58 protein-coding genes and 1 tRNA gene are annotated in these 56,153 nt (G+C 64.6%); 13 read left to right on the top strand and 46 right to left on the bottom strand.

Features of this window, described 5'->3' with window-relative positions; all coding sequences use genetic code 11:
- On the top strand, positions 1–234 hold a 234-nt coding region (locus G568_RS17885; protein ID WP_037373410.1), incomplete at its 5' end, for an ATP-binding protein.
- A gap of 158 nt (positions 235–392) precedes the next feature.
- Positions 393–782 carry a hypothetical protein gene (locus G568_RS0100010; RefSeq protein ID WP_026756106.1) on the top strand — a complete coding sequence of 130 codons (390 nt, stop codon included), beginning with the start codon at positions 393–395 and terminating at the stop codon, positions 780–782.
- A gap of 163 nt (positions 783–945) precedes the next feature.
- Here G568_RS0100010 and G568_RS0100015 read toward each other — a convergent pair whose 3' ends face one another.
- From G568_RS0100015 to G568_RS0100160, 30 genes are all read right to left on the bottom strand, one after another.
- Positions 946–2,613: a ribonuclease J gene (locus G568_RS0100015; RefSeq protein ID WP_026756107.1), complete on the bottom strand. Its 1,668-nt coding sequence runs from the start codon at positions 2,611–2,613 to the stop codon at positions 946–948.
- Positions 2,610–3,389: a type III pantothenate kinase gene (locus tag G568_RS0100020; RefSeq protein WP_026756108.1), complete on the bottom strand. Its 780-nt coding sequence runs from the start codon at positions 3,387–3,389 to the stop codon at positions 2,610–2,612. The genes G568_RS0100015 and G568_RS0100020 overlap by 4 nt, the downstream gene beginning before the upstream one ends.
- A 22-nt stretch (positions 3,390–3,411) precedes the next feature.
- Positions 3,412–4,161 carry a biotin--[acetyl-CoA-carboxylase] ligase gene (locus tag G568_RS0100025; protein ID WP_026756109.1) on the bottom strand — a complete coding sequence of 250 codons (750 nt, stop codon included), beginning with the start codon at positions 4,159–4,161 and terminating at the stop codon, positions 3,412–3,414.
- A gap of 108 nt (positions 4,162–4,269) precedes the next feature.
- Positions 4,270–5,709: an NADH-quinone oxidoreductase subunit NuoN gene (gene nuoN, locus G568_RS0100030; RefSeq protein WP_026756110.1), complete on the bottom strand. Its 1,440-nt coding sequence runs from the start codon at positions 5,707–5,709 to the stop codon at positions 4,270–4,272.
- Between the two features lie 17 nt (positions 5,710–5,726).
- Positions 5,727–7,274: an NADH-quinone oxidoreductase subunit M gene (locus G568_RS0100035; RefSeq protein WP_026756111.1), complete on the bottom strand. Its 1,548-nt coding sequence runs from the start codon at positions 7,272–7,274 to the stop codon at positions 5,727–5,729.
- Positions 7,274–9,397 carry an NADH-quinone oxidoreductase subunit L gene (gene nuoL / locus G568_RS0100040; RefSeq protein ID WP_026756112.1) on the bottom strand — a complete coding sequence of 708 codons (2,124 nt, stop codon included), beginning with the start codon at positions 9,395–9,397 and terminating at the stop codon, positions 7,274–7,276. Before nuoL ends, G568_RS0100035 begins: the two co-directional genes overlap by 1 nt.
- 4 nt (positions 9,398–9,401) lie before the next feature.
- Positions 9,402–9,707 (bottom strand): NADH-quinone oxidoreductase subunit NuoK, encoded by a 306-nt coding sequence (nuoK, locus tag G568_RS0100045; RefSeq protein WP_026756113.1) that lies wholly within the window; start codon positions 9,705–9,707, stop codon positions 9,402–9,404.
- Between the two features lie 97 nt (positions 9,708–9,804).
- Entirely contained in the window at positions 9,805–10,413 is a 609-nt protein-coding gene (locus G568_RS0100050; RefSeq protein ID WP_026756114.1) for an NADH-quinone oxidoreductase subunit J, read from the bottom strand.
- Positions 10,410–10,817, bottom strand: coding sequence for a carboxymuconolactone decarboxylase family protein (locus G568_RS0100055; RefSeq protein WP_026756115.1), 408 nt, complete (start codon positions 10,815–10,817; stop codon positions 10,410–10,412). Before G568_RS0100055 ends, G568_RS0100050 begins: the two co-directional genes overlap by 4 nt.
- Complete coding sequence (gene nuoI, locus G568_RS0100060; protein ID WP_026756116.1) at positions 10,814–11,305, bottom strand: NADH-quinone oxidoreductase subunit NuoI; 492 nt, start codon at positions 11,303–11,305, stop codon at positions 10,814–10,816. The genes G568_RS0100055 and nuoI overlap by 4 nt, the downstream gene beginning before the upstream one ends.
- Entirely contained in the window at positions 11,302–11,472 is a 171-nt protein-coding gene (locus tag G568_RS20140) for a hypothetical protein (protein WP_157084196.1), read from the bottom strand. Before G568_RS20140 ends, nuoI begins: the two co-directional genes overlap by 4 nt.
- A 3-nt stretch (positions 11,473–11,475) precedes the next feature.
- Entirely contained in the window at positions 11,476–12,513 is a 1,038-nt protein-coding gene (gene nuoH, locus G568_RS0100070; RefSeq protein WP_026756117.1) for an NADH-quinone oxidoreductase subunit NuoH, read from the bottom strand.
- Positions 12,514–12,520: 7 nt separating this feature from the next.
- Positions 12,521–12,919, bottom strand: coding sequence for a hypothetical protein (locus tag G568_RS0100075; protein ID WP_026756118.1), 399 nt, complete (start codon positions 12,917–12,919; stop codon positions 12,521–12,523).
- Positions 12,919–14,940 carry an NADH-quinone oxidoreductase subunit NuoG gene (nuoG, locus tag G568_RS0100080; RefSeq protein ID WP_026756119.1) on the bottom strand — a complete coding sequence of 674 codons (2,022 nt, stop codon included), beginning with the start codon at positions 14,938–14,940 and terminating at the stop codon, positions 12,919–12,921. The genes G568_RS0100075 and nuoG overlap by 1 nt, the downstream gene beginning before the upstream one ends.
- Before the next feature lie 6 nt (positions 14,941–14,946).
- Positions 14,947–15,402 carry a DUF5333 domain-containing protein gene (locus tag G568_RS0100085; protein ID WP_245582847.1) on the bottom strand — a complete coding sequence of 152 codons (456 nt, stop codon included), beginning with the start codon at positions 15,400–15,402 and terminating at the stop codon, positions 14,947–14,949.
- A complete protein-coding gene (locus G568_RS0100090; protein WP_026756121.1) occupies positions 15,399–15,767 on the bottom strand; it encodes a hypothetical protein in 369 nt (122 codons plus the stop codon). Before G568_RS0100090 ends, G568_RS0100085 begins: the two co-directional genes overlap by 4 nt.
- A complete protein-coding gene (nuoF, locus tag G568_RS0100095) occupies positions 15,768–17,063 on the bottom strand; it encodes an NADH-quinone oxidoreductase subunit NuoF (protein WP_026756122.1) in 1,296 nt (431 codons plus the stop codon).
- A 4-nt stretch (positions 17,064–17,067) separates the two neighbouring features.
- Positions 17,068–17,304 (bottom strand): DUF5337 domain-containing protein, encoded by a 237-nt coding sequence (locus G568_RS0100100; RefSeq protein WP_026756123.1) that lies wholly within the window; start codon positions 17,302–17,304, stop codon positions 17,068–17,070.
- A gap of 51 nt (positions 17,305–17,355) precedes the next feature.
- Positions 17,356–18,387 (bottom strand): NADH-quinone oxidoreductase subunit NuoE, encoded by a 1,032-nt coding sequence (nuoE, locus tag G568_RS17890; RefSeq protein WP_051202545.1) that lies wholly within the window; start codon positions 18,385–18,387, stop codon positions 17,356–17,358.
- A 105-nt stretch (positions 18,388–18,492) separates the two neighbouring features.
- Complete coding sequence (locus G568_RS0100110; RefSeq protein WP_026756124.1) at positions 18,493–19,707, bottom strand: NADH-quinone oxidoreductase subunit D; 1,215 nt, start codon at positions 19,705–19,707, stop codon at positions 18,493–18,495.
- Positions 19,707–19,925 (bottom strand): hypothetical protein, encoded by a 219-nt coding sequence (locus G568_RS0100115; RefSeq protein WP_245582848.1) that lies wholly within the window; start codon positions 19,923–19,925, stop codon positions 19,707–19,709. Before G568_RS0100115 ends, G568_RS0100110 begins: the two co-directional genes overlap by 1 nt.
- The gene (locus G568_RS0100120; RefSeq protein ID WP_026756126.1) at positions 19,922–20,530 is read right to left on the bottom strand and encodes an NADH-quinone oxidoreductase subunit C; all 609 of its coding nucleotides are present in this window, start codon (positions 20,528–20,530) and stop codon (positions 19,922–19,924) included. Before G568_RS0100120 ends, G568_RS0100115 begins: the two co-directional genes overlap by 4 nt.
- A gap of 38 nt (positions 20,531–20,568) precedes the next feature.
- On the bottom strand, positions 20,569–21,111 hold the full coding sequence (locus G568_RS0100125; RefSeq protein WP_037373417.1) for a NuoB/complex I 20 kDa subunit family protein: 543 nt from the start codon (positions 21,109–21,111) through the stop codon (positions 20,569–20,571).
- Positions 21,108–21,473: an NADH-quinone oxidoreductase subunit A gene (locus G568_RS0100130; protein WP_026756128.1), complete on the bottom strand. Its 366-nt coding sequence runs from the start codon at positions 21,471–21,473 to the stop codon at positions 21,108–21,110. Before G568_RS0100130 ends, G568_RS0100125 begins: the two co-directional genes overlap by 4 nt.
- Before the next feature lie 249 nt (positions 21,474–21,722).
- Positions 21,723–22,514 (bottom strand): crotonase/enoyl-CoA hydratase family protein, encoded by a 792-nt coding sequence (locus G568_RS0100135; RefSeq protein WP_026756129.1) that lies wholly within the window; start codon positions 22,512–22,514, stop codon positions 21,723–21,725.
- A gap of 51 nt (positions 22,515–22,565) precedes the next feature.
- Positions 22,566–23,432 (bottom strand): hydroxymethylglutaryl-CoA lyase, encoded by an 867-nt coding sequence (locus tag G568_RS0100140; protein ID WP_026756130.1) that lies wholly within the window; start codon positions 23,430–23,432, stop codon positions 22,566–22,568.
- On the bottom strand, positions 23,425–24,102 hold the full coding sequence (locus G568_RS0100145; RefSeq protein WP_026756131.1) for a glutathione S-transferase family protein: 678 nt from the start codon (positions 24,100–24,102) through the stop codon (positions 23,425–23,427). Before G568_RS0100145 ends, G568_RS0100140 begins: the two co-directional genes overlap by 8 nt.
- Before the next feature lie 46 nt (positions 24,103–24,148).
- Positions 24,149–26,104, bottom strand: a complete 1,956-nt coding sequence (locus tag G568_RS0100150; protein ID WP_026756132.1) for an acetyl-CoA carboxylase biotin carboxylase subunit — start codon at positions 26,102–26,104, stop codon at positions 24,149–24,151.
- Positions 26,105–26,237: 133 nt separating this feature from the next.
- On the bottom strand, positions 26,238–27,842 hold the full coding sequence (locus tag G568_RS0100155) for a carboxyl transferase domain-containing protein (RefSeq protein WP_026756133.1): 1,605 nt from the start codon (positions 27,840–27,842) through the stop codon (positions 26,238–26,240).
- Positions 27,839–29,404, bottom strand: coding sequence for an AMP-binding protein (locus G568_RS0100160; RefSeq protein WP_051202547.1), 1,566 nt, complete (start codon positions 29,402–29,404; stop codon positions 27,839–27,841). The genes G568_RS0100155 and G568_RS0100160 overlap by 4 nt, the downstream gene beginning before the upstream one ends.
- A gap of 128 nt (positions 29,405–29,532) precedes the next feature.
- Here G568_RS0100160 and G568_RS0100165 point away from each other — a divergent pair, with 128 nt between their 5' ends.
- A complete protein-coding gene (locus G568_RS0100165; protein WP_026756135.1) occupies positions 29,533–30,135 on the top strand; it encodes an OmpW/AlkL family protein in 603 nt (200 codons plus the stop codon).
- A 63-nt stretch (positions 30,136–30,198) separates the two neighbouring features.
- Here G568_RS0100165 and G568_RS0100170 read toward each other — a convergent pair whose 3' ends face one another.
- Positions 30,199–31,362 (bottom strand): acyl-CoA dehydrogenase family protein, encoded by a 1,164-nt coding sequence (locus tag G568_RS0100170; RefSeq protein WP_026756136.1) that lies wholly within the window; start codon positions 31,360–31,362, stop codon positions 30,199–30,201.
- A gap of 544 nt (positions 31,363–31,906) precedes the next feature.
- On the opposite strand from G568_RS0100170, the gene G568_RS20145 reads away from it, so the two are divergent.
- On the top strand, positions 31,907–32,065 hold the full coding sequence (locus tag G568_RS20145; protein ID WP_157084200.1) for a hypothetical protein: 159 nt from the start codon (positions 31,907–31,909) through the stop codon (positions 32,063–32,065).
- A gap of 43 nt (positions 32,066–32,108) precedes the next feature.
- Here G568_RS20145 and G568_RS17895 read toward each other — a convergent pair whose 3' ends face one another.
- From G568_RS17895 to rlmB, 5 genes are all read right to left on the bottom strand, one after another.
- Complete coding sequence (locus tag G568_RS17895; protein ID WP_026756137.1) at positions 32,109–32,327, bottom strand: hypothetical protein; 219 nt, start codon at positions 32,325–32,327, stop codon at positions 32,109–32,111.
- A complete protein-coding gene (locus tag G568_RS0100185; protein ID WP_026756138.1) occupies positions 32,324–33,520 on the bottom strand; it encodes a DegT/DnrJ/EryC1/StrS family aminotransferase in 1,197 nt (398 codons plus the stop codon). The genes G568_RS17895 and G568_RS0100185 overlap by 4 nt, the downstream gene beginning before the upstream one ends.
- Positions 33,521–33,608: 88 nt before the next feature.
- The gene (locus tag G568_RS0100190) at positions 33,609–34,274 is read right to left on the bottom strand and encodes an HAD-IA family hydrolase (protein ID WP_026756139.1); all 666 of its coding nucleotides are present in this window, start codon (positions 34,272–34,274) and stop codon (positions 33,609–33,611) included.
- A 13-nt stretch (positions 34,275–34,287) separates the two neighbouring features.
- A complete protein-coding gene (locus tag G568_RS0100195) occupies positions 34,288–34,761 on the bottom strand; it encodes a CoA-binding protein (RefSeq protein ID WP_026756140.1) in 474 nt (157 codons plus the stop codon).
- 244 nt (positions 34,762–35,005) lie between these two features.
- Positions 35,006–35,788 (bottom strand): 23S rRNA (guanosine(2251)-2'-O)-methyltransferase RlmB, encoded by a 783-nt coding sequence (gene rlmB / locus G568_RS0100205; protein WP_026756141.1) that lies wholly within the window; start codon positions 35,786–35,788, stop codon positions 35,006–35,008.
- 132 nt (positions 35,789–35,920) lie between these two features.
- Here rlmB and G568_RS20150 point away from each other — a divergent pair.
- Positions 35,921–36,004, top strand: a tRNA-Tyr gene (locus G568_RS20150).
- A 310-nt stretch (positions 36,005–36,314) separates the two neighbouring features.
- On the opposite strand, the gene G568_RS0100210 is transcribed toward G568_RS20150, so the two are convergent.
- A complete protein-coding gene (locus G568_RS0100210; protein WP_051202548.1) occupies positions 36,315–36,890 on the bottom strand; it encodes an outer membrane protein in 576 nt (191 codons plus the stop codon).
- Between the two features lie 290 nt (positions 36,891–37,180).
- Here G568_RS0100210 and G568_RS19575 point away from each other — a divergent pair, with 290 nt between their 5' ends.
- The 6 genes from G568_RS19575 (at position 37,181) to G568_RS0100240 (ending at position 45,242) form a co-directional block, all read left to right on the top strand.
- A complete protein-coding gene (locus tag G568_RS19575; RefSeq protein ID WP_169576925.1) occupies positions 37,181–38,512 on the top strand; it encodes a vWA domain-containing protein in 1,332 nt (443 codons plus the stop codon).
- Positions 38,509–40,563, top strand: a complete 2,055-nt coding sequence (locus tag G568_RS0100220; protein ID WP_026756143.1) for a WG repeat-containing protein — start codon at positions 38,509–38,511, stop codon at positions 40,561–40,563. The genes G568_RS19575 and G568_RS0100220 overlap by 4 nt, the downstream gene beginning before the upstream one ends.
- Complete coding sequence (locus tag G568_RS0100225) at positions 40,560–41,192, top strand: hypothetical protein (RefSeq protein WP_026756144.1); 633 nt, start codon at positions 40,560–40,562, stop codon at positions 41,190–41,192. The genes G568_RS0100220 and G568_RS0100225 overlap by 4 nt, the downstream gene beginning before the upstream one ends.
- A 26-nt stretch (positions 41,193–41,218) precedes the next feature.
- A complete protein-coding gene (locus G568_RS0100230) occupies positions 41,219–41,908 on the top strand; it encodes a hypothetical protein (protein ID WP_026756145.1) in 690 nt (229 codons plus the stop codon).
- Entirely contained in the window at positions 41,905–44,757 is a 2,853-nt protein-coding gene (locus G568_RS0100235) for an Ig-like domain-containing domain (protein WP_026756146.1), read from the top strand. Before G568_RS0100230 ends, G568_RS0100235 begins: the two co-directional genes overlap by 4 nt.
- Positions 44,758–44,861: 104 nt before the next feature.
- Positions 44,862–45,242 (top strand): hypothetical protein, encoded by a 381-nt coding sequence (locus G568_RS0100240; protein WP_026756147.1) that lies wholly within the window; start codon positions 44,862–44,864, stop codon positions 45,240–45,242.
- A 22-nt stretch (positions 45,243–45,264) separates the two neighbouring features.
- Here the strand turns inward: G568_RS0100240 and G568_RS0100245 are convergent, their stop codons facing one another.
- Positions 45,265–46,671: an FAD-binding oxidoreductase gene (locus tag G568_RS0100245; protein WP_051202552.1), complete on the bottom strand. Its 1,407-nt coding sequence runs from the start codon at positions 46,669–46,671 to the stop codon at positions 45,265–45,267.
- A 10-nt stretch (positions 46,672–46,681) separates the two neighbouring features.
- Positions 46,682–47,590 carry a GNAT family N-acetyltransferase gene (locus G568_RS19580; RefSeq protein ID WP_026756149.1) on the bottom strand — a complete coding sequence of 303 codons (909 nt, stop codon included), beginning with the start codon at positions 47,588–47,590 and terminating at the stop codon, positions 46,682–46,684.
- Positions 47,591–47,689: 99 nt separating this feature from the next.
- Here G568_RS19580 and G568_RS0100255 point away from each other — a divergent pair, with 99 nt between their 5' ends.
- Entirely contained in the window at positions 47,690–48,742 is a 1,053-nt protein-coding gene (locus G568_RS0100255; protein ID WP_026756150.1) for a GlxA family transcriptional regulator, read from the top strand.
- A gap of 9 nt (positions 48,743–48,751) precedes the next feature.
- Here G568_RS0100255 and G568_RS0100260 read toward each other — a convergent pair whose 3' ends face one another.
- Complete coding sequence (locus G568_RS0100260; protein ID WP_026756151.1) at positions 48,752–49,213, bottom strand: hypothetical protein; 462 nt, start codon at positions 49,211–49,213, stop codon at positions 48,752–48,754.
- Between the two features lie 101 nt (positions 49,214–49,314).
- On the opposite strand from G568_RS0100260, the gene G568_RS0100265 reads away from it, so the two are divergent.
- A complete protein-coding gene (locus tag G568_RS0100265) occupies positions 49,315–50,319 on the top strand; it encodes a hypothetical protein (RefSeq protein ID WP_026756152.1) in 1,005 nt (334 codons plus the stop codon).
- Positions 50,320–50,456: 137 nt separating this feature from the next.
- Here G568_RS0100265 and mltG read toward each other — a convergent pair whose 3' ends face one another.
- The 6 genes from mltG to fabD form a co-directional block, all read right to left on the bottom strand.
- Positions 50,457–51,614 (bottom strand): endolytic transglycosylase MltG, encoded by a 1,158-nt coding sequence (gene mltG, locus G568_RS0100270; protein WP_026756153.1) that lies wholly within the window; start codon positions 51,612–51,614, stop codon positions 50,457–50,459.
- Entirely contained in the window at positions 51,614–52,873 is a 1,260-nt protein-coding gene (fabF, locus tag G568_RS0100275) for a beta-ketoacyl-ACP synthase II (protein ID WP_026756154.1), read from the bottom strand. Before fabF ends, mltG begins: the two co-directional genes overlap by 1 nt.
- A gap of 113 nt (positions 52,874–52,986) precedes the next feature.
- Complete coding sequence (locus G568_RS0100280; RefSeq protein WP_026756155.1) at positions 52,987–53,730, bottom strand: 1-(5-phosphoribosyl)-5-[(5-phosphoribosylamino)methylideneamino] imidazole-4-carboxamide isomerase; 744 nt, start codon at positions 53,728–53,730, stop codon at positions 52,987–52,989.
- Between the two features lie 194 nt (positions 53,731–53,924).
- Positions 53,925–54,158 (bottom strand): acyl carrier protein, encoded by a 234-nt coding sequence (locus tag G568_RS0100285; protein WP_026756156.1) that lies wholly within the window; start codon positions 54,156–54,158, stop codon positions 53,925–53,927.
- A 234-nt stretch (positions 54,159–54,392) separates the two neighbouring features.
- Entirely contained in the window at positions 54,393–55,130 is a 738-nt protein-coding gene (gene fabG / locus G568_RS0100290; protein ID WP_026756157.1) for a 3-oxoacyl-[acyl-carrier-protein] reductase, read from the bottom strand.
- Between the two features lie 21 nt (positions 55,131–55,151).
- Positions 55,152–56,096 carry an ACP S-malonyltransferase gene (gene fabD, locus G568_RS0100295; RefSeq protein ID WP_026756158.1) on the bottom strand — a complete coding sequence of 315 codons (945 nt, stop codon included), beginning with the start codon at positions 56,094–56,096 and terminating at the stop codon, positions 55,152–55,154.
- Positions 56,097–56,153: the final 57 nt, after the last annotated feature.

The following is a 56,153-nucleotide window of genomic DNA, read 5'->3' on the forward strand; positions in this document are numbered from 1 at the left end:
TTCCATCTCCTCAGCAAGCTCTACGAGCGAACCAGTGTCATCATCACCACCAATCTGAGCTTCAGCGAATGGGCCACGGTCTTCGGCGATGCCAAGATGACCACCGCCCTGCTCGATCGTCTCACCCATCGCTGCCATATCCTGGAGACGGGCAATGACAGCTATCGGTTCAAAGCCAGCTCTGAGATCGCGAAAAAGAAACGAAAGGAGACAACCGCATTGACGCCATCATGACGCGCAGAACATAATAACTGGGTGGGTCAAATCTCGGTGACAATGCCGGGTCAGGTCTCAGTGACAATCAACACACATTATGCTATCAAAGGAGCGGCACCAAACCGCGACAGGTCCACAGGTGGTACACCCATATTGGGAGACAACAGGTGGCAAGAATGCCTGATTTCTTTGAAAATGGTGATGACAAGAGGCCAGCTACAAATGAGAAAATTAGCGAGCTGATCCACGCTGTGGAGGAACTCAACAATGGTCTGGTTCCGACTGGGTGGGATGGCATTGATTACACTAGAGATGATGCCGAGCAGTTGGTTCGAAATGCTAAGATTGATGAGCTAATTGCTGAACTTCAGTCGATCACGGACGGTCTGGCTATCGAGATACAATCCAATACTGAAACCCAAAGCTCTGGTATCGAGATAGGAAACGCAATCACTGCGTGGCTAAACGAGATTAACACTAGGGTAATAGGCATAGGATTCGGTCTCATGCTTCTGACTCTTTCCGCAAACATCTTGCTCGGCTTTATCCTTTGGCGATCGTGGTAAAGCGCGGCCAAGCCACCCCCCGCACAACAAAAGGCCCCCGGTCATCACCGGGGGCCTTGTCATTTCTCCTGATGATCGGCCCACTACGCCCCCAACGTCCGGCCATACAAACCCGACCCGATACGCAATTGACTCACTAAAACAACGCCTTACCGTTACCGCATCACTGCAGCCGGCTGATCACCACGGTCACCTCGGGCTTTTTGCCGATCTCGTTCTGGGCGCTGTTGCGCACGATCCGCCGTAGCCCCTCCTCCAGCTTGTCATCATCGGCCAGCGTCCGGCCATCCGCGCGGCCAAGGAACTGCTGCAGGTCCTCCTCCAGGACATCGACCAGCGGCGCGTTCGAGCTTCCGGTTTCCGCCAGGCCGCGCAGCTCGCACCACGGCTCGCCCAGCGGCTCGCCTTCCTCATCGATGATCAGCGTCACCAGAACATGACCATTGAGGGCCATCCGGATGCGATCGCGCACGATCCCGTCCATGGCCCCGTATTGCACGCTTCCATCCAGATAGGTGCGGCCCGTATCGACATACCCGGCCACCTTGGGCGCGTTGCCGCTCAGGTCCACCATCATGCCGTTGACCGCCACGATGGATTGCAGGCCCTTGCCCTCGGCCACCTTGGAATGCTCGCGAAGGTGGCGATGCTCGCCATGCATCGGGATGATGATCTGCGGCTGGATCAGGTCGTGCACCTGCTCCAGGTCCGGGCGGTTCGCGTGGCCCGAGACATGGTAGTGCCCCATTGAATCATCCACCACATCAACACCCTTTTCGCTGAACTGGTTAACGATACGGATCACGCCCCGCTCATTGCCCGGGATCGTCTTGGACGAGAACAGGAAGGTATCGCCCTCCTTCAAGGTGATCCCCTGGTACTTGCCGGCGGCCAGCTGCGCACTGGCCGCGCGCCGCTCCCCCTGGCTGCCGGTCACGATCAGCATCAGGCTCTCGCGGGGCACATCCTTGGCCTCTTCGGGGCTGATGACGGCGGGAAAGCTCTTCAAAACGCCGGTCTCGATCGCGGCCTCGATCATCCGCCGCATCGCCCGCCCCATCAGGCAGATCGAGCGCCCGGCCCGCTCCGCCGCCTCGGCCAGCGTCTTGACCCGCGCCACGTTGCTGGCGAAGGTCGTCGCCACCACCATGCCGGGGCGCGACGCGATCAGCTCTTCAATCGGCTCCGCCACGCTGCTTTCCGAGCGTCCCTCGTGCAGGTTGAAAACGTTGGTTGAATCGCACACCAGCGCCTTCACCCCCACGGCGCCGATCTCGGCGTAGAGGTCCGGATCGAACGCCTCGCCCACGCTGGGGTTGTCGTCTAGCTTGAAATCGCCGCTGTGCACGACGCGCCCGCCGGGCGTGTCGATCACCAGGGCCGAGCTTTCGGGGATCGAATGCGAGATCGGCAAGAACCCCACGCTGAACGGCCCCACCGTGGTCGTTTCCGGCCACGGCGACACGGTTTTCACCGCCTTCTCGGAATAGCCGAACTCGGCCATCTTGCGCCGCGCAATGTTGCTGGTGAACGCGCGCGCATATATCGGCGCGCCCAGGCGATCATACAGATGCCCCACCGCGCCGACGTGGTCCTCGTGCGCGTGGGTGATGAAGATGGCCTCGAGCCGGTCGCGCCGCTCCTCCAGCCACGCGATATCGGGCAGGATCAGGTCCACCCCCGGCGTGGTATCCATATCCGGAAACGTCACGCCCAGATCAACCAGGATCAGGCGTTCCTGATCCTCGGGGCCGTATCCGTAAACGTAGGCGTTCATGCCAACCTCCCCCGCGCCTCCGAGGGGAAGATAGATCAGTCTTTCGCTGCTCATATGTTGTCTTGGTCCTTGTTGTATTGATGAATGACCGTCAGGCCATGAATTGTCAGATGTTCGTCAAAATGGTCGAACAGGGTATCGCCCTGCCCAAAAAGAGGGGCCAGTCCGCCCGTCGACACGATGGTCATCGGCCGGTCGTATTCCGCGCGGATCTGCTCGCAAATCCCGCGCACCAGGCCCACATAGCCCCAAAACACGCCGGATTGCATACAGGCGACCGTGTTGGTACCGATCACCTTTTGCGGCTTGGTCACGTCCACATGCGGCAGCGCGGCAGCCATCTCGTGCAGCGCCTGAAGGCTCAGGTTGACCCCCGGCGCGATCGCCCCGCCAACATAGGCGCCGTCATGGGCAACCACGTCGAACGTCGTGGCGGTGCCGAAATCCACGACGATCAGGTCGCCGCCGTAGCGGTCATATGCCCCCGCCGCATTGACCAGCCTGTCGGGCCCGACCGTCGTGCCCTCGTCCACGCGCGGGTAAACGGGCAGCAGGCATTCGGGCTTGCCTACCACCAACGGGCGGCAGTTGAAATAGCGATCGGCCAGAACGCGCAGATTGAACACCACGCGCGGCACGGTCGAGCTGATGATCACCGCGTTGATATCCAGCGGAATGCGATGATGGTTCAGCAGGGTGCTGATCCAGACATAGTACTGATCCGCCGTACGCTGATGCTCGGTCGAGGTGCGCAGGATACAGCGAAACCGTTCGCCATCCCAGATCGAAAAAACCGTGTTGGTGTTGCCGCAGTCAATCGCCAGAAGCATAGTGCGCTCCTTTCAGCCACATTCAGAAAAACACATCCGCCGCCGCGATCACTTTGCGACCTTCGGCTGTAGATAGGACAAGTTGGCCGCTCGCGTCCACCGTCTCGAATACGCCGGTGATTTCCTCGCCGGGGAGCCGCGCCGTGATCACCTCGCCCAGGCGCGCAGCCCGCTCCAGCCAGGCCTGCCGCAACGGGGCGAATCCGAATTGCCGCAGCCGCGTCTCGTGGTCCGCGTAGGCCCCGGCCAACAGCGTCAGAAATTCCTCGGGCGGCACATGCGCGCCCGCTTCCTGCGCAAGGGCGACCGGCCGCAAGGCCCCGGCCTCCACCGCGTCCTCAGGCGGCGCCTCCGCAAGGTTGACGCCGATCCCTATAGCCAGCGCAGGCGCCGCTCCCTGCCGCGATATCGACTCCAGCAATATGCCAGCCACCTTGCCACCATTCAGCAACACGTCGTTCGGCCATTTTACCGCGAACGGGTCAATCCGCCCGGTTGCCGCGACGAACGCATCGAACAGCGCGAGCGATGCCACGAAAGACCGCAACGCCGCCAACACCCCCGGTGTCACATCCGGCAACACCAGCGTGGCCGCGAAATTGCCCTTGGGATGGGACCAGGTCCGCCCCCGGCGGCCGCGTGCGGCGCTTTGATGATGGGCAAAGATCCAGGTCGGCGCGGCCACCTCGCCAACGCGGCGCACCGCTTCGTCCAGCGTGCTATCGACCTCGGCCAGAATGATCCGATCATATCCCGGGGGCCACTCTGTCACGCGGGCCGCCTCTTCATCTTGCCAAAAATACTCCCGCCGGAGGCCCGGACTATGCGGCGCACGCTCCGCCTGGGCGCGCGCGCTGCATCCCGGCCTCTCCTGTGCGGATCAGTTGACAAGCGTCGCAGCCGCGGCCGCCGCCGCGCCTTCGATACCGAAGAGATTCACGACCCCGATGACCATGGCCGCGGCCGACGCCGCAAGGAACCCCCACAGAACCGGCGATTGCCCGGTTTCCAGCGCCTCGCCCTCTTCGCCGAAATACATGTAGTAGACGATCCGCAGATAATAAAACGCGCCGATCACCGAGGCGACGACACCGGCCACCGCCAACCAGGCCAAACCGGCCTCGTAAGCCGCGCGCAGCACGTAGAACTTGCCGAAGAACCCCACCAGCGGCGGCACGCCCGCGAGGCTGAACATCAGGATCAGCATTGCCAGTGCCCGGCCCGGCTCTTGTTTGGCATACATGTTCAGGCTTGCGATATCCGTCACCGGCTGGCCGTCGCGCTCCATAGACATGATGAACGCGAAGGTGCCCACGTTCATTGTCACGTAGATCGCCATGTAGATCAACATCGCCTGCACGCCGAACACGGTCCCGGCCGCAAGCCCCATCAGGGCATAGCCCATATGTGCGATCGACGAATACGCCATCAGCCGCTTGATGTTGGTCTGTCCGATGGCGGCAAACGCGCCCAGGAACATCGACAATACCGACAGCACCGCGATCACCTGGCCCCAGTCGCCGCTGACGCCGCCGAAGGCATCATGCAGAACCCGCGCCAACAGCGCCATCGCGGCCACCTTTGGCGCGGTCGCAAAGAACGCTGTGATCGGGGTCGGCGCGCCCTCGTAGACATCGGGTGTCCACATGTGAAACGGCACCGCCGACACCTTGAACGCCAACCCGGAAATCACGAATACCAGCCCGAACAGCAGACCGATCGCGGTGTGTCCCTCGCCAGCGGCCACGATGATGCCTTCAAAGCCCGTGGTCCCGGCAAAGCCGTAGACCAGCGACGCACCATAGAGCAGCAACCCCGAGCTAAGCGCCCCCAGCACGAAGTATTTCAGGCCCGCCTCGGTCGATTTCACGCTATCACGGCGCAGCGCCGCAACCACGTAAAGCGCCAGCGATTGCAGCTCCAGCCCCATGTAAAGCGCGATCAGATCGCCCGCGCTGACCATCATCATCATGCCGGCCACGCTGAGCGCGACAAGGATCGGATACTCAAAGCGTAGCAAGTCGCGCCGGGCCATGTAGTCGCGGCTCATCACCAGAACAGCGGCGGCCGACAACAGGATCGCAACCTTCGCGAACCGGGCAAAGCCGTCGTCGTGGAACATCCCATGGAACGCGATGTTGGTGCCTTCGCCGGTCAACCCGATCCATGCCGCCAGCACCACCAAGAGCGCCGCCGTCAGCCATGTCAACGCCCTGGCCAGGGCATCCTTGCCCGTATAGGCCGCAACCAGCAGGGCCACCATCGCATAGACCGACAGCACCGCTTCGGGCAGGATAATGTTCAGATCAGCCTGGATCATCGCTCAGGGCTCCCAGTTCAATGCGACGCGGCCACTTGCGTCGCCGGCTCAACGCCGGCGGCAAGCGCCGTATCATGGTTTTGGATCAGCGCCTCAACAGAGGGGCCGATGATATCGAGGGCCAGCGTCGGATAAACGCCCAGCAACAGGGTCATCGCCACCAGCGGCGCGAAAATGGCCTTCTCGCGGCGAGTCATATCGGTGATGGCGCGCAGCGATTCCTTGATCAGATCGCCCATCACAACCCGGCGATACAGCCACAGCGCATACGCCGCCGACAGGATCACGCCACTGGCGGCCACCGCAGCCACCCATGTATTGGCCTGGAATATGCCGATCAGGGTCAGGAACTCACCGACAAAGCCACTGGTGCCCGGCAGGCCGACATTGGCCATCGTGAAGAACATGAAGATCAGCGCATAAGCCGGCATCCGGTTGACCAGCCCGCCATAGGCGTCGATCTCGCGCGTGTGCATCCGGTCATATATCACGCCCACACACAGGAACAACGCCCCCGAGATGAAGCCGTGGCTGAGCATCTGGAAGATGGCGCCATCGACGCCCTGCTGGTTGGCCGCGAAAATGCCCATCGTGACATAGCCCATATGCGCGACCGAGCTGTAGGCGATCAGCTTTTTCATGTCCGCCTGCGCCAGCGCCACCAGCGATGTGTAGACGATCGCGATCGCCGACAGCCACAGCACCAGGGGCGTCAGAACGTCGGCCCCGATCGGGAACATCGGCAGGCTGAACCGCAAGAAGCCGTAGCCACCCATCTTCAACAGGATCGCCGCCAGCACGACAGACCCCGCCGTCGGCGCCTGAACGTGCGCATCGGGCAGCCAGGTATGCACCGGCCACATCGGCATCTTGACGGCGAAACTGGCAAAGAAGGCCAGGAACATCAGCGTCTGCATGCCGCCCACGATCTGGATCCCCAGGATCGAGAACGTGCCCGCGTCGAACTGATGCGTCAGCAGCGTCGGGATATCCGTGGTGCCCGCATCGGTGAACATCGCCACCATCGCAACCAGCATCAGCACCGAACCAAGGAAAGTGTAGAGGAAAAACTTGAAGCTGGCATAGATGCGGTCCTTGCCACCCCAGATCCCGATGATCAGGAACATCGGGATCAGGCCGCCCTCGAAGAACAGGTAGAACAGCACCAGGTCAAGCGCCATGAACACGCCCAGCATCAGCGTTTCCAACAGCAGGAAGGCGATCATGTATTCCTTGACGCGGGTCGTCACGTTCCACGACGCGGCGATGGTCAGCGGCATCATGAACGTCGTCAGCAGCACGAACAGAACGCTAATCCCGTCCACGCCCATCTTGTAGTTCAGGCCAAGAAGCCACTCGCGCTCTTCGACATACTGAAAGCCGGTGTTGCTTGGGTCGAACTCTGCCAGGATGAACAGCGATACCAGGAACGTGACGCTTGTCGCGATCAGGGCCAGCCACTTGGCGTTGCGCTGTGCGGCCTCGTCCTCGCCGCGCAGGAACAGCAGCAAGATGACCGCCGCCAACGCCGGAGTGAAGGTAACGATGGAAAGAAGATTATCCATTATTCCGCCCCTCCGATGAGCGTCATCCAGGTAACCAGAACCACGATGCCGATCACCATGGCAAAGGCGTAGGTAAAGATGTATCCCGATTGCGCCCGGCCCGCGAGGCGCGTCACGAAGGGCACGATCCCCATCGCCACGCCGTTAAGCGCGCCGTCGATCACGCCGCCATCGCCGCGGCGCCACAGGAACCGGCCGATGGCCTTGGCGGGCCGCACGAAAATCACGTCATACAACTCGTCGAAATACCACTTGTTGAGCAGAAACAGGTACAGCGGCCGCTGATTTTCCGCCAGCTTGCGCGGCAGTGCCGGGTTCACGATGTAGAACCAGTACGCCACCAGAAGACCGCCCAGCATCGCGATGAACGGGCTGACCTTCACCCATGCGGGCGAATGGTGGGCATCGTCCATGACATGATTGTCGGGGCCCATGTAGATCGCGCCCTGCGGGGCCATCGCGGGCGCCGCATCGGCGGCGTGGCCGTCTCCACCTGCCGCGGCGGCCTCATCGCCGTGGCCTGCGTCTTCCGCCGTGGCCGCTTCTTCGCCATGCTCTGCGCCTTCCCCGGCGGCGGCGGCGGCGTGCTGCTCGGGGATGCCGAAGAACCGGTTCACCTGCGCATGATCCCCGAAAAAGCTGCCATACCAGACCATCCCGGAAAACACCGCGCCGAGCGCCAGAACACCAAGCGGCACCAGCATCACCATCGGGCTTTCGTGGGCGTGCTCGTGCGTGTGCTTGTCGCCGCGCGGCTTGCCCCAGAAGGTCATGAACATCAACCGCCAGCTATAGAAGCTGGTGAAGGCCGCCGCGATGACCAGCATCCAGAACGCGTACCCGCCCTGCGTGCCAGCCCAAGCGCTTTCGATGATCGCGTCCTTGCTCAGGAACCCGGCAAACCCGATCGTGGTCAACGGAATGCCCACCCCGGTGATCGCCAACGTGCCGATCAGCATCGCCCAGAACGTCTTGGGCATCTTGTGACGCAATCCGCCGTAGTTGCGCATGTCCTGCTCGTGGTGCATCCCGTGGATGACGGACCCGGCGCCGAGAAACAGCATCGCCTTGAAAAACGCGTGGGTCAGCAGGTGGAACATCGCCACCGAATAGACCCCCACGCCGGCCGCCACGAACATATAGCCAAGCTGGCTACAGGTCGAATAGGCGATCACGCGCTTGATGTCGTTTTGCACCAACCCCACGGTGGCCGCGAAAAACGCGGTCGTCGCGCCGATGAACACCACAACGTTCATCGCGTCGGGTGCATATTCCATCAGCGGCGACATGCGACACACCAGAAACACACCCGCCGTCACCATGGTTGCCGCGTGGATCAGCGCCGAAACCGGCGTCGGGCCCTCCATCGCGTCGGGCAACCACGTGTGCAGGAACAACTGCGCCGATTTGCCCATGGCCCCCACGAACAGCAGGAAGGCAATCAGGTTCGCCGCGTTCCAGTCCGCCCAAAGGAACGAAAGCTGTGTCGTTGCCAGCTCCGGCGCCGCCGCGAATACGTCATCGAACCGGATCGAGTCGGTCAGGAAGAACAGCGCCAGGATCCCAAGCGCAAAGCCGAAATCGCCCACGCGGTTGACGACGAACGCCTTGATCGCGGCCGCGTTGGCGGACGGCTTGCGATAGTAGAACCCGATCAGCAGGTAAGACGCCAGACCAACGCCTTCCCAGCCAAAGAACATCTGCACCAGGTTGTCGGAGGTCACCAGCATCAGCATCGCGAAGGTGAAGAACGACAGGTAGGCGAAGAACCTTGGCCTGTAGCTTTCGCGTTCGCTGAAGTTCTCGTCATGCGCCATGTAGCCCATGGAATAGAGGTGCACCAGCGCCGACACCGTGGTCACGACGATCAACATGATCGCCGTCAGCCGGTCCAACCGGATCGCCCAATCGGCGCTGAGTGTGCCGCTTTCGATAAAACGCAGGATCGAAATGTGCTGCGTCACGCTGGCATCCAGCCCCAGGAACACGATCCACGAAAGCAGCATCGACAGGAACAGCAGCCCCGTGGTCAGCCACTGCGCGCCCTTGTCGCCGATGATCCGCCAACCGAACCCCGCGATGATGGCACCCACCAATGGCGCAAAAAGGATGATGCTTGTCATGGTGTCAGCCTTTCATCACGTTGACGTCTTCCACGGCGATGGTGCCGCGGTTACGGAAGAAACAGACCAGAATGGCAAGCCCGATCGCCGCCTCGGCCGCGGCGACCGTCAAAACGAACAGCGCGAATATCTGCCCGACCAGGTCCCCCAGGAAGCTAGAGAAGGCCACGAGGTTGATATTCACCGCCAGCAGCATCAGCTCGATCGACATGAGCAGGATGATGATGTTCTTGCGATTGAGGAAAAGCCCGAAGATCCCGATCACGAACAGGGCCGCGGCCACCGTCAGGTAATGTTCAAGTCCAATCATTCTCGTCCCTCCGGGCCATGCCCGTTCGTCTTTTCATTTCACCGCCCCGGGTCTGTTCCGGGGTCGTTTGTCTTTCTGCCCAAGCGCGGCCAGGCGGCTACAGCCCCTGCCCCGGCTTGACGTCCTTCAACTCCATCGCCTTGGCCGGATCGCGGTACATCTGCGCCAGGATGTCCTGCCGCTTGATGTCCTGGCGGTGCCGCAGCGTCAGAACGATCGCCCCGATCATCGCCACCAGCAAGATCAGACCCGCCAACTGGAACAACAGGAAATAGCGATCGTAAAGCAACAGGCCCAAGGCGGCCGTGTTGGTGGTTTCGTCGGGGATCACCGCCGCGCGCGCCGCCTCGGCGCCATCGGCGGCCTGCCACACGCCGAACGCGATGCCGAACTGCATCAGCAACACCAGCCCGATCAACAGCGCCAGCGGCATGTACCGGGCCATTTCGGCCTTCAGCTCGGCAAAATCCACGTCCAGCATCATCACCACGAACAGGAACAGAACCGCCACCGCGCCGACATAGACGATGATCAACAGCATCGCCACGAACTCGGCCCCAAGCAAAACGAACAGGCCTGCGGAGCTGATGAAGGCCAGGATGAGCCACAGAACCGAATGCACCGGGTTGCGGCTGATCACGGTGAACAGGCCCCCCGCAAGAACGCAGATCGCGAACAGGTAGAATGCCAGTGCTGCAATGGTCATGTCTCGTCGTCCTCTTGTTCATCCATGACCGCGCGGGCCAACTCCATCGCGCGGGTCATGGCGGGAATACCGGCAAACATCGACATCTGCGCGATGGTTTCGGCAATCTCGTCGCGGGTCGCCCCCGCCTCCAGCAAATGGCGCACCGTCATGCGCACCTGCGTATCGCTCTGCGCGCCCTGCATGGTCAACCCCGCCAGCGTCAAAAGCAGCCGGGTTTTCGCATCCAGCCCCTCGCTGCTGATCCCCTTGCCAAAGCTCATTTCCATGAACTCCTTGGGCATGGTCGGCCACATCGTCTCGAACGCCTTGGGCGAGAACGTCTCAAGCGCCGGATTGAAGGCTTTCGCCATCTCCTGCGCCTGCGCCATCATCAGCTCGAAAGGGGATTTACTGTCGCTCATCTGTACGGCGCATCCAGTTCCAGGTTGCGGGCGATCTCGGCTTCCCAGCGGTCGCCGTTCTCAAGCAGCTTTTCCTTGTTGTAGAACAGCTCCTCGCGGGTTTCCGAAGCGAACTCGAAATTCGGCCCCTCCACGATGGCATCCACCGGGCAGGCCTCCTGGCAGAAGCCGCAATAGATGCACTTGGTCATGTCGATGTCGTAGCGCGTAGTGCGGCGGCTGCCATCCTCGCGCGGCTCGGCGTCGATGGTGATCGCCTGCGCCGGGCACACCGCCTCGCACAGCTTGCACGCAATGCAGCGTTCCTCGCCGTTGGGATAACGGCGCAGCGCATGTTCCCCGCGGAAACGCGGGCTCAGCGGCCCCTTTTCGTGCGGATAGTTCAGCGTCGGCTTCGGCGCAAAGAAGTAGCGCAGGCCAAGCCCGAACGCCTTGACGAAGTCAGTCAGCAAAAAGTACTTGGCCGCGCGCGTGTAATCCATGCTCATGCCCATCCCTCCCTGAGGGTTTCGTGCTCGTTCCATTTCGTCGCATAGTCGCCCTGAGGCGGGGTGCCGCCCAATGCGATCTGCGGTGTCTTCGCGGTCGCGTCATTGAGGCGCGGGCGCTTGCCCGTCTCGACCCGACACGTGAAAAGGGTGCAGTCAACGCCCATGCCTCAGCCTCCCACGCTCCAGCGCGCAAACGAGCCCCAGAACCAATCGAACTTGGCCGCGAAGGACACGAAAACAACCCAGAACAACGACAGCGGCAGAAACACCTTCCACCCGATGCGCATCAACTGGTCATAGCGATAGCGCGGCGTAATCGCCTTGATCATCGCGAAGATGAAGAAGAAGAAGAACATCTTGCCGAGCATCCACAGCACACCGTCAGGCAGACCCGGGATCGGCGACAGCCATCCACCGAAAAACAGCAGCGAAATCAGCGCGCACATCAGGAGGATCGCGATGTATTCCCCCGCCATGAACAACAGGAACGGCGTGGCCGAATATTCAACCTGGTAGCCGGCCACCAGTTCCGATTCCGCCTCGGGCAGGTCAAAGGGCGGGCGGTTGGTTTCCGCCAGCGCCGAGATGAAGAACAAAAACACCATCGGGAAATGCGGCAGCCAGTACCAGCTGAAGAACCCGTAATCCCCCGACTGCGCGCGCACGATATCGCCAAAATTCATCGAGCCGGTCGAAATGATGACCCCGATGATGATCAGACCGATGCTGACCTCGTAGGAAATCATCTGCGCGGCCGAGCGCAGGCTGCCCAGGAACGGGTATTTCGAGTTGCTGGCCCAGCCCCCCATGATCACGCCGTATACCTCCAGCGAGGACACCGCGAACACGAACAGGATCGCCACGTTGATATCCGACAGGACCCAGCCGTCGTTGAACGGGATCACCGACCACGCCAACACCGCCAGTACGAAACTGGTCAGCGGCGCCAGCAGGAACACCGTCTTGTCGGCCCCGGCCGGTATCACGACCTCCTTGAGCACGTATTTCAGGGCATCCGCCACCGATTGCAGAAGCCCGAAAGCCCCCACCACGTTGGGCCCGCGCCGCATCTGGACCGCGGCCCAGATCTTGCGGTCGCCATAAACCAGGAACAGAAGGCTGATCATGACAAACGCCACAACCGCCAGGCATTGCGCCACGATCAGGACTGCAATCCCGAAAGGTGTTGTAAAGAATTCAGCCATCAGGTCCTCACACCGTCGGTATTCCATTTTCCGCGCAATGCGCCACGACGACTTCGGCGTCGATGGTACGCATTCCGCGTGGTAGCTGCGCCGAGATGGTGTAAATCGCATCTCCGTGCCAAACGCCACCCTCTTGCTCAATATTCGTACGTAAATGCCGGGCAAATCCGTAACCGCGGATCAGCGCATATTGCGCTGCCGCGCATTCGGCATAGTCACTCACATCCTCGCCGTTTTCCGCGCCCCGCATGGCAACGTGGAAATTCACCAGGTCCCCATCCAGAAGCCGGGTCTCGACACCCTCGTAATCGGGCGCGGCCGCGTCCGCGCGCGGCAACGTCTCGCAGCCCGACACGGCCGTGGCCAGCACGATCGCCATGGGGGATATGAGACCCGCGCGCATCATCACTCCGCCGCGACCGGGCGGTTTGCGCGCGCCTTGGCCCCTGCCGACAGCTCGGCCATGAGGGTGCTGGCCCGCGCGATAGGGTTGGTCAGGTAGAAATCACCGATCGCCATCTGGAACGCGGCCTTGCCCATGGCCTCCGCCGGGACCGCCGCCCATTCGTTCTCGGGCACCTCGTCGATCTCGGCCAGGTGCGGCACGTCCTCGACCAGGCGCTGACGTAGCTGCGCAAGGCTATCCCACGGCAGGGTCGCGTCCACCTCGGCGCTCAGCGCGCGCAGGATCGCCCAGTTTTCCTTGGCCTCGCCGGGGGCGAACCCCGCGCGCATGGCTAGCTGCGGGCGCCCCTCGGTGTTGACGAACAGGGCGTTTTCCTCGGTATAGGCAGCGCCGGGCAGGATCACGTCGGCCCGGTGCGCGCCACGGTCGCCGTGGCTGCCTTGGTAGATGACAAAGGCGCCATCGTCGATTTCAACCTCGTCGGCGCCCATGTTGTAGATCACATCGGCCCCCTCGATGGCGGCGTCCATGCCGCCCTCTGTCACCGCGCCCGCGTCCATCGCGCCGACACGGCCGGCGGCGGTGTGCAGCACCATCAGCTTGGAATTACTGTTCTCCGCCAGTTTCATCGCGTGGCCCAGAACGGCGGCACCGTCGGCCTCGCGCAGCGCGCCCATCCCGACGATCACGATCGAGGGCTTGTCGCGCGTCGCGCCAATCTCCTTGGACGACAGGCTTTCCAGTGCCGCGCGATCGGTGCCCACATGGACGTAATCATAGGTCAGGTCCACCGCTTCGCCGACCAGCCCCACGTTCGCCCCGCGCAGCCATGCCTTGCGGATGCGCGCGTTCAGAACCGGCGCCTCAACCGCCGGGTTGGTGCCGATAAGCTGGATCATCTCGGCGCTGTCGATATCCTCGATCCGCGCGGTGCCGACATAGCCGGCACGATTGCCCTCGGGCAGGCGCGCGCCATCTGTGCGGCACTCGACCGAGCCACCCATCCCCTCGATCAGGGTCTTGAGCGCATACGCCCCCTCCACCGGGGCCAGATCGCCGATCAGGCCGGTCGCCTTCTTGGCCCCCTTCAGGGCCTCGGCCGCCTTGGTCAACGCCTCGGGCCATGTCGCCGGGCGCAGGCGGCCATCCTCACGGATATAGGGCCGGTCAAGGCGTTGACGGCGCAGCCCGTCAACCACATGGCGCGTCTTGTCGGAAATCCATTCCTCGTTCACACCGTCATGGTTGCGCGGCAGGATGCGCATCACTTCGCGCCCCTTGGTATCCACCCGGATGTTCGAGCATAGCGCATCCATCACGTCGATGGTTTCCGTCTTGGTCAGCTCCCAGGGGCGCGCGGTGAACGCATAGGGCTTGTTGGTCAGCGCACCAACCGGGCACAGATCCACCACGTTGCCCTGCAGATTGCTGTCGATCATCGCGCCCAGGTAGGTGGTGATCTCGGCATCCTCGCCGCGGCCGGTCTGGCCCATCACGGCGACGCCCGCCACCTCGGTCGTGAACCGCACGCAGCGGGTGCACGAGATACAGCGCGTCATGTGCGTTTCGACCAGCGGCCCAAGATCCATATCCTCGGTCGCGCGCTTCGGCTCGCGGTAGCGCGAGAAATCCACGCCATAGGCAATCGCCTGATCCTGCAGGTCGCACTCGCCGCCCTGATCGCAGATCGGGCAATCCAGCGGGTGATTGATCAACAGGAACTCCATCACCCCTTCGCGGGCCTTCTTGACCATGGGGCTGTTGGTTTTCACCTGCGGCGGCTCGCCGTCGGGGAACGGGCGCATGTCCTTGACCTGCATCGCGCAGCTTGCCGCCGGTTTCGGCGGCCCCGGCTGCACCTCGACCAGGCACATCCGGCAGTTGCCTGCGATCGACAGGCGCTCGTGATAGCAAAAGCGCGGGATCTCGATCCCGGCTTCCTCACAGGCCTGGATCAGCGTCAGGCGCGGATCGACCTCGATTTCCTTGCCGTCGATGATGATCTTGCGTTTCTCGGACATGGGATCTCACTTCGCTTTCAGTAATGTGCCGATCCGGCTGTTGCGGTCTATCTCGGCGCGGCCCAGCTTGCACAAACCGGCCTCGTCTTCGGGGCTGACGCCTTGCGCGGCCAGGTACGCCTCGCCGCGCTCGCGCATGCGGGCCTTTTCATCGTCGGATTTCAGGTAGGTGCGCACCTGCTCGCGGCTATAACCCATATCGCGCGCCGTCCGCTTGAGCGAGTTCAGGAACATCAGCGCGTTGAACATGCGCGCCTCGATCCCGTCGCACGATTTGCGGATCTCGTCGGCCAGCGCCACCCAAAGCAACCCGTTGTCAATCTCGGACACCTCGCGCAGCGGCGGCAACGACTGCCCCGCCGCAACCGACACCTGACCCGGCAGGCCCAGTGGCACCGCCAGCATCACCGCCAGTGCCAGGCGCAAGGCGCGCAGCCGGGATATGTGGCGCAGCCGCATCATCCCGCGCACCGTCCCGCCAGCAACAGCGCGCCATCGCTCAATGTCAATGCCTCGGCGGGCGCATCTGGCCCCGTACTCCATACGACGCGGGAATTGCCCGTGATTTCGATGCAGTGCTTGGTCGCCTCATAGCGCCCCGCCTCGCGCGCACCGGCCAGGCGGGCACCGCCCGCGTTGGCCACGGACACGGTAAACGCGGCGGGATCATCGCGGTCCGCGCTCAGGCTGGCGCTGTAGGAGCGGCCGTCGAACAGCACATCGCCGCCGCCAATCCCCTTGACGCGATCCTTGATCGCGCCACAGGCCCCAAGCCCGCCAAGGGCAAGGGCCAGAGCCGCCAGATGAATTGCGCGATGCACCATCATTTACTCCGCCGCAACGGCGCTGACGCGGCCGCTGCGCTTGTGCTTGATACGGTCCTCGATCTCGCCGCGGAAATGCCGGATAAGGCCCTGGATCGGCCAGGCCGCCGCATCGCCAAGCGCACAGATCGTGTGCCCCTCGACCTGCTTGGAGACGTCCAGCAGCATGTCGATTTCCTCTGGCTCGGCCTCACCGGACACCAGCCGCTCCATCACCCGCATCATCCAGCCGGTGCCCTCGCGGCAGGGCGTGCACTGCCCGCAGCTTTCGTGCTTGTAGAACTTCGCCAGCCGCCAGATCGCCTTGATGATGTCGGTGGACTGATCCATCACGATCACCGCCGCCGTGCCCAGGCCCGACTTGTGCTCCATCAGCCAATCGAAATCCATGATGCCGTCGCGGATCACGTCGCCGGGCAGCACCGGCACCGACGATCCACCGGGGATCACGGCCTTCAGGTTGTCCCATCCGCCCCGGATGCCGCCGCAGTGACGGTCGATCAACTCCTTGAACGGAATGGACATTTCCTCTTCCACGACGCAGGGGTAATTGACGTGCCCGGAGATCGCGAAAATCTTGGTGCCCAGGTTGTTGGGCCGCCCGAAGCCCGAGAACCACGACGCGCCGCGCCGCAGGATCGTTGGCGCCACGGCGATGGATTCCACGTTGTTCACCGTGGTCGGGCAGCCATAGACACCCGCCATCGCCGGGAATGGCGGCTTCATCCGCGGCATGCCCTTCTTACCTTCGAGGCTTTCCAGAAGGGCGGTTTCCTCGCCACAGATATAGGCGCCGGCGCCGTGGTGCAGGTAGATGTCGAAATCCCATCCCGACTTGGCCGCGTTGGGGCCAACAAGGCCGGCCTCGTACGCCTCGTCGATGGCGATTTGCAGCGCCTCGCGCTCGCGGATGTACTCGCCGCGCAGGTAGACATAGCAAACATGCGCGTTCATCGCGAAACTGGCGATCAGGCACCCCTCGATCAGGGTCTGCGGATCATGGCGCATGATCTCGCGGTCCTTGCAGGTGCCCGGCTCGGATTCGTCGGCGTTCACCACCAGGTAGGCGGGGCGTCCATCGCTTTCCTTGGGCATGAAGGACCACTTGAGCCCGGTCGGGAACCCCGCGCCGCCGCGTCCGCGCAGGCCGCTGTCTTTCATTTCCTGGATGATCCAGTCGCGGCCCTTCTTGATGATGTCGCCGGTCCCGTCCCAAGCCCCGCGCGCCATCGCGCCCTTGAGCGAGCGGTCGTGCATGCCGTAGAGATTGGTAAAGATACGGTCCTGATCCTTGAGCATCCGATTACCCCTGCCCGTTTGCATTGTCGTCGCGCCGCGCGCGCCAGATCTGAAGGCTGACAACCAGCCCCCAGATCAGCGCGCCAAGCGCGGCGAAATCTATCAGAAAGGCGAACCGCACCGGCCAGCCCATTTCACGACCCAGCCATTGCAGCAGCACCCACAGTACCATCGCCACCGCGATGACCAGGGCCGCGATGCGCCCCTTGCGTGCCAGTTTCTGCTCTTGCTCGGTCGTCATGATCCATCCTTGTTCGCCTCACACCCGACATAGGGCGCAAAGCGGTTCCTGTCATCCGCCCTGGGCCAGCCGCTGCGCCTGCCCGACCCAGTCGTCACGGCTGACGCGGCCCTTGAACCCGACAAGGTTCTCGTCCGCCCAGGCCACCTCGTCGGCGCTCCAACCCGCGATCTGATCGAAATGAAAAACGCCGATCTGGTTCAGCAGCTTTTCCAGTTTGGGACCAACGCCCTTGATCTGCTTCAGGTCGTCCGGCCCCTCGGGGCGGGCCTTGTCCAGCAGCTCCGGCTTGGTCCCGACGCCGTCTGACGGGGCGGCCGGGTTCGGTGTCTTGACCGAGGATTTCGCGGGCGCCGGACGCGGCGCGGATTTACCCTTGCCCAGCCACGGCGTGCTGATCGGCACTTCGCTGCCGTCGATCCGCTTGACCGTGTCGCCCAGCTCGCTCGCCATTGTCACCGCCGCGTTTTGCGGCGCGCGGCCGGCCTCGTATTCCTTGAGGCTGGTCAGCCCCGATTCCGGCTCGGAGGCATAGCGCCCGTTCTGCGGCCCCGGCGTCGGGACGCGGCCCGCGACCAGCTCGTCCAGTATGTGGCCAAAGCTCTCGCTGGTCAGGTCCTCGTAGTAGTCCTTGCCGATCTGAGCCATCGGCGCATTTGAGCAGGCCCCGAGGCATTCCACCTCTTCCCAGCTCAGCTTGCCATCAGCGCTTAGCTGATGCGGGTGTTTCGCGATCTTCTCGCGGCACACCTCGATCAGGTTCTCCGACCCGCACAGCATGCACGGCGTGGTGCCGCAAACCTGCACATGCGCGACCGAGCCGACCGGCGCCAATTGGAACATGAAATAGAACGTCGCCACCTCGAGCGCGCGAATGTAATCCATGTCCAGCATGTCGGCCACGTACTCGATCGCCGGCCGCGTCAGCCAGCCTTCCTGCTCCTGCGCGCGCCACAACAGCGGAATGATCGCGCTGGCCTGGCGGCCCTCGGGATACTTGGTGATCTGCGCCTCGGCCCATTTCAGGTTGTCGGGCGTGAAGGCGAAACTATCGGGTTGGTCGTGATGCAAACGGCGCAGCATGGCTCAGTCAGTCCTCGAAAATCGGGCCGCGGCGCGGGCCGCGGGTGCGGGCGCCTCCGGCGGGAGTATTTGTAGCAAGATGAAGATCGCCATCGGCACGTTCGCTCACCTGTCGATCTCCCCGAACACGACATCCATGGTGCCGATGATCGCCGCCACGTCGGCCAGTTGGTGACCCGTCGTCACGTGATCCATCGCCTGCAGGTGCAGGAAACCCGGCGCGCGCAGCTTGGCGCGGTAGGGCTTGTTGGTGCCATCGGACACCAGGTAGACGCCGAACTCGCCCTTGGGGGCCTCGACGGCGGCGTAAACCTCGCCCTCGGGGACGTGGAAGCCCTCGGTATACAGCTTGAAGTGATGGATCAGCGCCTCCATCGATTGCTTCATCTCGCCCCGCTTGGGCGGCGTGATCTTGCCGCGTGAAAGGATGTCGCCCTGCTCATCGCGCAGCTTGGCGATGGCCTGGCGGATGATGTTGGTCGATTGGCGCATCTCGGCCATCCGGACAAGGTAGCGATCATAGCAATCGCCGTTCTTGCCGACGGGGATCTGGAAGTCGAACTCGTCATAGCACTCGTAGGGCTGCGAGCGGCGCAAATCCCACGCCAGCCCCGAGCCGCGCACCATCACGCCCGAAAAGCCCCAGTCGAGGATGTCCTGTTCGTTGACCACGCCAATATCGACGTTGCGCTGCTTGAACACGCGGTTCTCGGTCAGCAGGGATTCGATATCGTCCAGAACCGAGGGGAAATGGCCCGCCCATTCCTCGATATCATCCAACAACTCAGGCGGCAGATCCTGATGCACCCCGCCGGGGCGGAAATACGCCGCGTGCAGGCGCGCACCGCATGCCCGCTCGTAGAAGATCATCAGCTTTTCGCGTTCCTCGAACCCCCATAGCGGCGGCGTCAGGGCGCCCACGTCCATGGCCTGCGTGGTGACGTTCAACAGGTGGCTGAGGACGCGCCCGATCTCTGAAAACAGCACCCGGATCAGCGAGGCGCGCCGCGGCACCTCGACCCCCGTCAGCCGCTCGATCGCCAGGCACCAGGCGTGTTCCTGGTTCATCGGCGCCACGTAATCCAGCCGATCCAGGTAGGGCAGGTTCTGCAGATAAGTGCGGCTTTCCATCAGCTTCTCGGTACCGCGATGCAGCAGGCCGATATGCGGATCGCACCGTTCTACAATCTCGCCGTCCAGCTCCAGCACAAGGCGCAGCACGCCGTGCGCCGCCGGGTGTTGCGGCCCGAAGTTGATGTTGAAATTGCGGATCTTCTGCTCGCCCGTGCGGGCGTCTTCGAAGCCTTTGGAGCCGTCCATCACGCGGTGCCTCCGTCAATCTTGTCCTTGAAGGCAATGACCCATAGCAAAATCAACGCCGCCAGCGGGATGATCGCCACTAGCGACACCCAATTCGGAATGCCGAAACGCGGCAACAACCGCCAGAACGGGATGACGATCAGCGCCGCGAACACGACGAACCAGACAAACCCGAAGGCGCCCATGCCCACGCCCATGCCATATCCATAGCCCATCATTTCGCGCCCTCCTGTTTCTCGTCACCCGGCAGGATGTATTCCGCCCCCTCCCAGGGGCTGAGGAAATCGAACTGACGGTATTCCTGCACCAGGTTCACCGGCTCATAGACCACCCGCTTGAGCACCTCGTCATAGCGCACCTCGGTATACCCGGTGGTCGGGAAATCCTTGCGGAGCGGATGACCTCGAAAGCCGTAATCGGTCAGGATGCGGCGCAGGTCCGGGTGCCCCGAGAACAGGATGCCGAACATGTCGAACACCTCGCGCTCGAACCAGTCGGCCGAGGGGTGAATATCCACGATCGAATGCGCCATGTCATCCTCGCGCAGGCCAACCCGCAGGCGGATGCGCTGGTTCTGGTACATCGACAGGAAATGATAGACCAGGTCGAACCGCTTGGCCCGGCCGGGGTAATCGACCCCGGTGATGTCCACCAGCGTCGAGAACCGGCAATTGGGGTCGGACTTGAGGAAATCCACCAACCCCTTGAGGTTGCTCGGGGCGACATCGACGTTCAACTCGCCGTGGCTGATATTCCAGTCCACCACGCAATCGGGGCGCTTCGCCTCGATATGCGCTCCCAGTTCCCTCAGTGCTTCACTCATCGTGCATCTTCCTTCCAGGTGGCTGGCGGCGACGGCGCTCAGCGCACGATCGTTCCGGTGCGGCGGATCTTGCGCTGCAACTGCATCAGGCCATACATCAGCGCCTCGGCCGTCGGCGGACAGCCCGGCACGTAGATATCCACGGGCACGATCCGGTCACAGCCGCGCACCACCGAGTAGCTGTAGTGGTAATAGCCGCCCCCGTTGGCGCAGCTTCCCATCGAGATCACGTAGCGCGGCTCGGGCATCTGGTCATAGACCTTGCGCAGCGCCGGCGCCATCTTGTTGGTCAGCGTGCCCGCCACGATCATCAGGTCCGACTGGCGCGGGCTGGCGCGCGGGGCGGTGCCATACCGCTCGAGGTCATAACGCGGCATCGACGATTGCATCATCTCGACCGCGCAGCACGCCAACCCGAAGGTCATCCAGTGCAGGCTGCCGGTGCGGGCCCAGTTGATGATGTCCTCGGTCGAGGTCAGCAGAAAGCCCTTGTCCTGCAATTCACGGTTCAATTCCTGCGACGCGACCTCGCGGTCGGCCCCCGCAGTGTTGCCGCCGGACTGCAATGGATTGGTATTCATTCCCATTCCAGTGCTCCTTTCTTCCACTCATAGGCAAATCCGGCCGTCAGAACGGCCAGGAAAACCATCATCGACCAGAATCCCAACATCGACACATCCTTGAACGCAACCGCCCAGGGGAACAGCATCGCGATCTCCAGATCGAAGATGATGAACAGGATCGACACAAGGTAGAACCGCACGTCGAATTTCATGCGCGCGTCGTCGAACGCGTTGAACCCGCATTCATAAGCCGACAGTTTTTCCGGGTCGGGATGACGCACCGCAAGGATGACGGCGGCGAGGATCAGAACAATACCAAGTCCGATGGCAATGCCCAGAAGAACGAGGATGGGCAGATATTCCCTCAACATCTCTTCCAAGAGCGGCTCCTTTCATGCGTGTCGGGCACGCATTTGGCTGGCTGAACAGGCTGGGACGGGTTTACTCCCGCCCCATGACAGGGTCAACCGAGCGACGGTCACATTCAATAAATACAATCCATCGTGCGCGCGGCGGCGAAATCCCTGTATACCTTGGCACACAAAGGCGGCGCGCGGGCGGCACTGCGGCAATTGGTCAGGCGCCCGCGCGCGCGCCCGGAACGGCGCCGGTCGAATCGCGCCGCGCGGCTAGCCTGCCCCGCCCTGCCAACGCGGTTTGCGCTTGTCGAAAAAGGCGGCGATGCCTTCGGGCGCCTCGTCCCCGGTCCAGCACGCAGCCAGCTCGTCAATGGTGTGGCGCACGACCGCCTCGTCGATGCGCGGCCCCAACTCGCGCAAGAGCGCCTTGGCCCGCGCCACCGCCTCCGGCGCGCACTCCAGGTAGGGCGCGACCTCGGCCTCCACCGCCGCATCCAGGTCCTCGCCCGGCACCACCCGCGCCAGAAGGCCCAGATCGACCGCCTCGCCGGCACCGAACCGGCGGCCCGACATGAACACGCGGCGCGCCCGCGCCTCGCCCATGCGTGCGCAGACATAAGGCCCGATCGTCGCCGGGATCAGGCCCAGCCGGGTTTCCGTCAGCCCCATCAGAACCGCATCGCCCCCGATCGCGATGTCGCAAACGCTGGCCATGCCCACGCCGCCGCCAAAGGCATTGCCATGCACCCGGCCGATCAACGGCTTGGGCAGGGTGTTCAGCGCCTGAAGCATCCACGCCAGCTTGCCGGCCTCCTCGGCGCGCTGCGCCGGCTCCGCCGCCATCTGATCGCGCATCCAGCCCAGATCGCCGCCCGCGCAAAAGCTTTTTCCGCGCGCGGCCAGAACCACCACGCGCACGGTGTCATCCGCGCCCAGATCCTGCGCCGCCTGCGTAATCTCGGCGATCATCCGTGCCGACAGCGCGTTGTGCTTGTCCGCCAGGTCCAGCCACAGGGTCGCCACGCCCCGGCTGTCCCTTTCGATGCTGATCGTATCGCCCATCATCTCCTCCTCGCTACAAATTTCCTCAAAGGAAATTCATCCGAAATCTTTTCAAGATTTCGGCGCCTCACCACGCATCCCCCGCGCCATGTCGGCGGCTTGGCCCAAAACCTGCGCATCCAGCCCGGTGTCGTATCCCAGCTCGGACAAGCGCGCATGCACCGCCTCGGTCGCCACGTTGCCCGCCGCGCCGGGCGCATAGGGGCAACCGCCCAAGCCCCCGACCGCGGCATCGAACACCCGCAGCCCACGCGCAAGCGCCACCTCGATATTGTCCAGCGCCAGACCGCTGGTGTCGTGGAAATGCCCCGCCAACCGCTCGGGCGCGATCACCTCCAGCACCTTGTCCAGCATCGCATCCACCTGCGCGGGCGTCGCCCGCCCGATGGTGTCGCCAAGGCTGATCTCGTAGCACCCCATGGCGTCCAGCTCGGCCGCCACGCGCACCACCTGCGCCGGGTCCACCGCGCCATCATACGGGCACTCGCACACGCACGAGATATAACCGCGCACCGGCAGCCCCGCGCCGCGCGCCGCCTCGGCCACCGGGGCAAACCGCTCTAGCGACTCTGCGATGCTGGCGTTGATATTGGCCCGGCTGAACCCTTCCGAGGCCGAGCCAAAGATCGCCACCTCGTCGGCCCGCGCCGCCATCGCGCGCTCCAGCCCCTTCATGTTAGGCGTCAGCGCCGCATAGGACACCCCCGGCGCGCGCCGTATTCCCGCCAGCACTTGGGCCGAATCCGCCATCTGCGGCACCCATTTGGGGCTGACGAAGCTGGCCACCTCGATGCGCCGGAACCCTGCCCCGCTCAGGCAATCCACCAGCGCCACCTTGTCCGCCGTCGCGATTTCCCGCGCCTCGTTTTGCAACCCGTCGCGCGGGCCAACCTCGAATATCTCGACCTGTTCAGGCATCGCTCACCTCCCACGGGGCATAGAACGGCTGCGCATAAATCAGCTCGGACCCCGCATCGGGCAGCGCATCGCGGAACGTGTCGCGCTCGGTGATCGCGCCGTACCACTTCTCCAGCTCCGGAAAATCATCCGTGCGGGCGAAATAGCGCGCCATGTATACCGCCTGCCCCACCGCGATGTCACAGGCCGAAAAGCCGCTGGTCAGCAGGTAGTCGCGGTTCTCCACCGGGGTGCTCAACCGCCCCTCGATCGCGGCATAGCACTTGCGCAGCCGCGCCGCCTCCAGCTTCATCACCGTCGGGCTGCGCATCGCGTCGTCGTACAGCACCACGTGCTGCTGCGTCAGGGCCGCAACGTGCTGGCTGATCGTTTCGGCGAAATGCAGCCACACCAGCCACGCCATGCGGTCCGGCTCTCCGGGCAGGCGGCCCAGCCCCCTCTCGGGGAACCGCTCGCACAGGTATTCCATCATCGCGCCGCTCTCGAACATGCGCTCGCCGTCGATCTCCAGCGCGGGCACCCGCCCGGCGGGCGACAGGCTCAGGTACTCGGGAGCGCGCAGCGACTTGTCAAAGGCATGCACCGACAGGCGAAACTCGACCTCCAGCTCGTTGAGCAGCCACAAAACCCGCATCGAGCGGCTCTGCGGGCAATGATGCAACGTGATCATGGGCGTTCCTTTCGTTGTTGTCGTCGCGCGCAAGGGGCGCCGCCGCTCAGTCCGCCGGCGCCGCATCCTCGGCGGCCAGCCGGATCAGCGCCGCACCCGCCTCCACCTGCGTGCCTTCGCTTACCAGCACCTCTTCGATCACACCATCGCGGGCGGCGACAAGGGCATGCTCCATCTTCATCGCCTCCAGCACCGCCAGCCGATCGCCCGTGACCACCTTCTGCCCCGCGACGGCGCTGACGCTGCGCACCATGCCGGGCATCGGCGCCTCGATCACGTTGCCGTCGCCGTCGGCGCCCGCCGCGCGCTCCAGCAGATCAACGCGGCCAAAACGCTGACCATAGGCATCAAACACCGTCACCGCACCGGGCACCACCGCAAAAGGCGCGGCCGGCCGCCCGTCCAGCGTCCACTGCCCCGCCTGCCTGCGCGCCTCGACCTCGGTGCCATCCTCCAGCGTCACCACGTGCCGATGCGGCCCGTGCGCCCGGATCACCAGGCGCTGTTCCTCGTCGCGGTAGCGCAGCAATACCGCCCGCGCCAATGGCTGCCACAGGGCAAAGCCGGTCTCCTCACCCCGCGCCTCCCACAGGCCAGTGACCACCAGCGCCGCCTGCGCCCAATGCGCGGGCTCCGGCTCGGGCGCCGCCATCAGCGCGTCGATGTCGCGCCCGATCAGGCCGGTATCCACGTCGCCCGCGCTGAACCCTTCGTGCCACGCCAATGCGCCCAGGAACGACAGGTTGGTCACCGTGCCGGCCACCTCGCACTGCTCCAGCGCCTGCCGCAGCCGCGCCAGCGCGATCGCCCGCGTCGGCCCGTGCACGATCAGCTTGGCAATCATCGGGTCGTAAAACGGGCTGATCACATCGCCGCTGCGCACGCCGGTGTCGGCCCGCGCATTGCCCGGAAACGCCAAATGCTCCAGCGTGCCGGTCGCCGGCAAAAACCCCTTCGGCACATCCTCGGCATATAGCCGCGCTTCAAAGGCATGACCGCTGATCGACAGCTCTTCCTGCCCCATCGGCAACGCCTCGCCGGCGGCGACGCGCAATTGCCATTCCACCAGGTCAACGCCGGTGATCGCCTCGGTCACCGGATGTTCCACCTGCAGGCGGGTGTTCATCTCCATGAACCAGAACCGGTCGGGTCGCAGCCCCTCGCTGGCATCCACGATGAACTCCACCGTGCCCGCCCCGCTATAGCCGATCGCCTCGGCCGCGCGCACCGCCGCCTGCCCCATCGCGGCGCGCATTTCCTCGGTCATGCCGGGCGCGGGGGCCTCCTCGATCACCTTCTGGTGGCGCCGCTGAAGCGAACAGTCCCGCTCGAACAGATGCACCGCGCGGGCGCCGTCGCCGAAAACCTGCACCTCGATATGGCGCGGCTTGGTGATGAATTTCTCCACCAGAACATCGGAATTGCCGAACGCCGTCGCCGCCTCCGACCGCGCCGAGGCCAGCGCATCGGCAAAATCGCCCGCCGCCTCGACCAGGCGCATCCCCTTGCCGCCGCCGCCCGCCACGGCCTTGATCAACACCGGGTACCCGATCTCGCCCGCGTTCGCCGCCAATGTCGCGTCGTCCTGATCGGCCCCATGATAGCCAGGCACCACTGGCACGCCGGCCTCCTCCATCAGCTTCTTCGCGGCATCCTTGAGACCCATCGCCCGGATCGCCCCCGCCGATGGCCCGATGAATGTCAGGCCCGCCGCCTCGACCGCGGCCACGAAATCGGGGTTCTCGGACAGAAACCCATAGCCAGGATGGATCGCCTGCGCGCCGGTCCGCCGCGCCAGATCGATCAGCAGATCCCCCTTGAGATAACTCTCGCCCGGCGGCGGCGGCCCGATCGGAAACGCCTCGTCGGCCATCGCGACATGGCGCGCGCCCGCGTCTGCCTCGGAAAACACCGCCACCGTGCGCACACCCATGGCACGCGCGCTCTCGATCACCCGGCAGGCGATCTCGCCTCGGTTGGCAATCAGGATCTTGTCGAACATCCGTTTTCTCCCAACAAGGCGCATCGGCCTTGCTTCATCTTGCCCAAAATACTCCCGCCGGAGGCTCCCACGCCCGCATCGCGCGCCTTCGCCGGATCATGCCCGAACCGCACCCGTCGCGGCCCGAACGCCATCACATCCGGAACACGCCGAAGCGCGTTTCCTCGATCGGCGCATTCAGCGCCGCCGACAGCGACAGCGCCAGCACGTCGCGGCTCTTGCGCGGATCGATCACGCCATCATCCCACAGCCGCGCACTGGCATAGAGCGGATGCGATTGCCGCTCGAACATCTCGATCGTGGGGCGTTTGAAGGCGTCCTCGTCCTCGGTACTCCACTCTTCCCCGGCGCGCTCCATCGCATCGCGCTTGACCGTGGCCAGCACGCCGGCCGCCTGTTCGCCCCCCATGACCGAGATCCGCGCATTCGGCCATGACCACATGAAGCGCGGGCTATAAGCCCTTCCACTCATGCCATAATTCCCCGCACCGAACGAGCCGCCGACGACCATGGTGACCTTCGGAACCTTCGTCGTCGCCACCGCCGTCACCATTTTGGCACCGTGCCGCGCGATGCCCTCGTTCTCATAGCGGCGCCCCACCATGAAGCCGGTGATGTTCTGCAAGAACACCAGCGGTATGTTGCGATGACTGCACAGCTCCACGAAATGCGCGCCCTTCTGCGCGGCCTCGGAAAACAGCACGCCATTGTTGGCCACGATGCCCACCGGGCACCCCTTGAGATGGGCAAACCCGGTCACCAGCGTCTCGCCAAAGCGCGGCTTGAACTCGTCGAAATACGAGCCATCCACCACCCGCGCGATCACCTCGCGGATGTCATATGGCGTGCGCAGGTCCGCGGGCACGATCCCGGGGATCTCGGCCGGGTCATAGGCGGGCTCCTGCGGCGTGGCCCATTGCACCGTATCGGGCCGACCCCGGTTGAGCCCGGCCACCGCCCGCCGCGCCAGCGCCAGCGCGTGCGCGTCGTCCTCGGCCAGGTAATCGGCCACGCCCGACAGGCGCGTGTGCACGTCGCCGCCGCCCAGGTCCTCGGCGCTGACCACCTCGCCCGTCGCCGCCTTCACCAGCGGCGGACCGGCCAGGAAAATCGTGCCCTGTTCGCGCACGATGATGGTGACATCCGACATCGCCGGCACATAAGCGCCCCCCGCCGTGCACGATCCCATGACCACCGCGATCTGCGCGATGCCCTTGGCCGACATGTTCGCCTGGTTGTAAAAGATGCGCCCGAAATGGTCGCGATCGGGGAAAACCTCGTCCTGGTTGGGCAGGTTGGCGCCGCCCGAGTCGACCAGGTAGATGCAGGGAAGGTGGTTTTCCTCGGCAATCTCCTGCGCGCGCAGATGCTTCTTGACGGTCATCGGGTAATAGGTGCCGCCCTTCACGGTGGCGTCGTTGCACACGACCATCACCTCCTGGCCCTGCACCCGCCCGATCCCGGCGATCAGGCCCGCGCACGGCGCGGCGCCGTCATACATGCCATGCGCCGCCGTCGCGCCCACTTCCAAAAACGGGCTGCCCGCGTCCAGAAGGTTCGCCACCCGTTCGCGCGGTGGCATTTTCCCGCGCGAGACATGGCGCGCGCGGGCCTTTTCGCCGCCGCCCTCGGCGGCCTTGGCGGCGGCCTCCTCGATGATGCGCAGGGCGTCCATGTGGCCGGCCATGTTGGCCTGGAACGCCTCTGAGGACGGGATTGCGTTGGATGTCAGCTTCATGTGTGCGTCTCCGTCTCGGCCGCCGCGCGGCGCTTCAGTTCTTTGCGAATTACCTTGCCCGTCACGGTCATGGGCAGGGCATCAAGAAACTCTATTTCTCTTGGATATGAATACCTTGCGAGGCGTTCTTTAACAAAGTCCGACAGCTCGCCTTCAACCTCGACGCTTGGCGCAAAACCCGCCTTCAGGACCACGTAGGCCTTGACGATCTCGCCACGCAGCGGGTCGGGCTTGCCGACAACCCCCGCCGTCGCCACCGCCGGGTGGCGCAGCAGGCAGTCCTCGATCTCGGCCGGGCCGATGCGGTAGCCGGCGCTGCTGATCACGTCATCCTCGCGCCCGATAAACCGCAGGTACTCGCCCTCCCACTGCCCCCGGTCGCCGGTCAGCATCCAATCGCCCCGGAACTTCTCGGCGGTCTGGTCGGGCTTGTTCCAGTATTCCAGCATCATCGAACGCGCGCCGCGCCGGATGGCCACGTCACCCTCGCCCTCAGACGCGGAGCCGGCCTCATCAATCACCCCGATCTCGAACCCCGGCACCGCCCGCCCGATGCAGCCCGGGCGCGGTGGGAACAGGGCCGCGCAAGAGCTGGCGACCATGTTGCATTCGGTCTGCCCGTAGAACTCGTTGATGGTCAGGCCAAACGCTTTCCGCCCCCAATCCAGTATCTCCGCGCCCAGTGGCTCGCCCCCAGAAGCGACCGACCGCAAGCCGGGCACCCTGGCATCCGCTGCCTTCAGCATTCGCAACGCGGTTGGTGGAAAAAATATATTCCTTACATTGCCTTGCGAGATGATTTTCATGCACTCGTCAGGGCTGAATTTGTCCATCCGCGCAGCCACTACCGGCACGCCCAGGACCAGCCCCGGCATCAGCACGTCAAACAGCCCCCCGATCCACGCCCAATCGGCGGGCGTCCACAGGCAATCGCCCTCCTGACCTAGGAAATCATGGCTCACCTCCACGCCCGGCAGATGCCCGGCCAGAACCCTGTGCCCATGCAGCGCGCCCTTGGGCGCCCCCGTGGTGCCCGATGTGTAGATCAGCACCGCAGGATCATCCGGCCCGGTTTGTGCCGTGGCAAGCGGCGCCTCGTCCAGCGTCAGCGTCTCGGGAACCACCATTTGCACGTCGATACCCGACAGAAGATCGCACCCCTCGGCATCCGTCACGACAACCTTTGCCCCCGCATCCCCAATCCGCGAGGTTAGCGCATCATGCATGAAGAGCTTGAACAAAGGTATTGAAATTGCACCGATTTTCCATATCGCGATATGGGCGGCGGCGGTCCATGCCCCCTGGCTGCGCAGAACGCCCACCCGGTCGCCCACTGTTACGCCCCGCGCCATCAGGTCCCGCGCCAGCCCGTCCGCCATGCCCTGCAGCCGCGCATAGCTCACGTCGACCCGCGCCTGCCCCGTCATGTCGATGATCGCAACCCGATCGGGCGCCGTTACTGCCCAGTCGTCGCACACCTGCGCGGCCATGTTCATTCGCGCAGGCAGCGGCTCCGCTACGCGCCGGCGCAGTGCATCCATCCGCTGTTCCGGGCTCAGCATGCGGCACCTCCCGCCGCTGCCTGCGGCGCTGCGCCGCAACAAGATCGGACCCGATCTTGATGCAGATCAAGGTAGGCACCTGAAATCAGGGCGCAAACCTCTCTCACGTCATAGTGAAAGGGATAAAAATGAAACGTAAGACAACGGCCCTGGCCACCGTTTGCGCAGTGCTCCTCGGCAGCGGCGCCGCGATGGCTCAATCCGCCGGCGAATACACCCTCGGGGTGGGGTTCGGGAACGTCAACCCGAAGTCCAACAACGGCACGCTTGCTGGTGGGGCGACAACGATCGACGACAACACACAGCTTACCCTCACAGCGGAATATTTCATCCGCGACAATCTCGGGATCGAGCTGCTGGCGGCGACGCCCTTCAAGCACAATATCACCATTGCCGGCGTTGGCACCGCCACGACCAAGCACCTGCCGCCCACGCTGTCGCTTCAATATCACTTTGCAAATGGCGGAAATATAACGCCTTTTGTCGGCGCGGGCATCAACTACACCACCTTCTTTGACGAGAAGACCACGCTTGGCAACCTCAAGATCGAGGACTCCTTCGGCCTTGCCGTCAATGTCGGCCTGGACTTCAAGATCAGTGATCGCGGCGCGATCCGTGCCAATGTCCGTTGGATGGATATCGATTCCGATGTCAAGTTGGGCGGCACCAAGATCGGCACGACCCACATCGATCCGGTGGTCGCCGGCCTGTCCTACGTGCACCGCTTCTGACATCTGTCACCCTTTGATTGCAGACAGGGCGCGCCGATCATGGCGCGCCCTCTTCCGTTGCCATCAGCGCATCGCGCCCATAAGCTCGCGGCCCACCAGCATGCGGCGGATCTCGCTGGTGCCCGCGCCGATCTCCATCAGCTTGGCATCGCGGAATATCCGCGCCACCGGCGCATCGGCCAGGAACCCCGCGCCGCCCATCGCCTGCACCGCCTGGTGCGCCACCTTCATCGCCTCTTCCGACGCATAAAGAACGCACGCCGCCGCGTCGGCCCGCGTGACCTCGCCCCGGTCACAGGACTTGGCAACCTCGTACACATACGCCCGCGCCGAGTTCATTGCCGTGTACATGTCGGCAATCTTGCCCTGCATAAGCTGGAAATCCCCGATGCTCTGGCCGAACTGCTTGCGCTCGACCATGTAGGGCATCACCTCGTCCAAACAGGCCGCCATGATCCCGGTGCCGATCCCCGACAGGACAACCCGTTCGTAATCCAGCCCCGACATCAGCACGCGCACGCCCTTGCCTTCCTCGCCCAGCACGTTGTCGAAGGGCACCTCGCAATCATCAAAGATCAGCTCGGCAGTATTGCTGCCGCGCATGCCCAGCTTGTCGAAATGCACGCTGGTCGAGAACCCCTTCATGTCCTTCTCGATCAGGAACGCGGTGATCCCCTTGGCCCCGGCATCCGGGTCGGTCTTGGCATACACCACCAGGGTATCGGCATCGGGGCCGTTGGTGATCCAGTACTTGTTGCCGTTCAAAACATAGCGATCATTGCGCTTTTCCGCCCTGAGCTTCATGCCCACCACGTCGCTGCCCGCGCCCGGCTCGCTCATCGCCAGCGCGCCCACCTGCGCGCCCGAAACCAGCCCGGGGAGGTACTTGCGCTTCTGCTCGTCGCTACCGTTCAGCTTGATCTGGTTCACGCACAGGTTGGAATGCGCGCCATAGGATAGCGACACGCTGGCGCTGGCGCGGGCGATCTCCTCGACCGCGACGACATGGGCAAGATAAGACATCCCCGCCCCGCCATAGGCCTCGTCCACGGTGATCCCCAGAAGGCCCAAATCGCCCATCTCGGTCCACAGCGCCTCGGGAAACACGTTCGAGGTGTCGATATCGCCCGCCATCGGTTTGATCCGCTCCTGGGCAAATCGATGCACCATGTCGCGCAGAGCGTTCACATCCTCGCCCAGGTCGAACTTCATCGTCGCATTGAACACGCGCCTCTCCTCCACAAGTTATTGAACGCTCGTTCATTAAATGACACCAAAAACCGAGTCGGGTCAAGCTTTGCCTGCGCCCCGTGCCTTCTTCTGGCCAACAATATCCCGGGGGAATCGCCGTCAGGCGATGGGGGCAGCGCCCCCTTGCGGGCCGGGGCGCGGATCAGCACAAGCCCCACCACCGGTCGCAGCCTACCCGGTCATCAAAACAAGGGGCCAACATGAGCACTCTCGTCATCTGCCCGGGGGGTTTGATTCCGTCTCTCTCGCCCATATCGTCGCCGCCGAACACCGACTTCGCGCGCCGTCGTCATGCGCGTGACAGCGATCCGGACCCAATCACCAAGAGACGGGCTCGACAGGCCCCCCGACATGCTGGAAAACCCCTCAAAAGGCCGGGGACACCCCCGCTGTTTGGCTTGAGGCACTCACAACCGGACGTCCGCGAGAGGCCACGCGCGGTCCGGAGCCAAGGAACGCTTGACCGCCCGGCCTCGCCCGGCCATTTTTCCATCAAACGGCAGGCCACTTGGCTGTTGGTATGCTTCATGACGACCGGTTTATTGGATGGGCTTGCCAGCAGCAACTGCGCGGCTTCCCAACCGACATGGTGTGCTATTTCAGAGTGGAATTTTTCTGGCCGGCGATCTGGATGGCAGGTCTGTTGCCATATTTCGGAAAACTTCTCGTAAAAACATAAAAATCATCACTTTTGCGGGACCAATGACCAGCATCTGTATCTCTCAAGCGGGCTGCGTGGCCCGTATTACCCCTTCATTCAGAGCGACCTGCCCAAAGACATTCTCACGATGCCAACGCAGGTTCTCGGGATGCGGTGCGTTCCGCGGATCAGCGGGCTTGTGAAGCAGGCCATCCGGCGAAAGCAGCCGGTCAATCACCTCGCCCGGCACCTTGTTCCGGGAAACCAGAATCGTCTCCAGATCCTCGGCGACCGAGATCACTCCCTTGCCTGGAACAGGGCGCCCGCCTCCGCACGGATGATTCGGGCCAGGGTCGCGCAATCGTCCAGGCTGAAGGTCAGCGGCAGGCGCATGTCCAAAAGCCCCGCCAGCACCCGATCGGTGCGCGGCAGGGGCGCGACCGGGGCGTATCGCCAGCTATCGTAGCGACTGGTGAACCCCACCGGCTCGGGCGCGCCGAACCATTTCAGCTCGACCCCGCGCGCCGCGCAACGCGCCACCAGCGCCTCGATCCGCGCGGCGGGCCAGTCGGGCGCAAGGAACTGGATCGACGATCCCACATGGCTTTCTTCCGGGGGTCGCTCGATCACCTGCAGGCCCGGCGTGCCGCGCAAGCCCTCCTCGACCACCGCGTAGCGCGCGGTCCAGGCGGCGCATTGCGCCTCCAGCCGGGCCAGTTGCGGCCGCAGGATCGCCGCGCGCAGGTTATCCATCCGTCCCGAGATGTTGGGCGTGTCGTATTTCACCCGCTCGAACACCTCCGGCCCCGGCGCCGCAAGGTGCCGCTCATACAGCATGTAAGACCCCGACAGCACCACCGCACGCGCCATCGCCTCGGCGTCGCGGGTGATCAGGAACCCGCCCTCGCCCGAGTTCATGTGCTTGTAGGTCTGTGTTGAGAAGCACCCGATATGCCCGTGCGTGCCCGACCATTGCCCGCGCCATTTCGCGCCCATCGTGTGCGCGCAATCCTCAACCACCGTGATGCCCGCGCCCTCGCAGATCTCCATCAGGCGGTCCATGTCGCAGATATGCCCGCGCATGTGGCTCAGCAGCAGCACCCGCGCCTGATCCGCCTTCGCCGCCAGGTCGTCCAGGTCCAGCGTCAGCGCCTCCGTGACCTCGACATGCACCGGCACCGCGCCGAGGCTGGCAATGGCCCCGGGCACCGGCGCCAACGTGAACGCGTTGCTCAACACCTTGTCGCCCGGTTTCACCCCCACCGCGCGCAGGGCCGTAGCCATGGCATAGCCCCCCGACGCCACCGCCAGCGCATAGGGCACCCCCATGCGCGCGGCAAATTCCTGCTCCAGCAAGGCCACCTCGCTTACCTCACCGCCGGCGGTGTTATAGCGGTGCAGCCGCCCCGACCGCATGACCGCCAACGCCGCCTCGATCCCCTCTTCGGGAATCGGCTCTTGCTGGGTGAAACTGCCCTTGAATACCTCTGTCATGCGCCATTTGTGCGGCGGCGCGGCGCTGGCGTCAATGTCGTACAAGTGCATTCGCGATGCCGCAAACGTCCGGGGCAACCCGGCTTGCTCAGCCAATCAGTCGCCGCACCTCGCCGGGCAATTCCGCGTAGTCGCCGATCACCCCTTCGGGCTGCAGGTCGGCCACCGCCGCGCCGCCCGGCCCGAACGTGACCAGCACACAAGGCACCCCCGCCGCGCGGGCGGTGCTGCGGTCGGTCACCGTGTCCCCCACCAGCAGCGTCCGCGCCGGATCGCCGCCCGCGCGCCGCGCCGCCTCGCGCAGGGGCTCTGGGTCGGGCTTGCGCACCGGCAACGTGTCCGCCCCGATCATCGACGCAAACGCCCCGCGCACACCCAGCCGCTCCAGCAATGCCTCGGCCAGCGCGGCGGGCTTGTTGGTGCAAATCCCCACGCCGTACCCATCAGCGCGCAGCGCCTCGACCGCGTCCATCGCACCGGGGTATAGCACCGTATGCGTGTCGATATCGCGCGCATAGGCCCTCAGAAGGACCGGGTAATACGCCTCGATCGCGGCTGCGGCATTGGGATGCGCCAGCCGCTCCAACCCCAGCGCCAGCATCGCGCGCCCGCCCCGGAACGCCACCGCCGCATCGCCCGCCGCATCCAGAAGATCCCCCGCCCCCAGATCGCGAAAGCACGCATTCGCCGCCGCGATCAAATCGCGGCTGGTATCGGCCAGCGTGCCATCCAGGTCGAAAATCACCGTGCGCATACCGCCCGCCCTGCTATAGCTTGGACGAGATCACGCCGGTGGCAAAGCCGCCCATGCGCAATTCACCGAACAGGCGCTGATACTCGATCTTGGGACAGCGGTTCATCACCACGTCCACACCGCGCGCGCGGGCGCGCTCGGCCGCCTCGGGATTGCTGACCCCGATCTGCATCCAGATCGTTTTCAGGTCCGTAAACCGTTCCAGTGCCTCGTCAACGATCGGTGGCACATGCTCGGACCGGCGGAAAATGTCCACCATGTCCACGCTGCCCTCGATTTCGTCCAAACCGGCATGCACCCGCTGCCCGAACAGGCGCTCGCCTGCGTGAACGGGGTTGACCGGTACCACCTCGAACCCCTTCAGGCCCAGGTAGCGCGCCACGTAGTAGCTGGGCCGCACCGGGTTCATCGACACGCCAACCACCGCGATCCGCTTGGTGCGGCGCAGAATCGTCTTGAGAAATTCGTCGCTATAGGTCTCGTTCATGCGCCCCTTCTACCCCGCCTTGAAACCGGGTGAAAGCATCCGATCGCCCGCCGCCCCCATCAAGGGCGTGCACGACAAAAAAGCGCCCGGGTGAACCCGGGCGCCAGTCACGGAACGAGGGACAGTGAAATGAAACGCGAGAGTTCCGTTTTCGCGCTTCTGACAATGATATAGGCACGCCCAATCCAAAAAAAAGGGCCACTCATAAAGGTGTGATCACGTCATGCGCCGCGCCTTATCGGCCCTAAACGCCCCGCGCGGCATAGAGCGCGACCGCCGCCGCGTTCGACACGTTGAGCGAGCCAAAGCCCCCCACCGCGCCGATCCTGACCAGCTCGTCGCAGGTCTCGCGCGTTTTCGCCCGCAATCCCGGCCCCTCGGCCCCCAGCACCAGCGCAACGGGGCGCGCGCCGAATTCCGCAACCGCTTGGGATATCTCGCGCTTTGCCTCGCCGTCCAGCCCCAGCAGGATATAGCCCATCGCGCGCAATTCCTCCATGGCCGAGGACAGGTTGCGCACCCGCAAGTAGGGCTGCCGCTCCAACGCGCCGCTGGCCGTCTTGGCCAATGCGCCGGTCTCGGGCGCGCTGTGGTGGCGCGGCGCGATCACCGCCCGTGCCCCGAACACCTCGGCCGAGCGCAGGATCGCGCCCACGTTATGCGGGTCGCTCACCCGGTCCAGCAGCACCACCCGCGCAGCACCCGGCGCGTCGCCGCCCGCGCACCGCTCGGGCAGGCTGCCCCACTCCAGCGCCCGCACCTCCAGAACCGCGCCCTGGTGCACCGATTGCGGATCGATCGGCGGCGCGAACTTGCGCGGGTCCACGATCTCGGGCTCGATGCCGCTTGCGTCGATGGCTTCGCGCAGCTTGTCGGCGGCGTTTCGGGTGACCAGCAGGCGCAGCTTCTCGCGCGCCGGATTGGTCAGCGCATCGCGCACCGCGTGCAGTCCGAACAGCCACACCGTCTCCGATGCCGCCGCGCGGCGCGCGCGCTCCTTCTCGATGGCCCACTTGGGCTTTTTCATGGCGTCTGCCCCCGGTTTGGCTTGCACCTTCCCTCATGCGCCGGGTGTCGGGCGGCTGCAAGGATTTTCCTGTTGACGCCCTTTGGTCTCGCTTGTAATCACCCTGCACATTCCGCGGCTTGCTGCGAATGTGGGCGACGCGCTGCAAGGTGCGGCAGCGGACTGTAAATCCGCCGGGGAGACCCATGCCAGGTTCGATTCCTGGGTCGCCCACCACCCCCAAAACCAATGAACTGGGCTGCAATAGCCCCCGGCAGAGCGCACGGGCAGGAACGTGCGCGTCACGGTCTCGTCGCACACTACCCACGCAACGCATGACGATCCCGCCTCGCGCGGCCAAGGGTCCGCTAAGTGAACTCGTATCTGGATGTGCTGTGGCCGCTCACGGCCTCTCAAAGCGCCGCCCGTCCGGGTCGGCGACAAGCCGCGCGGGGTCGCGCTGCCCCGCGGCGAATGGGGTGCGCGCCAATGCCCTCGGCAGGATCACCCGAAGAGATGGCAGGCGCACACCAGAAAGCGCAACCGCTTAGAACCGGAAGGAATAGCGCACCGTCGCGGTGGTGCCGGTCAACTCCCCTGTTCCGTCGAAGTCGTCGAAATCATGATAGAGGACTTCACCGCTCACGATGCCGCTTTCGCCCACCAGGCGGCTGACGCCGGCGCCGATAAACTGGCCATGCGGGGAGTAGCTATTCAGGAATTTGTCCACCTCGGCCTTTGCGACACCGCCAGTGCCGTAAAACAGCGTCTCACCGGAGGCAAAGCCGCCACGCAGCTTCAGCCGGGCAATGGAGTCGACCGTGTACGGGCCATCCTGCGAGGACAATTCCACGTCAGTGAAATCGTAATCGACCTCACCGCCGAGCACGAAGCCGCCGTCGAACTGATGCATGTAGCCGACATGCACACCACCGAGGAGGCCACTTCCTTCAAAAATGTCCTGCTCGAAATTGCCAAAACCCACTTGCCCACCGGCATAGGCTCCGGTCCAGACCGGGGCGGGCGCCACAGGCTCCATCACAACCGGGTCGGGCTCAGGTTCTTTGATGCCTCCCGCCAAAACGGAACTCGCGGTGAGGCTGGCGGAAATCGCCAGAAGCATGCATTTTTTCATTTGCGCCTCCAAAGTAAAGTTAACCAAACTCCCCCACGGCTAGCAGCGGGTTTTTGCTCAATCAACCCGGGGAAACAGGATTTGTTAACCTTGATTAACGCCCCGGAGCGCGCCCGATAACACAGGGGTTGATCGAAAAGATGTGATCGGGCAGCGTCATTTACACCGTCCAAGCGAGGAGTATGCCAGGCAACAAACCGGTGCGCGAATTTCCAGACCAAAGGCACCATCACCAAGAAACACGCTGGCATGCTCCCGAAACCGACAGGAGCTGCGCCTTGAAGAAAAGTGATTTCCTCGCCCTCACGCTGTCGGCCGCGCTATTGCCCGGCACGGCTTTGCCGCAGGATGATGCGGCGGCGCGAACCATGCTGATCCTCGACGGATCGGGGAGCATGTGGGGCCAGATCGACGGCACGCCGAAAATCGAAATCGCGCGCGGGGCGGTTGACAGGATGCTCGCCGGTTGGCCTCCCGACCACCAGATCGGCCTGATGTCATACGGCCACCGCCGCGAGGGCGATTGCAGCGACATCCAGACCCTCCGCGCGCCCGCGCCATTGGACCGCGCCGGGCTGCAGCAGGCGATGGCCGGGATCTCGCCCAAAGGCAAAACCCCGATCGGCGCCTCGGTCGAGGCGGCAAGCAAGGAACTGGCCTCGGTGGACGCGCCCGGCTCGATCATCGTAGTGACGGACGGGTTGGAAACCTGCGGCGCCGACCTGTGCGCCCTTGGCGAGCGCCTGGCACAGCGCGGCACGCCCCTGACCGCGCATGTCATCGGCTTCGATGTGGAGGACACAGGCGGCCAACTGGCCTGCCTGTCAGAGGCAACCGGCGGCCAATACATGAGCGCAGCCAACGCCGAGAGCCTGATCGACGCCCTGCAAACCGTCAGCCAACCCGAGCCAGAGCCTGAGCCAGAGCCGCAAGGCCCGCTGCACGAGGACACCTTTGATCGCACCGAGCTGGGCCGCGCGTGGAAGGTCGAAAACGCCGATCCCTCCGGCTTCATCCTCGAAGATGGCGCACTGATGGCGATGACGGTCAAACCCGGCTACATGGGCAAATCCGGGGATCAGCCAAATATCTTCCGCTGGCGCGCCGCCGAATTGCCTCAGGGCGATTGGGAAATCGCGGCGGATTTCACCGCCCGCATGGGCGAGGTCCAAACCCTTGGTGGCCGCCGCGCCATTGTTCAGGTCGCGCGTTACGCCGATCCCGACAACTTCATCGCCGCCGAGATCTACCGCCAGGGCAATTCAAACGACGACATGTGGCTCAAGCTGCTGGCGGTATCGGGCGGCACCACCAGCCAAGCCACGCTTGAGATCGCAGGCGATGTACGCGGCTACGACCTTGGCCAGATCCTGCGCGATTTCGAGGAAAAGGGCGCAACGCTCAGCCTCGTGAAATCGGGCCGCGATTACACCGCCCGGCTGACCCTCAATGGCTGGACCATGCAAGATGGCGGCCCCGAGGTTCTGGAAACCGATGCCGTCACCGTGCTGCGAAGCAAGGGCGCGCCAGCCCTCTTCGCCGGCACGATGGGGTCGGAACAGACCCTCGCGTGGTTCGACCGGGTCCAGGTCAAGGCAGGTGCGCAATGACCGGGCGTCGCACGCTTACCCGCATCATCGCCGCGGCGGGCCTGACCCTTGCCAGCGGCGCCGCCGCGCTGGCGCAGCCCTGCGGCACTGCTGCCGGCACCGATAACGCCCCGCTCTACCCGCTGCCGCATGAGGCGAAATGGGGCTTTGTCGGCGCCGATGGCGAATGGCGTCTGGCCCCGCAATGGCGCCAGGTGCGCCCCTTTTCCGAAGGCGTCGCAGCCGTCGAAACCAACGCGGGCTGGGGCCTGATCGACAACACAGGCGCCTATATCGCCGAGCCGGGCGCGCATGATGCCGACAGCGTGGTGATCGACGGGGCCCGCTATGCCCTGTCGCCCTACAAGCCGATGGCGCAAGGCTGTAGCGCGGCCACCCCGGCCGATAGCGACGCGCATTTCATCACCCCCACGGGCGAGCGTTGGAGCCCTAAGGCCCTCTCAGACGAAGAGGTGCTCGACCTTGGAAACTTCTCCGAAGGGCTGGCCTGGGTGCGCGTGGCACGCGGCAAATATTCCGCCGTCGGATGGATCGACACCAGCGGCGAGATGGTGATCGCCCCCGATTTCACCGATGGCGGCGATTTCGTCGGCGGGCGCGCCCCCGCCGCGATCAACGACGAAAACTGGGGCTATATCGACACCAGCGGCGCGCTGGTCTTTCCCGGCAAGTTCACCCTGCAAGACGCTGGCCGCTACGGCGACGGACTGGCCCCTGTACGCGTAGGCCGCGAAAGCGGCTTCATGGATGACACCGATTGGCGCTTCAAATCCGCCACCTATCCCGATGGACAGCAAACCGAAATCCGCGCCGCCGCCCCGTTCCACGACGCCCGCGCCGCCGTGCAGCCCGGCCCGGTCTGGATCAATCCACAGGGCAACGTCGCGGTAAACCCGCAAGCGGGCGCGCGCCACGCGATCTGCAACGAGAAACGGCTGCCCCGCTATCATGACGGCCTCTTGCCGCTGGTCGTGGGTGATGGCACCAACATCTGCGGCAACACGCCCGATATTACCTACGAAGGGCCCGGTGACCCGCGCAGCGGCCCGCAACGGATGCTCTGGGCGCTGCCATGGGCGCGGGACAAGCTGGTCTGGCTGGACCGCGGCGGCACCACCGTGATCGATGCCTCCGCCTGCCGCCGCGCGCCGGGCATCGCGGCCCTGCCCAGCACGACATCGGGCGGCGCGCTGGCCGAAAGCGCCTATCGCCTGCGCCTGTCGGGCATGGTCGCCGGGGAAACGGACCCGCAGCGCGCCGATGCGCCCTGCAACCGGTCCACGTTTGAAATGGACGGCAACACCGCCACCAACGCCGGCGGCCCTTGGCAGCTTTCGCTCAGCGGCGCGGCGCGCTGGCAGGACCGGCCGGTAAACGTATCGCTCAGCCTCGAATTGCCCGCCGGAATCACCGCCGGACAGCATCCGGTGAAAACGCCCCAGGATGATAACGCCGTTTCCGCCTACCTGTGGCTCAGCGTCAAGGACGCCGGGCCCAACGCACCGCGCCCGCCAAGCTATGCCTCGGCCGGCGGCGGCACGCTGACGCTCAAGCGGCGCGACCAGACGGGCCTCACCGGCCAAGTCGATATGACGCTGGTCTCGAACGAGAACGCGCAAGACACGGTCGATCTGTCGGCCCGGTTCAACGCCATCCCCTACACCTCCGGCCCCGAGGTTGCGCTGATTGAAACCACCGGCGCGGTAACGGCATTGGCGGAATCGATGCCGGACGATCCCCTGATCAACTTCTTCACACCGGCCAGCGCCCAGCGTGACGAGGGTACGCTGACCCTGTCACTGGGCAAACACGGCCCCAAGCTTGAGCTGACCCTGCCCGCAGATCACTCCGGCGCGTTCACCGCCGGGCCGGACGCCCCCGCTTCGATCCGCTTTGCCGGCGTCCCCGTCACCGGCGAAGGCACGCTAAAGCACGAAAACGGCCACCTCAATGGCCGGGTCACGGCAAGCCTTGCCGCCCATGACCAGATCGACGGCGAGGGGAGCGTGACGCTCCGCTTTGCCGCCGTCCCGATGGAGGCCGACCAATGACCCAGACCGTTTCCCGGGCCGCCACCCTTCGCGCAATCGCCATCTGTGCCCTCGCCGCGCTAGCCCTTGCCGCCCCCCGCGCCGCATCCGCCGCCGAGGTGGACAGCGTCTATCGCACCTATGACTGGCAAAACGATTGCCAATTGGTCGATGACGGCGGGGACGAGCCCCCCGGCATGGGCGCGCGCCTGATCTGTCCCGGCCCCGGCGGCCTTTACCTGATGCTTGCCGACAGCGATGCGCGCATCTCGCTTGATTACGGCGCGGCGCCGGTATTCGGCCCGTGGGAAAGCTTTGCAAGCTTCAGCACCGTGCACGACACCGTGGAATGGCGCCGTCAGCGCATCAATGGCCGGATGCAGGCCTTTGCCACCATCCACCGCTGGATCGTCGGGCCGGACCCCTCCAAGCGCGAGATCCTCGTGATCAGCACCGTCGCCCAGGATGCAAACACCGAAAGCTGCATCGTGGCCTATATCGACACGACCGACACGCCAAACGCCAACCGCCTTGCCCGCCGCGTCGCCGACCGCCACGCGCCCGGCTTCGTGTGCGGCAATGCCCGGCCTCGGGCCTTTGGCTATGTCGGCCTCGACACCCCGGTGCCTCACCGCGTCACCCCGCATTGATCACCACCACCACAGGAGGACCGGACATGATCCGATCAGCGACCCTTGCCGCCGCCCTCACCTGCACCACCATCGCGACGACCGCGCCCGTCCTCGCGGATGGGCAGCTCAGCTATACCGCGGATGCGGGCAAGATGGGCAAGATGCAGATGACCGAAAGCTGGCAGGGCGACGCCCTGCGCATGGATATCGAAGGCATGGACGCCTACATGATCCTGCGCGGGGCCGAGATCTATTCCGTCACCGCCGCCGGTGGACAGGTCATGGTCATCCCCCTGAGCCAGCTCAAGAACATGGGCGCGGCCGCCGGGCAGGAAACGACGCAACAGGACCAGACAGGCGTTGTTTTCCCGCAGGAAATCAACGACATGCGCGCGACCGGCGAGACCCGCGAAGTGGCCGGGATCAAGGGCGACGTGTTCGAGGTTAAATGGATCGACAACGAGGGCGCGGCACAAACCGATACCGCCGTTCTGACCGACAATGCCCTCCTGCTCGAACACCAGAAGGCCAAGCTCCGCTTCATCCGCGCCATTAGCGACGAGCCCCCCAATCCGCTGCTGATGGATATGCAGGCGCGCGGTCTGGCGGCGCTGTCCTTCGGCGACAGGTTCCGCGTCACCGACATCTCGGACGATGCCGGACCGGCGGGCAATTTCGAGCTACCGGCAGAGCCGATGAACCTCGGCAACATGTCCAACATGGGGCAGCCGTGATCAAGTCGCGGGCCCCCGGCCCTGCCCTTATCCGCGGCATCGCGGCCCTTCTGGCACTGGCGGCGGCAAGTGGCGGCGTAATGGCCCAAGGCGAATGCGGCCCCGACGCGCCGCCGCCGGTGCCGCTGTGCTCCGTCGCGGGCATGCTGGAGGCGGTGAACCCTTCGCAAACGCTCGATGTGTTCGGCAACCTGAACCCCGCCGCCTTTGCCGGCGGCGCCAATCGCGACCTGATGCCGGGGCAGGCCAGCATGTCCTTCGCGGGCGGGCTCAGCGCGGGCGGCGCGGCCTGCGCGCGCCACCTCTCGGTGCGGCGTCTGGGCGGGACCGAGGGCGTGCCGGGCATTGATGCCGGGACCGCCGATATGCTTGCGGATATGATCGGCGAAGACGTGGATATCCCCACCGCCAGCGGCGGCACGCGCCAAACCATCTTCGAGGTGTTCAGCCCCAATATCATCTCCTACCAGGGCGGCGGCCTTGGCCAACCCCTCAGCCTCCGGCACGGCGGCACCGGCGGCTGGCCCCGCAACAGCGGCGCGCACCTCGTGATCGCGCTCAAGGGCGCAGGCCCCGGCGACCTGAAAGCCGGCGAAACCTACCCCGCCAAGGCTGTCGGCAGCTCCGGCACGGGCACGGCCTCCGGTCTTTATTCCGCATGGACGGGCCAGATCCGGCCGCGCCCCTACCTGCCCCCCAACACCGAAAATCAGCGCCGCGAGCAGGAGTTCGAAAAACGCACCTGCCACCGCCTGCGCCGCCAGTTCCTGAGCAACATGGAAGCCGCTGGCGTGCCACTCGGTAGCACCACGGGGCGGCAGGTGCGCGATATGGATTGCGACAGCGACGGCATCGGACAGGCCGGCACGCGCACCACCGTCACCGGCGGCAGCCTCGGCGGCACCGTCACAATCGACCAGATCACCGAGACCGCCGTGATCGGCCGCTTCGAGCTGTCCGGCACCGCCAAGATCGAACGCCAAAAACGGTCATGGAGCACACGCGGCCCCGGCCGCGTCGACGTGGACCGCGACACTGACACCGGCGCGCTATCGGTATCGGGCCGCTTCGCCGCGCCCAACATGCGCAACATGGGCTTCACCCGCCCGCCCTTCGAAGTGACGCAGGCCCCCACCAGCAACGCAGGCCCCGGCGCGCAGCTGCGCCTCACCTCCTACCGCCCGCGCCGCGATGCCAAGAACCTGCCATGGGACAATCCCGGCATCCGGCTCAGCTTCAACCGCCCGCTGGACCCGGCCTCGATCGTGCCCGGGGCGGTGACGCTGGAAACCGGGCTGGCCGATGGGCAGGGCGGCGCGGTCATGGCCCCGGTGAAAGTGCGCCCGCGCCTTGCCGGCGCCGATACGGTGATCGTGACTCCGCGCAAGCCGCTGCGCGACGGCGTGCGCTACCGCGTGACCGTGCGCGCAGGCCCCAACGGCCTGCGCGGGACCGAGGGCGCCTACCTGCCCGTCGATCAGGTTTGGGGCTTCGACACCATGGTCGATCTCGACGATACTGATCCACTCAGCGCCGGGTTGGCCGATCACCTCGCCCAAACCGAAGGCATTGAAAGCGACACCATACAGGTCGCCACCAACGCCAAGCTGGTGCGCGGCAAACCCGCGGTAATCCGCACCTACGCCAAATGGCGAACCGATCCGCAGATCGCGCCGGAATGGCAAGTCACCTCGTTCCCCGCCCATGTGCGCGCCCGCCCCGGCTCCGGGCTGGATGCTCCGTTACTTACCCCCGAGGCACGCAATGTTACCATTCGCCGCCCCGATGATTTCACCGACCATGAGAGGCGCATGGCCGAGAACAGCATCAACCTTTACGGCTGGACGCCCGACTACGAGGAACTTCGCGTCGTGCGCACCGAAATCGAACCGGTCCGCGATTGCGCAGAAAGTCCGCGCATCTTCTCGGGCTACGAAGAAATCGCCTGGGATCCACTCGATCGGGATCTCAATATCGGATACGTCTTCGCCCGCGTCGGCCCGTGGTACGATTTCATCCCGCAAAACATGATCAAGGAGGGGGCGCACACCGCCAAGCGCGCCGCGCGCTACATGGAGCAGGTTTTCCCGGTCCAGTCAGTCGAAATGTCCGAAGCCCCCGCTCCGCCCCCCGATCCGAACCTGAACGACAAGCTCGTCGCCGCGATCGACAAGGCCTACCAGTTCGAGCTGCTGTCAGAAACGTTCTCAAAAGACACGATGGGAACGCTGAGATGGCTCAACTCGGTCCTTGCCAACCCGCCCGCGATGACCGAACGACTGCGCAAACGCGACAATATCCGCGCCGAACTGCTCAATCATGTGCAGGACCACCTGATCGCGAATGGCGCTTATGACAGCTACGACCTGGTGGTCATCTACATGCCCTATGAATGGATGAAACTACTGGGCGTCACCCTCAGCCCGCGCATCGACCAACAGGACAACCCCACTGCGGAGGCGGCGCAGCCCTTCATCGGCATGAGCCTGACCAAAGCCCTGACCGGGCGCAAACGCATCGCCAACTCCGGCGCCATCACCCACGAGGTCGGCCACGCCTTCGGGCTGGGGCACATCCCCTCGTTCCAGGGCAACCGCGCCAGTGTCAACGCGGCCAGGGATCGATATGAAAATACTCGCTGGGAAGGGATCGAAGGAATGCGCATGGACCCGGGCGGGCAGCACGGTCTCAACAAATCCTACGAGGACGGCAACGCCGAATCCGAATCCGAACTTCTGCCGTTGATGTTCCCACGTACGCAGGTCAAGGAAACCCTCTTCATCACCCGGCGCAACTACGATGTCATGCTGAAAAACCTCAAGAAGGATTTCATCTCGCTCTCCCCGTAAGCGGCCGCGCCCCGCACCCCTGACCATCGGCGGATACCCGCAGGGCTGTTGGACCACCGCCGCCGCCCGGACTATCTTTGTGCGCAACACAAGGAGCGTCCGACATGATGGCAAAAACCCCGATCCCCGCAGCGCTGGCGGCCCTGATCCTGATCGCGCCGCCGGCCCTCGCCGGCAACGGCAAAGGCAAGGGCCCCAAGCACGCCGGCCCGCCCAACGCCGCGCATTGCCCGCCCGGCCTGGCCAAGAAAAACCCGCCCTGCATCCCGCCGGGACAGGCCAAGAAAATCTACCGCGATCACCACCCCCGCTATGAATACGGCGACCGGATCAACCGGAATTACCGCATCATACGGGACCTGAGCCGCTACGGGCTGCGCGAGGGCGATCTGTACTACCTCGTGGGGCGCGAGGTGTTTCGCATCGACCCCGACACCGGCAGGGTCCTGGCCTTCATGGGACTGGTGGACGCCCTGCTGAACTGAGCCGGGGCGCCATTTGCCCCCCTCACCCCTGCGCCGGGGTGATGTTGTGGTTGTGCCGGAACAGGTTGGCGGGGTCATAGCGGCGCTTGACCTCGCGCAAGCGCTGGATCTGCGCGCCGCCCGCCTCGGGGCCGTGGCCCGGCTCGGGATCGAAGTTGCGATACCCCTCTCCGGTCGAATACGCCGCCATCCGGGCGCGGGCTTCGCGTGTCCAGGCGGTGTTGCGCGCATCCGCCGCCGGGTCTTCCCAGTTGGACTCCACCGCCAGCATCCACGGCGCATCGCGCGCGCCAAAGGCGGTTGCATCCGCATCCACCCGCGCCATCGCGCCGCCCAACTGCCAGAACTCCACCGTGGTCAGGGCCGAAGGCCGCTCGCGCGACAGCTCCAGCAGCGTGTCAATCGCCCCGTCGGGGCACTCCGGCAGATAAAGCGAGGTCCAGTAATAGCGCATGCCATCGGGGTAATCCTCGTCAAAATGCTGCTGCACCTCGATGTAGGGCGCCGGGCCGCTGAAATCCGCCAGCGGCGTGCCAAGTTGGCGCAGCGGCGATAGCGCCCGCTCCCCTTCCTCGGGCGGGCCGGCATACATCGTGGCCAGCGCCGCGAAATGGCGACCATGTGTACTTTGCTCAAATGCCTCGTCCTCGGGCACCGTGCCGCATAGCGCAAGCGACGTCATCTCGTCCGCAGCATTGGCGCAGAAATCGCGCCAGCCGCGCAGCACCTGCCGCCCCTCCTCAAGCGGGTAGACGACAAAGCTGAAGAACACCTCGGGGTCAAGCGGAAAAAGCCGGTAGTCAAAGCGCGTGACAACGCCGAAATTACCGCCACCGCCCCGGATCGCCCAAAACAGATCGGCGTTTTGCTCCGCGCTCGCGGTGCGGATCTCGCCCTCGGCGGTCACGATCTCGGCCGAGATCAGCGCATCACAACTCAGCCCGTGCTTGCGCCGCAACCAGCCATATCCACCGCCCAGCGTCAGCCCCCCGATCCCGGTCTTGGACACCAGTCCGCCGGGCATCGCCAGGCCATGCGCCTGCGCCGCGGCATCAACCGCGCCCCAGGTGGCACCGCCACCCGCGCGTACGATCGCCCCGTCGGGATCAACCGCCACATCGTTCATCGGCGACAGGTCCAGCATCAGACCGCCATCGCACACCGCCGTGCCGGCCACGTTGTGCCCGCCGCCCTTGACCGACAGCCTGATATCGCCGTGGGCGACGGCGCGCACCACCGTCGCGACATCGCCCGCGCCGGTACATTGCGCAATCAGGCCCGGCCGGGCCTTGACCGTGCCGTTCCAAATGGCGGCGGCGTCATCGAACCCCGCCTCGCCCGGCGCCAGAAGCATGCCCTTGAACCCGTCAAGCCGCTCTGCCAGCGCCTGTTTCGATAGAACGTCTCGGGTGAATTCATCCAGTGTCATCGGCGACCTCCTATTCTCCTTGATACCTCCGCGCGCGGCCCTGGCCCGGTTGCCAGGCCTGCCGCACATGGGTTTCGTGAAAACCGGCCTTCAGGATGTTGGCGTAGGAATGCTGCGGATCGCCCGGCACCTCGACGCCGGTGCAGGTGTGGACGCGCTCCACGCCCATCTCACGCGCGGCGCGCAAACGATGGGCAAGGTTCGCGCTCTGCGCTCCGCGCTGGCGAAAGGCCGGATCGGTTGCGCCGAAATCGGTGAACGCGGCCGCCCCGCGCACGAACAGCGCGCCACAGCCGACCGCCCGCGCGCCCTCCCACGCGATGTAGGCGTGCCATCCCTCCGCCTCGGGCAGGCGTGCAAGCCATGGCTCGGCGACCTCCCCCAGGTCGAAGGCGTTGCAAACGATCCGCGCAAACTCCGGGCCCTCCTCGGGCGTGGCCTCGCGGATGTCGAAATGCGCGCCCGCCTCTGGCAATGCGCGCGTCATGTCGCGCTCGAACTTCTGCCACGCCCGCGCACGGGTCAGGCCCGCCGCCTCGCACAGGGGCGCGACCAGATCGTCGTTGGTGGACGGATCGGGCTGTAGGAAAAACCGCTCGATCCCGGCGCCGCGATACGCGGCGCAGATCCCGTCGATATCCGCGCGTTGCGGTGGCCGCTCACGGCCCAGCCCGACCGCGCGGTTGATCGTGATGGCCGAACCCGGCAAGGCCGCCGCCATCGACACCTCCGCATCGCCATACCGCGCCCGGTCCAGCCCCAGCCGCCGGCGCAACTCGCCACCTGCGACCGCATGCAGGGCGCGCAGGCCCGCGCGCTCGATCATCTCCGCTTCGCTCATGTGATGGGATGCACGCGCGGCGCCCCCGCCCCCGGCAAGGGCTGCGCCCGCCTGCGGTTTCGTGATAGGCTCGGGCATGATCTCCTCCTCGGTGTCGCCTTGCGATACTTCGGAGTCTGCGCGCGCAGGGCACCCCGCACCAGCGCGGGAAACGCAACAAACGGGTCATTTGTGCCAATGCCGGACGACCGACGCCTGATCATCGCCATCCTTCTCACGCCCGAGGTCACCGCCTCGACCGTGTTCGCGCTGTATGACCTCTTTGCCTCGGTCGGACGCGACTGGCCGATGCTGACGCGCGGCACGCCGGGGCGTCCGGGGGCGCGGCCGGTGCTGGTGGCGCGCCACGACGCGCCGATGCAGGTGATGAACAGCGCCTGGCTGACCCCGCAGGAAACGCTGGACAACTGCCCGCCCCCCGATATCGTCTACATCCCCGAGCTGTTCGTCGATCCCGACGCCCCGGGCGAGCAGCCCCACCAGCCCGAGGTTGCCTGGCTGCGCCGGGTCTACGGCGCGGGGGCGACGCTGGCCTCGGCCTGCTCCGGCTCGGTGCTGCTGGCGCAAACCGGCCTTCTGGACGGGCAATCGGCCACCAGCCACTGGGCTTACTGCGCCGGCATCGCCGCCCGCCACCCCCGGATCGAGGTCGAGCCGGACCGCTTCCTCGTCACCGCCGGCGAGGGCGAGCGCATCATCACCTCGGGCGGCGGCACCTCCTACCTCGATCTCGGGCTATACCTCGTGGCGCGGTTTTTCGGCGCCGAAGAGGCGATGAACCTCGCGCGCATCTACCTGATCGACTGGCACAAGGACGGGCAGCTGCCGTTTGCCGCGCTCGCCCGCGCCGCGCAAACCCGCGATGGCACCGTGGCCCAGGCGCAGGAATGGATCGCCCTGAACTACGCCCACGCCGCCCCAGTGGGCGCGATGGTCACGCAAAGCGCGATGGCCGAGCGCACCTTCAAGCGCCGCTTCAAGGAGGCAACAGGCCTCACGCCGCTGGACTACGTGCACGCCGTCCGCCTCGAAGAGGCCAAGCAGCTACTGGAAACCTCAGATATGGGCATCCCCGCCCTCGCCCGCGAAATCGGATACGAGGATGACAGCTTCTTCCGGCGCTTGTTCCGCCGCAAGGTCGGCCTCACGCCCGCCGCCTACCGCCAGCGCTTTCGCCCGTTCCGCATGGCCCTTGAAGCCAGCGAACAAAGCGCAACCCAAACCCGCTGATCCGTCCCTTCAGGGGATCAGAACCTCATCGCGCGCGTATTCCGCGCTGGCGCGGCTCAGATCGTCGTAAATCAACTCGACCCGCACCCGTTCAACGCTGCCGGGCTCCAGCCCCAGTACCGGCATCCCCTCGTCATCCAAAAGGGCATTGGGGCTGGTATACTCGGTATGGCACGGCGGCAGGTCATAGGCCTGCATCGCGCCATCGTTGATCGCATATCGCAACCCCTTCAGCCCGCAGCGCCACGCCAACAGATGCGTGAAATACACCATGTCCTGCCCGTTATAGACCCGCACTGCGACCCAGCTCCCGCGCGTCGCCTCCAGGATCGGGCGCACCTCGGTGGCGGTGGTGAACTTGCCGGTGGGCTTCTGCGGCTCGGCCTCGCCGCCCTCTTGCGCCTGCGCGCCGGCAGCCATGGACAGCGCCAATAGCGCGGCCATCGCACCTTTCGGGATCAGTGTGGGCATATGAAAACTCCATTTTAGACGAAATCATGCCCTCGGCCCTTCTGCGCCGGGATCATGGCACCTATACTGCCCAAAATCCCTGTCCGAAGGCATGATCGAGTATGGCGCAACAGCCGCAAGAAATCCAACCCTTCAACATCGCGGTGATCGGCCAAGCAGGCCGCCTGCAATACGAGGCACTGCTTTTCGCCGCCTCGCTGCGCCATGCCAGCCCCGGCTTCAACGGCCGCCTGTTCGTCGCCACCCCGCAGCCCGGCCCCCTGTGGGATCGTGACCCGACCATTCGCGACGACGCCACGCTATCCCTTCTGTCCGAGCTGGGCGCCGAAATCCTGCCCTTCGAAAGCCGCCACTTCGGACAGGCCTACCCCTATGGCAACAAGATCGAGGCGTTGCTTGCCCTCCCCGAGGACGAGCCGTTCGTGTTCTTCGACACCGATACCCTGATCACCGGCGAGTTGTCCGATGTGCCGTTTGATTTCACCCGCCCCTCCGCCTCGCGCCGGGTCGAAGGCACCTGGCCCAAGCTTGAGCTTTATGGCCCCGGCTATACCGAGATCTGGAAATCGCTCTACGATCGCCTCGGCCTCGATTTCGATAGCTCCCTGGACCTGTCGCACCCCGACGAGCATTGGCGCCGCTACCTCTATTTCAACGCCGGTTTCTTCTACTACCGCTGCCCGCACGAGTTCGGGCAACGCTTCCTCGACTACGCGCTTGAAATCCGCGACGCCCCCCCACCCGAGTTGCAGTTGCAAGAGATGGACCCATGGCTTGACCAGGTGGCGCTGCCGCTGGTCATTCACTCCCTCGGCGGCGGGCGCGACGCGCTTGAGGCCGGATGGCTCGACGGACAGACCTCGTGCCACTATAGGTTGTTACCGTTGCTCTATGCGCGCGAGGATGATCGCACCGTCGAATTGCTGGATGCGATCACCCGCCCCAACCGCATCAAGAAGGTGCTCAAGCAGTACGACCCGTTCAAGCGGATGATCTACCAGGGCCGCGGCGAAAAGGTGCGCGCCCTGTTCGACCGCTCCGACCTGCCCCGCCGCGAACAGGTGATCCGAAATCGGATCAAGCGAAACGGCTTCTGGATGCGCTAGGACGGTGCCGCCGCTGGCGGCATTTTCCGGCCCGCCAGAGGCCTTTCCGCACCAAGTGTACGAATCGTACGCGTCACGGCCTCAACCGTCCGTTTCGGGCCAAACGCCAATCGTTACCCCCGCGCGCGGCAGTGGCGTCAGTCGCCGTTTTCCTCGGCCTCGATCCGGCGCCATTTGGCTACGTTGGCGTTGTGTTCCGACAGCGTCTCAGAAAAGGCGTGCCCGCCGCTGCCATCGGCCACGAAATAGACGTACCCGGTATCGGCCGGGTTCACCGCGGCGGCGATGCTTTCCGGTCCGGGATTGGCGATCGGCGTTGGCGGAAGTCCGTCAATTACGTAAGTATTCCAAGGGGTTTCACCGCGAAGCTCACTTTGACGCAGACCCCGGCCAAGGGCGCGTCGGCCCTTGGTTATGCCATAGATCACGGTCGGGTCCGTTTGCAGGCGCATGCCGCGCTTCAGGCGGTTGACGAACACGCTGGCGACCTGCCTGCGCTCGTCCGGCACGCCGGTTTCCTTCTCGATGATCGAGGCCAGGATCAGCGCCTCCTGCATGGTCTCAATCGGCAGGTCCTCGGCCCGGTCCTCCCATGCGGAACTTAGGATAAACTCTTGTTTTTCCTGCATTCTATCGACAACCGCCTGGCGTGTGTCGCCCATGCGCAACTCGTAGCTATCGGGCGCCAGCGTGCCTTCCTCGGGGGGCGTTTCCACTGTTCCGCTCAGGATTTGTATGTTCTCCAACGCGGTCATCACCTGCCAACTGGTCACGCCTTCGGCCATGGTGATCCGGTAGCGCGTATCGGCCGCGCCGCGCGCCTCGGAAAACGCCTCTGGCTGCGGCTCTTCGGAACTTGAGTTATGCTCGGCAACCGTTTGATATTTCTCGGTTTGTGGGTCCAGCTCACGCAATTCCAGCCGCATGTCGGCGATACCGATCCGGTACAGCAGCTCGGTCCCGCAGGTACTTCCGCCGCCGCGGGTAATGATATCAGCGATCTCGGCCATCGACGCCTCTTCGGGGATCAGGAAACTCCCCGCTTTCAGGTCGTCGTTCAGGCCCGCGTATTCCGTCCCCACGCGATAAATTAAGTCATTAGAAACAGCACCTTGCGCCTTCAACTTGCGACTGATGGCGGTCATGGTCGTGCCCCGCTCCACCTCAAGGCAGATGCGCTCGGTCAGGGGACCGGGGCCGGTGTATTGCGTCTTGCCCCACAAGATCAGCCCGGCCAGGAGAAAGACCAGAACAATCAACAAAGTCAGGGCGTTAGAGGCAATATTTCGCCACATCAGCCAGCTTTCCCGAACAGCACGCTGGCGTTAGTTCCGCCAAACCCGAAGGAATTCGACAGCGCCACCTTCACCTCGCGCTCGCGCTTGGCATTGGGGGCCAGGTCGATCGGCGTCTCCACCGCCGGGGTGTCCAGGTTGATCGTCGGCGGCACCACCTGGTCGCGCATCGCCAGGATAGAAAAGATCGCCTCGATCGCCCCCGCAGCGCCCAGCAAATGGCCTGTCGCGGACTTGGTCGAACTCATCGTGACCTTCTCCGCAGCCTTGCCCATAAGGCGTTCAACGGCTGCCAGCTCGATCACGTCGGCCATCGTGGATGTCCCGTGTGCGTTGATGTAATCGACATCCTCCGGCGCCAGCCCCGCCCGATCAAGCGCCGCTTTCATCGAGCGGAAACCGCCGTCGCCATCGGGTGCGGGCGCCGTGATGTGATAGGCGTCGCCCGACAGGCCATAGCCCAGAACCTCGGCATAGATTGTTGCGCCGCGCGCGACCGCGTGCTCGTACTCCTCCAGCACCACAACCCCGGCGCCTTCGCCCATGACAAACCCGTCCCGGTCAACGTCATAAGGGCGACTGGCGGCTTTTGGGTCGTCCCCGCGCTTGGTCGACAGCGCCTTGGACGCGTTGAACCCGGCGATTCCGATCTCGCAGATCGCGGCCTCCGCCCCGCCCGCGACCATTACGTCCGCATCGCCGTACTGGATCAACCGCGCTGCATCACCGATTGCATGCGCCCCGGTCGAACACGCCGTGACAACCGCATGGTTCGGTCCCTTGAAGCCGTACCTGATACTGACTTGCCCACTGATCAGGTTGATCAGCGCACCGGGGATGAAAAACGGGCTGACACGCCGTGGGCCCTTTTCGGCCATCATCAGGGTCGTTTGCTCAATCGATTGCAGCCCGCCGATCCCCGAGCCGATCATCACGCCAGTACGCAGGCGACTTTCTTCGTCCTCGGGGGTCCAGCCGGCATCGCGCACCGCCTGGTCGGCCGCGGCAATGCCATACAGGATGAAATCATCGACCTTGCGCCTCTCTTTCGGCTCCATCCAGTCGTCGGCGTTGAAGCTGCCGTCGCTGCCATCGCCAAGCGGCACCTCACACGCATAGGTCGTGGTCACGCGCGACGGATCGAATCGCGTGATCGGCCCCGCGCCGGAGTTCCCGGCCAGCAGGCTCGACCAGCTTTCCTCGACACCGCAGGCCAATGGTGTCACCAGCCCCAGCCCCGTCACAACAACTCGACGCATAGCAATGCCCCTTCCAAAGCGCAATTTGTTCGCTCTTACCGCGCCTGCCCCCCGGGGGGCAAGGCCGTCGCGCACTCCTCGCGCGGCTCTTTGCCCAATTTATCGAGGACCGCCTACTGGAAAGTCGCCGTCGGCTCGGGCTCCGGCCGCGCCACGGCAAGCGCTTCGGCCAAGTCGACATCGCGCGCCATCAACGCCCGCCCAATCAGCGTGCCCGAGATATTCGGGATATACTTGAGACGCGCCACATCATCGGTGCTACGGACGGTACCACGTGCGATGACTGGATGCCGGGTATGCGCCGCAAGCCCCGAAATCACGCCCAGGCGGCCGTCTTGCTCGGCAATATCCGCGTCGATGTCGGTCACGATGACCCCGGCCAACGGCGCACCATCAAAGGCCCGCACGAAATCCTCGGGGGTGAACGCGCTGGCCGTGCGCCAGCCATCCGTCATCACGTGACCTTGGTAAACATCAACGGACAGAACAATCTGATCCGGATGGTACTTGGCCAATTCGCGCAGCAAATCAGGCTCATGCGCGGCCATGGTGCCGACAACGATGCGCCCGGCCCCCTTGTCGATCCATTGCTCAACCCGGTCGCGCGAGCGAAATCCACCGCCCAGTTGCACGGGGATACCCGCGGTGCGGATAATCTCCTCGATCAACTCGTTGTTGTCGCCCTCGCCCGTCAAGGCGTCGAGATCGGTCACATGCATCCATTGCGCGCCGGCCTCGGCGAATCCGTGTGCCGTTTCCACCGGGTCTATGTGCCAGATCTCTGGTTCCGCCAAACGCCCGCGTGTCAGCGAAACGCATTTGCCGTCTTTTAGTTCAATGGTCGGATAAATGATCATGGCGAAGCCTTTTGCTGCGGGTCATTGCGCGTGTTTACGCTGTCCGGTTTCGACCGGCCCCACGCAGCATGGATCTTAACAAATTCGCACGATATCTCCAAATCGGCACACCGACGCCTGTTCGCGCCACGCATGCAAAAAGGCCCCCGCCAACACTGGCAGGGGCCTTTCAATAGCTAGGCTCAGTCCGTGGTTCAGGACGCCTCGGTAATGAACTTCACCGCGTCGCCAAACGTCTGGATCGTTTCGGCCGCGTCGTCAGGAATTTCGATGCCGAACTCTTCTTCAAAGGCCATCACCAGTTCAACGGTGTCCAGGCTGTCGGCGCCGAGATCGTCAATGAACGAGGCGTTCTCGACCACCTTGCCCTCTTCAACACCCAGGTGCTCCACAACGATCTTTTTGACGCGATCTGCGATGTCGCTCATGATTCCAGTCCTCATTCTGTTGGGCAAAATGCCCGGTTCCTGCCCTCGCCCGGAGGGACGGCATTTGCTTTGCCCTGTCTAAAGGGCGGCTCGTGGTCCCGCAAGACGGGAATACAGGCCGCGCAAAGCGCGCCCCTAGAAAAGCTGCGCCGCCTATAGCACATGATACGCGACACGCAAACGCTTTCGCACCTCACTCATGCGTGTATTTTTGCATCGCCCGGACACGCCGGGCTAGAGCATCGCCATCCCGCCATTCACGTGCAGCGTCGTGCCGGTGACATAGCCCGCCTCAGAGCTGGACAGGTACAGAACCGCCGCTGCGATCTCTTCGGGCGTGCCCATCCTGGCGGCGGGAATTTGCGCATTGATCCGCTCTTTCTGATCATCGCTCAGCGCATCGGTCATCGCCGTCGCGATAAAGCCGGGCGCCACGGCATTCGCGGTGATGCCCCGGCTGGCCACCTCGGCCGCGACCGACTTGGTCATGCCGACCATCCCGGCCTTGGCCGCGGCATAGTTCGCCTGACCGGCATTGCCCGTTGCGCCCACGATCGAGCTGATGTTGACGATCCGTCCCCACCGCGCCTTCATCATCGGGCGTACCACCGCACGGCAAAGCCGCATCGTCGCGGTCAAGTTCACGTCCAGAACACGCTGCCAATCATCGTCGGACATGCGCATGAACACCTGGTCGCGCGTGATCCCGGCGTTATTGACGAGAATATCCAGGCTCCCCATCGCCTCGATCGCCTGCTTGGGCAGGGCGTTGACCGCCTCGGGATCGCCCAGATCACAAGGCAGCACATGCGCCCGGCTGCCCAGCTCTGCCGCCAACTCCTCTAGCGGCGCAACGCGTGTACCGCTTAGCCCCACGGTGGCGCCGGCTGCGTGCAAGGTGCGGGCAATCGCGCCGCCGATTCCCCCCGATGCCCCCGTGATCAGCGCACATTTCCCACTCAGATCAAACATATCGTCTCCTTGGCTCTCTTGTCACGCGTGCAGGCTTGCTGCGGCCTCTGTCACCTCGCCGGGTGTCCCGACGGCACGGCATGCGATCGCGCGGTCGATGCGCCGCACCATGCCCGACAGGGCCTTTCCCGCGCCAATCTCCCATATCTCGGTCACGCCATGCGCGCCCATCCATTCCACGCTCTCGCGCCAGCGGACACGCCCGGTCACCTGTTCCACCAACAGCGCACGGATGCGATCCGGGTCGGTGACGGTATCCGCCAACACATTCGCCACCACCGGGCGCACCGGTGCAGCAATCTCGACCTCGGCCAGCGCCCCGGCCATGGCGCGCGCGGCCGGCTCCATCAAGGCGCAGTGAAACGGTGCGCTAACCGGCAGCAGCATCGCCCGCCGCGCGCCGCGCTCCTTGGCAATGTCCACCGCGCGCTCCACCGCGTCGCGGTGGCCCGACACGACCACCTGGCCGGGGTCGTTGTCGTTGGCGGCCTGGCAAACCTCGCCCTGCGCCGCCTCGGCGGCCACCTCGGTCACGGCTTCCAGGTCAAGCCCCAGCACCGCCGCCATGGCACCTTCGCCCACTGGCACGGCCTCTTGCATCGCGCGCCCCCGCAGGCGCAACAGGCGCGCCGCATCGGCAACGCTCAGCGCGCCCGCCGCCGCCAGCGCCGAGTATTCGCCAAGCGAGTGCCCGGCTACGAACTCCGCCGTTTGCGCCAGATCGACGCCCTCGGCCTCCAGCGCGCGCATGGCCGCCAAAGAGGTGGCCATCAACGCCGGCTGCGCATTCTGTGTCAGGGTCAGAGTATCCTGCTCGCCCTCCCATATCAGCGACGAGAGGTCCTCCCCAAGCGCCTCATCCACCTCATCAAACACCGCCTTCGCGGCGGGATAGGCCTGCGCCAGGTCGCGCCCCATGCCGATGGTCTGCGCCCCCTGCCCCGGAAATACGAATGCCCGGCTCATGTAATCCTCCAGTTGTCATTGATCCCAGTTACCGCGCCAGCGACCGCCACGCAACGC

It is taken from the genome of Sediminimonas qiaohouensis DSM 21189 (genome assembly GCF_000423645.1).
Classification (GTDB): Bacteria; Pseudomonadota; Alphaproteobacteria; order Rhodobacterales; family Rhodobacteraceae; genus Sediminimonas; species Sediminimonas qiaohouensis.

Bases quoted from the DNA above. Each gene is read 5' to 3' on its own strand.
- G568_RS0100010 (WP_026756106.1), top strand. From the start codon at position 393: ATGCCTGATTTCTTTGAAAATGGTGATGACAAGAGGCCAGCTACAAAT.
- G568_RS0100035 (WP_026756111.1), bottom strand. From the start codon at position 7,274: ATGGATAATCTTCTTTCCATCGTTACCTTCACTCCGGCGTTGGCGGCG.
- G568_RS0100050 (WP_026756114.1), bottom strand. From the start codon at position 10,413: ATGACCATTGCAGCACTGGCATTCTACCTGTTCGCGATCTGCGTTCTT.
- G568_RS0100125 (WP_037373417.1), bottom strand. From the start codon at position 21,111: ATGAATACCAATCCATTGCAGTCCGGCGGCAACACTGCGGGGGCCGAC.
- G568_RS0100285 (WP_026756156.1), bottom strand. From the start codon at position 54,158: ATGAGCGACATCGCAGATCGCGTCAAAAAGATCGTTGTGGAGCACCTG.
- G568_RS0100090 (WP_026756121.1), bottom strand. From the start codon at position 15,767: ATGATGGTGCATCGCGCAATTCATCTGGCGGCTCTGGCCCTTGCCCTT.
- G568_RS0100160 (WP_051202547.1), bottom strand. From the start codon at position 29,404: ATGCTGAGCCCGGAACAGCGGATGGATGCACTGCGCCGGCGCGTAGCG.
- nuoF (WP_026756122.1), bottom strand. From the start codon at position 17,063: ATGCTCAAGGATCAGGACCGTATCTTTACCAATCTCTACGGCATGCAC.
- nuoK (WP_026756113.1), bottom strand. From the start codon at position 9,707: ATGATTGGACTTGAACATTACCTGACGGTGGCCGCGGCCCTGTTCGTG.
- G568_RS19580 (WP_026756149.1), bottom strand. From the start codon at position 47,590: ATGCCCGAGCCTATCACGAAACCGCAGGCGGGCGCAGCCCTTGCCGGG.
- G568_RS0100055 (WP_026756115.1), bottom strand. From the start codon at position 10,817: ATGAGCGACAGTAAATCCCCTTTCGAGCTGATGATGGCGCAGGCGCAG.
- G568_RS0100280 (WP_026756155.1), bottom strand. From the start codon at position 53,730: ATGATCATTTATCCGACCATTGAACTAAAAGACGGCAAATGCGTTTCG.
- G568_RS0100015 (WP_026756107.1), bottom strand. From the start codon at position 2,613: ATGAGCAGCGAAAGACTGATCTATCTTCCCCTCGGAGGCGCGGGGGAG.
- nuoE (WP_051202545.1), bottom strand. From the start codon at position 18,387: ATGCTGCGCCGTTTGCATCACGACCAACCCGATAGTTTCGCCTTCACG.
- G568_RS0100265 (WP_026756152.1), top strand. From the start codon at position 49,315: ATGGCGCAACAGCCGCAAGAAATCCAACCCTTCAACATCGCGGTGATC.
- G568_RS0100240 (WP_026756147.1), top strand. From the start codon at position 44,862: ATGATGGCAAAAACCCCGATCCCCGCAGCGCTGGCGGCCCTGATCCTG.
- G568_RS0100190 (WP_026756139.1), bottom strand. From the start codon at position 34,274: ATGCGCACGGTGATTTTCGACCTGGATGGCACGCTGGCCGATACCAGC.
- G568_RS0100155 (WP_026756133.1), bottom strand. From the start codon at position 27,842: ATGAAGCTGACATCCAACGCAATCCCGTCCTCAGAGGCGTTCCAGGCC.
- G568_RS0100120 (WP_026756126.1), bottom strand. From the start codon at position 20,530: ATGAGTGAAGCACTGAGGGAACTGGGAGCGCATATCGAGGCGAAGCGC.
- G568_RS0100075 (WP_026756118.1), bottom strand. From the start codon at position 12,919: ATGATGCGCGCGGGTCTCATATCCCCCATGGCGATCGTGCTGGCCACG.
- G568_RS0100260 (WP_026756151.1), bottom strand. From the start codon at position 49,213: ATGCCCACACTGATCCCGAAAGGTGCGATGGCCGCGCTATTGGCGCTG.
- G568_RS0100255 (WP_026756150.1), top strand. From the start codon at position 47,690: ATGCCGGACGACCGACGCCTGATCATCGCCATCCTTCTCACGCCCGAG.
- G568_RS20140 (WP_157084196.1), bottom strand. From the start codon at position 11,472: ATGGGCGTTGACTGCACCCTTTTCACGTGTCGGGTCGAGACGGGCAAG.
- nuoL (WP_026756112.1), bottom strand. From the start codon at position 9,397: ATGACAAGCATCATCCTTTTTGCGCCATTGGTGGGTGCCATCATCGCG.
- G568_RS0100140 (WP_026756130.1), bottom strand. From the start codon at position 23,432: ATGCCTGAACAGGTCGAGATATTCGAGGTTGGCCCGCGCGACGGGTTG.
- nuoI (WP_026756116.1), bottom strand. From the start codon at position 11,305: ATGAGCATGGATTACACGCGCGCGGCCAAGTACTTTTTGCTGACTGAC.
- fabF (WP_026756154.1), bottom strand. From the start codon at position 52,873: ATGCGTCGAGTTGTTGTGACGGGGCTGGGGCTGGTGACACCATTGGCC.
- nuoH (WP_026756117.1), bottom strand. From the start codon at position 12,513: ATGGCTGAATTCTTTACAACACCTTTCGGGATTGCAGTCCTGATCGTG.
- G568_RS20145 (WP_157084200.1), top strand. From the start codon at position 31,907: ATGCTTCATGACGACCGGTTTATTGGATGGGCTTGCCAGCAGCAACTG.
- nuoN (WP_026756110.1), bottom strand. From the start codon at position 5,709: ATGATCCAGGCTGATCTGAACATTATCCTGCCCGAAGCGGTGCTGTCG.
- G568_RS0100100 (WP_026756123.1), bottom strand. From the start codon at position 17,304: ATGACGACCGAGCAAGAGCAGAAACTGGCACGCAAGGGGCGCATCGCG.
- G568_RS0100220 (WP_026756143.1), top strand. From the start codon at position 38,509: ATGACCGGGCGTCGCACGCTTACCCGCATCATCGCCGCGGCGGGCCTG.
- G568_RS0100245 (WP_051202552.1), bottom strand. From the start codon at position 46,671: ATGACACTGGATGAATTCACCCGAGACGTTCTATCGAAACAGGCGCTG.
- G568_RS0100195 (WP_026756140.1), bottom strand. From the start codon at position 34,761: ATGAACGAGACCTATAGCGACGAATTTCTCAAGACGATTCTGCGCCGC.
- G568_RS0100210 (WP_051202548.1), bottom strand. From the start codon at position 36,890: ATGCTTCTGGCGATTTCCGCCAGCCTCACCGCGAGTTCCGTTTTGGCG.
- rlmB (WP_026756141.1), bottom strand. From the start codon at position 35,788: ATGAAAAAGCCCAAGTGGGCCATCGAGAAGGAGCGCGCGCGCCGCGCG.
- fabD (WP_026756158.1), bottom strand. From the start codon at position 56,096: ATGAGCCGGGCATTCGTATTTCCGGGGCAGGGGGCGCAGACCATCGGC.
- G568_RS0100185 (WP_026756138.1), bottom strand. From the start codon at position 33,520: ATGACAGAGGTATTCAAGGGCAGTTTCACCCAGCAAGAGCCGATTCCC.
- G568_RS0100230 (WP_026756145.1), top strand. From the start codon at position 41,219: ATGATCCGATCAGCGACCCTTGCCGCCGCCCTCACCTGCACCACCATC.
- G568_RS0100020 (WP_026756108.1), bottom strand. From the start codon at position 3,389: ATGCTTCTGGCGATTGACTGCGGCAACACCAACACGGTTTTTTCGATC.
- nuoG (WP_026756119.1), bottom strand. From the start codon at position 14,940: ATGTCCGAGAAACGCAAGATCATCATCGACGGCAAGGAAATCGAGGTC.
- G568_RS0100145 (WP_026756131.1), bottom strand. From the start codon at position 24,102: ATGATCACGTTGCATCATTGCCCGCAGAGCCGCTCGATGCGGGTTTTG.
- G568_RS0100150 (WP_026756132.1), bottom strand. From the start codon at position 26,104: ATGTTCGACAAGATCCTGATTGCCAACCGAGGCGAGATCGCCTGCCGG.
- G568_RS0100115 (WP_245582848.1), bottom strand. From the start codon at position 19,925: ATGATGGGCTATGGATATGGCATGGGCGTGGGCATGGGCGCCTTCGGG.
- G568_RS0100225 (WP_026756144.1), top strand. From the start codon at position 40,560: ATGACCCAGACCGTTTCCCGGGCCGCCACCCTTCGCGCAATCGCCATC.
- G568_RS0100165 (WP_026756135.1), top strand. From the start codon at position 29,533: ATGAAACGTAAGACAACGGCCCTGGCCACCGTTTGCGCAGTGCTCCTC.
- fabG (WP_026756157.1), bottom strand. From the start codon at position 55,130: ATGTTTGATCTGAGTGGGAAATGTGCGCTGATCACGGGGGCATCGGGG.
- G568_RS0100085 (WP_245582847.1), bottom strand. From the start codon at position 15,402: ATGATGCGGCTGCGCCACATATCCCGGCTGCGCGCCTTGCGCCTGGCA.
- G568_RS0100110 (WP_026756124.1), bottom strand. From the start codon at position 19,707: ATGGACGGCTCCAAAGGCTTCGAAGACGCCCGCACGGGCGAGCAGAAG.
- mltG (WP_026756153.1), bottom strand. From the start codon at position 51,614: ATGTGGCGAAATATTGCCTCTAACGCCCTGACTTTGTTGATTGTTCTG.
- G568_RS0100135 (WP_026756129.1), bottom strand. From the start codon at position 22,514: ATGGGCGATACGATCAGCATCGAAAGGGACAGCCGGGGCGTGGCGACC.